Here is a 57,671-nt window from a genome sequence, read left to right as displayed (position 1 = left end):
CGGCGTACCGGTCGTACTGTGCGACCAGGGCGGAGAGCGGACCGTCCTGGCCGCCGAGCGCGGCGAGGACGTGCAGGGCGGCGAGCATGCCGGTGTCCGCGTTCCAGAAGTCGCGGAAGTAGTAGTGCGCCGAGTGCTCGCCGCCGAAGATGGCGCCGGTCTTCGCCATCTCGGCCTTGATGAAGGAGTGCCCCACCCGGGTGCGCACCGGCGTGCCACCGCACTCGCGGACCACTTCGGGCACCGACCAGGACGTGATCAGATTGTGGATGATCATGCCGCTGCCGCCGTTCCTGGCCAGCTCACGGGAGGCGACGAGGGCGGTGACGGCGGAGGGCGAGACCGGGTCGCCGTGCTCGTCGACGACGAAGCAGCGGTCGGCGTCCCCGTCGAAGGCGATGCCGATGTCGGCGCCCTCGGCGCGCACCCGGTCCTGGAGATCCACGATGTTGGCCGGGTCGAGCGGGTTGGCCTCGTGGTTCGGGAAGGTGCCGTCCAGTTCGAAGTACATCGGGACGACCTCGATGGGCAGCCCGGACAGGACGGTCGGGACGGTGTGGCCGCCCATGCCGTTGCCCGCGTCGACGACCGCTTTCAGGGGTCGGATGGCGGTGAGGTCGACCAGCGAGCGCAGGTGGTCGGCGTAGTCCTGAAGGGTTTCGCGTTGCGTGATGGTGCCGCGGGTGGCGGCGGGGGCAGGGCCCGTTCCGGCGGACTGCCACTCCTCGACCAGGGCGCGGATCTCCGCGAGCCCGGTCTCCTGGCCGACCGGGGCGGCGCCGGCCCGGCACATCTTGATGCCGTTGTACCGGGCGGGGTTGTGCGAGGCGGTGAACATGGCGCCCGGCAGGTCCAGCGCGCCGGAGGCGTAGTAGAGCTGGTCCGTGGAGCACAGTCCTATTTCGGTGACGTCGGCGCCCTGGGCGGCCGCGCCGCGCGCGAAGGCCCGCGACAGGCCGGGCGACGAGGGCCGCATGTCGTGACCGGTGACGATCGCCCGAGCCCCGGTCACCTGTTGGAAAGCGGCCCCGAACAGCTCCGCGAGTGGCTCGTCCCACTGGTCGGGGACCACCCCGCGCACGTCGTACGCCTTCACGATCTGTGACAGATCAGTGGACACAGCCAGCCCTCCTGAAGCTCCTCTGCGGTCGACTCAAACTACCCGCAGGGTGTTACAGCCGCCTGCACGGCACCAAAGGTGGCGCGGACTGTACGGCGACGGGTGCGCTGTCGGGGCGCGACCGTGAGGACGGTAATGAGTGCCGAATTCCACTTTCATCCCTATAGGCACTGCATGGGTACTTACAGATAGCGCAACAAGAATGTACCTATATGAGATGTATACCCCGTTCCCGTGCCACAAGCCCGTGGACTGCGGACTGGGGACTGGGGACTGGGGACTGGGACTGGGACTGGGACTGGGGATTGCGTGCGGCGGGCTTGTGGGCTGCGGGCGGCAGGCTTGAGTGCGGCGGGCTGCGGGCTGCGGGCTGCGGGCTGCGGGCTGCGGGCTGCGGCACGGGATGGTCTCCGGCCGGGAGGGTGCGGGCCCACCAGGACCGGAGGCCGGGGATGGTCGAGCGCGAGGAGGGACGTGGGGCGTGTTACGGGAGCATCCAGCTCAGGACGGCGGTGCTCTGCAACACCACGATCAGGCACATGACCAGCAGCAGGGCCAGGCTCCAGGGCAGCACCTTGCGCAGCAGGTCGCCCTCGCGGCCCCGCAGGCCCACGGCGGCACAGGCGATGGTGAGGTTCTGCGGCGAGATCATCTTGCCCAGCACACCGCCTGAGCTGTTGGCGGCGGCGAGCAGGTCCGGCGGCAGGCCGGACTGCTGTGCGGCGCTGACCTGAAGCGCTCCGAAGAGGGCGTTGGCAGAGGTGTCGGAGCCGGAGACCGCGACGCCGAACCAGCCGAGCACCGGCGAGAGGAATGCGAGACCCGCACCCGCAGCGGCCACATAATGGCCGATCGTCGCCGCCTGCCCGGACAGGTTCATCACGTAGGCCAGGGCGAGGACCGAGGTCACGGTGAGGATGGCGTACCGCAGTTCGTACACGGTCGCACCCCACTCGCGCAGCGCCTCCCCGGCCCGCAGGCCCAGGACGACCGTGGTGAGCAGGCCGGCCACCAGGACCAGCGTGCCGCCGGTGGACACCAGGGGCAGCGACAGGACGTTGGCGCTCACCGGCTTGCCGTCGGGCCCGGCGACGTTCAACAGGGGCCAGTCGATCGCCTGGGTCGCCTTGTCGAAGAGGTCCTTCACCGGCGGGATCTGGGCCACCGAGAAGATCACCACGATCAGCGCGTACGGGGCGTAGGCGCGCAGCACCTCGGGCCGCGGGTCCCGCTGGTCCAGGTCCTCGCTGCGGACGCCGGTGAGGACGGCGGCGCGCACCGGCTCGGCGACGGGGCGGCGCGACTGCGGCAGCGCCACCAGGGCGGCCGCACCCGCCAGGGAGGCGCCGATGTCGGCGAGTTGCGGGGAGACGTAGTTGGAGGCGGCGAACTGCACGACGGCGAAGGCGACGCCGCACACCAGCGCGGGCAGCCAGGCCTCGCGCAGCCCGCGCCGGCCGTCGACCAGGAAGACCAGCACGAGCGGCACCACGAGCGCCAGCAGCGGCGTCTGGCGGCCGACGACGGAGGCGACGGAGTCCAGCGGCAGGCCGCCGACCTGGGCCAGGGTGACGACGGGGGTGGCCATCGCACCGAAGGCGACCGGCGCGGTGTTGGCGACGAGGGAGACGACGGCGGCGCGTACCGGGTCGAAGCCGATCGCGACCAGCATCACCGAGCAGATCGCGACGGGCGCCCCGAAGCCGGCGAGCGCCTCCAGCAGTGCGCCGAAGCAGAACGCGATGACGAGGCCCTGGATGCGCGGATCGTCGGAGAGCCGCCCGAAGGACCGGCGCAGGATGTCGAAGTGCCGGGTGCGCTGGGTCATCCGGTACACCCACAGGGCGTTGACGACGATCCACATGATGGGCAGCAGTCCGAAGACGGCGCCCTCCACGGCGCTGGAGACCGTCTGGTCCACCGGCATGTCGAACGCGAGGCAGGCCACCAGGACGGCGGTCAGCAGGCCCAGGAGCCCCGCCCAGTGCGCCTTCATGCGCACGCCGCCCAGCAGCACCAGGACCACGACGAGGGGTAGGCAGGCGACGAGTGCCGACAGGCCTAGGGAGTCGGCTATGGGTTCCAACTGCTGCACGAACACGGCTCGACCTCATCTCCCCGGAATCGTCCGGGATCTCGCGGTTTCCGGGATGCGGAAGGCGATCTCTCACGGGTGGGGGAATGGTCGTGTGCCGGTGGCCGGTCGTCAATGGGTTGTACAGGATTAAACGAATACGCGGCCGTTGCGATTGAACGGGTGGTGCGCTGGGGATGAGAGACGGTTTCCGAAGCGTGGCGAACGGGCCCTTCGGGCCGGGTCCGGCCGGGCCGGCAAGCGAGCGGGGACCTTCAAGCGAGCGGGGACCTTCAAACAAGCGGGCCCTTCAGGCGAGCGCACCCTTCAAGCGAGCGGGTCTTCGGACGGCAACCGGGCCGCGCGCGGGTGACTCGACGCGAGTGCAGCGCGCCCGTGAGGCGTGAAGTGGGTCGCGCCTGCGGTCAGTTGTCCGGAGAGCGGAGGACGCGGAGGTGGCCGCGACGGGCGACCTCCATGGGGTCGGCCGTGCGGGCGCCGCCGCCCGCCTCCGCCGCGCGCTCTTGCGGCCTGGCGGCCTCGCGGACCGCATTGGCAAGCGCTTCGAGGTCGTCGCCGGTGGGCCGGGCCGGCCCTGAGGCGTCGGCCAGCCGTACGACCTCCCAGCCGCGCGGCGCGGTCAGCCGCTCGGAGTGCTCGGCGCACAGGTCGTAGCAGTGCGGCTCCGCGTAGGTGGCGAGGGGGCCGAGGACGGCGGTGGAGTCCGCGTAGACGTACGTCAGCGTCGCAACGGCAGGCCGGCCGCAGGCGGTGCGCGAACAGCGACGTACAGGGCTCACGACGTTGGACGGTACCGCACTCTTGACCGGGCCGCGACGACTCTCTTTGAGGTCACTCCACCGTGTCGTGGCGGGATCAGGTCATCACGCAAATCGGACGACTCGGCACCGACCTGTACGTACGGTCTGCCGTACGGGGGATTCCGGCACGATATTCAGTCACGTTTCATCAACCGCCGGGGTCAGGATGACCACCCGGAGAAATCCGGTGTGTGCCGAAGATTGGCCGGAAGAGTCGGGAAACGACCTGACGCGTACCCCATCGCCACGGCGCTCCGCCGCTGCTTCCCGGGTTTCCCGAGGGGCGCCGCACCCGTGCGTGCCGTGGCGTGTGCTCTTCCTCCTGGGCGGCTGGGCGGGGACTACGCTTCACCGGTGATGGACAACCCAGTACCGCCCCCCAGCGCCGGCTCCGGGCCACGTCGCCGCGATCGCCACGGACGGGGCATGCGCGGGCCCGTCGCACCCCCTCAGGTGCCGCTCTCGGCGAGTCGGGCCGAAGTCTTCGCCGACCTGGTGCAGGACTCAGTGGAGCGGCTCGAGCGACGCTGGCCGCAACTCGCCGAGATCGACTTCCTGGTCCTCGAGGTGCCTCAGCCGGAGGGGGCCCAGGATGACCTCACGGGCTTCAGTGACGACGCCGTCCCGCTGGGCGGCACGATCTCCGCGGGCGACGGCCGACCCGCGCGGGTGGTCATCTACCGGCGGCCCGTGGAGATCCGCACCAAGAGCCGTGACGAGCGCGCCGTCCTCGTCCACGAGGTGGTCGTCGAACAGGTCGCCGAGCTGCTGGGTCTCACACCGGAGACGGTGGACCCGGGGTACGGCGAGGACTGACTCCGCAACGAGGCCGGCGCGGACCGGCTCCCCACCCTGGCAGGCGTGGGCCCGCCCACGGAGCCGTTGGCCGCCCTGATGAGCCCCAGCGCTTCACTGCTCCAGTGCTCCACTGCCCCAGCGCTTCACTGCTCCATGCTTCACTGCCCCAGTACCGACAGGTCCTGATTCGCGCGCGGTACCCGGACGGTACTGCGGTCGTCCGGAACGGTCTGGATCGTGAACATCGGGATGCCGTTCTCCGGTCGCTCCAGCATGCGTGCGGCGTAGACGGAGCCGCCGGAGAGCCGCTCCACCGTCACCGCGTACGTGCCCTTCAGCTTGCCCGGCACGGGGGGTCGGACCGAGAGGGTCGTGCCGCCCTTGACCGTGTACGTCTTCGACACGGGGGAGCCGCCGTCTTCGCCCGCTGAGGAGGTCAACCGGACCCGGACCGACTTGCCCGGTGCGACCAGCGAAAACGTGCTGTCCTTGGAGCGGTTGTCGGCAGCCGTCGCACGCTGGCCGACCGCTGGGGTGGCCGGGATGAACGCCGATTCCTGGGCGCCCTCCTTGCCTCGCACGACGCGCAGCGCGGCCACCACGGGCACCGAACCGCCGGACTCCTGCGAGGGCGTCAGGATCAGCGAACCGGCCTCGCCCCGGGTGACGGCGCCCAGGTCGACGGCGGCCGTCATACCCGACTTGACGTGCAGCGTTTCATGGCCGGCCGGGGTGATGGAGCCGGTCGGGGTGGCCAGTTTCACGTTCAGGTCGGCGTCCTCCTGGCCCGGAGCGAAGGCGACCAGTCGTACGGCTTTGGCGTCCTTGGGTATGCCGGGCAGGACGAGGCTGCCGGCGGGCGCGGCGGCCGCGGACATCCAGTCGCTGCCCTGCTCCTCGTCCGAGCCCTGGAACTGGGCGGCGACCCGGCCGGTGCGGGCGGTCACGTGCACGGTGAGGTTCGTCTCCGGCCGGTCGGTGAGCGTCGACAGCAGCACGGGGAGGCTCTGGTGCGGGCGCACCTGGATGCCCTCCGCCACGTCCGACTTGATCGCGCCGTTCTTTCCGTACAGGTCGAGGTCGACCACGGCAGCCGAGTCGTCCGGGTTGGTGAGGTGGATGTAGTCGCTGCGGCTGTCCGCGGTGCTGGCGCCCGGGAACCAGAAGTCGGTGTCCGGTGCCGAGCAGTTCACGCCGAGCAGGCCGCGCCCCTCGCCCGCGGCGATCTGGGTGGTCTGCTGCACGGTCCAGCCGGGAGCGAGACTGCCGTCCGCTGAGCCGATCAGCGCGGGCGAGTCGGAACCGGATGCATCCGCGCCGGTCGGCTTGCCCGGCTTCTTCACCGACAGGACCAGCTTGCCGTCCGTGCCGTCCTCCTTCTGCTTGCCCTTGTCGGCCTTGTCCTTCCCCTTGCCGGTGTCCTTGTCCTTGTCTTTGTCCTTGTCGGCGGTGTCGTCATCGCCGCCCTTCTGGCCGGCGTCGTCCGACGAGCCGGTGTCCGAGGCGGTCTGGGCCGCATGCAGCTCGGCCGACCCGGGCGCCGCCGCGCCGGTGCCCTGCGTGCTGGGGGTGAAGGAGGTGTACGTGGTGTCCGCGAGGTCCGAGACGGTGCTGGGGACGGGGCAGAGCAGGCTGCTGCGCTCGACGGGGCGCCGCTCGGCGCTCCCCCCGGTGTCGGCCGAGCCGTCCGGCGCGGTCAGGGTCGCGACTCCGGTGACGGCGAGGAGCGCGGTGACGGCGGCGATCAGGGTCATCGTGGTGCGGTTCACTGCGGGCACTGGGCTCACTGCTGGCTCCCGTCGGGGCGCTCACGGTCGATGCGGAACGGCCGGTGGCCCGGCGACTCCTCCGGCTGCTCGGGCACCTGCCCGTAAGAGCCGTCGTATTCCTGGCCCTGCTGGCCGTAGGCGTCGTCCGGACCCGGCTGGCCGGCGCCGGGCTGGGCGGGGCCCGTCTGGTCCGTGCCGTCGTATGCGACGGGATAGCTGCCGTACGGGTCGTAGGTGCCGGGGTCGGCGTAGCCGCCGGGCTGGGCCGACGGGTCGTAGGTGGCGGGGTCGTACCCGCCGGACTGGAAGTCACCTGCCGGATAGGCGCCGCTCGCGTACTCCCCGGGCGGATAACCGCCCTGGCCGTACGCATCGGCCGGGAACTGGCCGGTCTGGTAGACCCCGGTCTGATCCTGGTAGGCATCGCCCTGGTAGGCATCGCCCTGATACGCGCCCTCGTACGGTCCCTCCGGGGGCTGCCCGTACGGCTGTCCTTCTTGATTCTGGCCGTACGCCGCCTGTCCTTCTGGATTCTGCCCGTACGCCGCCTGGCCTTCCGGGATCTGCCCGTACGGCTGCTCGCCGAGCGGCGACTCCTCGCCGTACGGGGCGTATCCGGTCTCGAAGCCCTGGCCCTGCGCGGACCACTCGCCGTACTGCCCCTGCTGGGGCACCTGTCCCGGCGCGGGGGCGGGCGGCATCGGTGGCACCGCTCCGGGCTGCTGTGCCGGCGACTGGTCCACGGCGGCAGGGTCGGCGTCGCCGGGGTCGAGGCCGTCCGGCAGGTCGACGGGGGCCATGCCGCCCGTGTCGCTCAGGCCCATGGCGCCGGCCGTCGCGGGATCCGAAGGGGACGCCGGGGCGGTGGGTGCCGGGGAGCCGGCCTCGGGGACGCCGGATGCGTCCGGCGTCCCGGGTACCGGTGGTGCACCCGCGGGGGTCTGCTGGGCGGTCCGTACCGGGCCCGCCTGCTCCATCGCCTCGGCCTGGGCACGCAACCTGCGCGCCCTGCGGCCCTCGCCCTCGATGGGCGGTGGGAGTACGGCGGCTTCCTCGGGCATGTCGTCGTCGACGTCGCGACGCCGGCCGGGCAGGGCGAGCACCACCAGCACCACGGCGAGCAGGCCTTGCGCCCACAGCCAGCCGACGTGGCCGAACGAGGTGTCGTAGGTGACGTCGAGTCGGCCGCCGGTGGCGGGCAGCCGGAAGCCCTGGGCCCAGCCGTCGACGGTGGTCTTCGCCAGCGGTGCGCCGTCCAGGGTGGCGGTCCAGCTGTCGGTGGCGGTGTCGGCGAGCTGGAGCACCCGGCCGTCGGGGCCGGACGGGATCGTGGTGTGCACCTCGACCGGTCCTGCGGCGACGGACAGCGGCTCGCCGGCCTGGCCGGACGGCGGCACGACGACCGCGCGGGACACCTGGCGGTCGACCCGCCACAGGGCACTGCCGTCCCGCTGGCTGAGTCGGGTGAGGCCCGGGGTGGCGTCCAGAATGCGACTGGTCTGGCGGGGCGCGCCGTCCCGCACCAGCACGTAGCGCACCGCGAAGGAGCCGAGCTGGTCGGCCTGGTCGGCTCCGGAGCCGGCGACGAGGTTGGCGACGACCTTGTCCAGGCGGTTGTTCCCGCCGGCGGCTGCGGCCAGTTCCGCGTCGCCGAGGCGGGCGCCTGAGCCCCTTACCAGGGTGTACGGCACCTCGGCGTCCGAGTGCCCGCCGAGGACGAGGGTGCGGGCCTGGTCGCGGGTGCCGCTCTCCTCGGCGACGAACGCGGGCACCTGCACCGGGTCACGGCGCTCCAGCGGGCCGTCGGCGCCGCCCGCCATCCAGGAGAAGGCGGCGATCAGCGGGGCCACTGCGGCGGCGAGGGCGATGAGCGCCGCGACCGGCTGGCGCCAGCCGAAGCTCTGCTCCGCCACGCGCTCCTTGGCGCCGTCTGCACCGATGGCGCCGGCGGCGAGCAGGGCGATGCCGTAGACGAGGGTGGCGGGGCCGGCCCATGTGGAGCCGTTCGACAGCGCGGCGAACACGAATGCCGTGAGCGCGATGGCCCAGGCGACGCGTACCGCCGTCTGCCGCTCGCCGCGTAGCAGGGCGGCGAGCGCGGCCAGCACGAAGCCGATCAGCAGCAGGCCCGAAAGGGTGCCGGGGCCACCGGGTGAGACGCCCAGCAGGTCGAGCGCGGAAGCCGCGCCCTTGCCGTAGGGCAGACCGGCCTCCTGGAAGAAGCCGAACGGCAGCAGCGACAGCGACCAGGGTGCCAGGACCAGCAGCGGGGTGCCGAGGGCGGCGAGCAGGCGCAGCCCCTGGCCGGTGAGGTCGTCATGGCGTATCACGAGCAGCGCGACGCCGAGTATCAGCGCGAGCGGCCACACGATCGGGGTGAAGGCGGTGGCCAGCGTGAGCAGCAGGGCGTAGGCCCAGGTGGCGCGCCAACTGCCGCGCACTCCGGGTGTGAAGCCGGATCCGAGGCCGCCGGCCGCGATACCGGCGCGGGCGATCAGCGGCAGCAGGACGGCGAGCACCGCGGTGCCCAGCCGGCCGCCCGCGAGCGCGCCGGTGGCCGCGGGCAGGAAGGCGTACGCCACGGACGCCCAGGCGCGCAGCAGCCGGGACTCGACCAGGGGTCGGGAGGCGAAGTAGGCGGTGAAGCCCGCCAGGGGCACCGAGCAGACCAGCAGCACGGTCACGGCGAGCCCCGTGGAGCCGAACAGCACGGTGGCCAGGAGCGCGACCACCGCAAGGTAGGGCGGCGCCGCAGGGGTGCCGCCGGTGCCGACCGGATGCCAGCCGTCCAGGTAGCGCGCCCACAGCTCGGAGACGTCCGCGGGGGCGGGCAGCAGGGCGCCGCCTGCGAGAGCGCCACTGCCGAGCAGGTTGCGGCAGGCGACGAGCGAGACGAGCAGCAGCGCCACGAAGAGCATCGGGCCGGGCTTGCGGGCGATCCTCTTGACCCGGGCGAACTGCTCGATCTCCAGGAAGTCCGCATCGTCGCCGCCGGGGCCCGATTCGACCGCCCCGCCGTGCCGCCCGGCACGCGGGATCTCCGGGTCGGAGCGGCCGACCAGGGATCCGGCGGCCTGCTCGAGCGTGAGGCGCACGGTGGCGCCGGGTGGCGGGAACAGCGGGCGCAGCTCTTCCTTGCCGATCTGTGGACTGCCGCGCCGGCGCCGGGCGCTGAGGATCCGCTCGGGGCGCAGCAGGGTCGCCAGCAGGCCGGTGATCTCGTCCAGGGCCTGTCCCGGCACCTTGCCGACGAGATAGCCGAGGGTACGCAGCGCGGTGCCGATCACCAGGCGCAGGAAGACCCACGGGAGCGCCGCCGACCGGGTGTTGGCGAGCAGGGTGTAGGCGGCGCCGGCCTTGTCGACCTTGTGCGGGGACGACGAGGTGCGGCCCACGCAGTCGACGGTGCGGCGCTCGCGGGAGGCGGCCTCGGCGTGCCGCACGATGGCGTCCGGTGCGATGAGGACGCGGTAGCCGGCGGCCTGGGCGCGCCAGCACAGGTCGACGTCGTCCCGCATCAGCGGCAGGCGGCGGTCGAAGCCGCCGAGGGCGTCGAAGACGTCGCGCCGGACGAGCATGCCGGCGGTGGAGACGGAGAGCACCGGGCGGACCTGGTCGTGCTGGCCCTGATCCTGCTCGCGGCGGTCGAGCCCGGTCCAGCGGCGGCCGCTGTTGGCGATCGACACGCCGACCTCGAGGAGCTGCCTTCGGTCGTACCAGCCGAGCAGCTTGGGCCCGACGATGGCCACGTCGGCGCCCGCCTCGCGCTCCTGCTCGACGACGCGGAGCAGCTCCGCCAGGGCGTCCGGTGCGGGGGCGCAGTCGTCGTGCAGCAACCAGAGCCACTGCTCGGGCTCGCCGTACGGCAGGTCTGGCAGGTCGTAGGCCTCGTCGCGCCAGGTGCGGGTGACCGGGTCCCAGCCGCTGGGGCGCTTGAGGTAGGGGAGCTCCTCCGGGGTGAGGACGCCTGCGGTGCGGACGGCCTCGTCGACGGCGGCGCCGAATCCGGTGCGGCGCGCGAGGTGCAGCACACGGTCGGGACCGAACGCCTCGGTGATCAGGCGGGCGGAGTCGTCGGCGCTGCCGGTGTCGGCCGCGCAGGCGTTCTGCACCGGGCGCTCCTGGCCGAGCAGGCCGCCGAGGGCGTCGGGGAGCCAGCGGGCGCCGTCGTGCGACACCAGCACCGCGGTGACGACGTGCCGGGGAAACTGAGGTGGCTCCGCCGGACTGAACAGCGCTGTGCGGGCCGGATCGGACAGCGGCTGCCCCATCTCGCCGAACCCTGTGGCGGCGTCGTACTGCGCCGCCGTATGACTGTGCACGGACATCGGAGGTACGGGCCCCGGTTCAATGGACTGCGGTGGACGACCCGGCTGAGCGGACATGGCTCGTGCCGCGGTGCGTCTCGGACGATGGCCACACTAACCGCTACGCGCAGCAGGCATCCGAGGCCTGTGGATAACTCGCCCCCTGTGGATAACTCACCCACGATCCGGCTTACGGCACGTCAGTCCACCCCATGTCCGGGCATATCGGACAGCCGAGGCTCCGGGAACGGACCAGCGTCGTGGTCCGGGACGTCGAAACCCGGGAGCCGGGGAGGCAGAGTTCAGGACGCACAGCCCGAAGGACGGCGCAGTCCGGAAGGACGGCGCAGTCCGGACGATCGGCCCAGCTCGGAAAAGTCGACCCAGCTCGGAAGGTCGGCCCAGCTCGGAAGGCGGGCGTTCGGAGTCCAGAACGAGGAAGCCCAGGAAGTCCAGAACGGGGAAGTCCGGGGCGGGGAAGTCCGGGACGCCTGACGGGCATCAAGCTGGACGGGCATCGAGCCGTACAGGCATCGGGGGTTCCGCTGGAGGGCCACCGGCGCCGGTTCGGGCGCGGAGGCCGGGGCGGGAGCGTGCCGCCGGACGACGGGAATCGGCTGCCGCGCCCGGGTGGGGAAGTCGATGTCGCGGACCGGCCGCCGGGCCCGGACCGCGGCGGGCCGCCGTGCGCCCGGGGGCTAGACGGCCGCCTTCTTCAGGCGGCGGCGCTCACGCTCGGACAGGCCGCCCCAGATGCCGAAGCGTTCGTCATTGGCGAGCGCGTATTCGAGGCATTCCGAACGGACTTCACACGCAAGGCAGACTTTTTTCGCCTCACGCGTGGAACCGCCCTTCTCGGGGAAGAACGACTCAGGGTCGGTCTGGGCGCACAGCGCGCGCTCCTGCCAACCGAGCTCCTCGTCGGCGTCGTCGACCAGCAGTTCCTCAAACAGCTCGGTCATATGTGCCCCTCGTCTGTCTTTGCGTCCCCGCAACGCCGTTCGCCACCGATTCGTCACCGATTGTGTCCGAACGACACGAGTGAAATTACAAGTGTGACGCTCCGGGGCAGTCAAGCTGAGATCTGCTATCGAGCCCCGTATTCACCCTGCGGAACCAACACCTCGGAGTAAGTGTTCAAATCCGCCTAAAACTGACACATGCCAGTGGCAATGCGCGACCTGAGTACCCGCACCCACCCCCGACAGTCCAAGGCGCCCCCTCCGGGCTTCCGTACACAGAGAGAGACGCAAGGTGCGCCGGTCACGTTGCGTTGCCCGACGAAGATCCGCTCTTCGCCCGGAAAACACCGACCCCCGCCAAGAGGAGCCGGCTCGACCGAAGACTCGATTCTCCTACGGAAGATCCGCTAGATCCGTTTCTCCGGCGATACGTCTGGGTTGCGGTCGGTATTCTCCTTCCTACCCGATCCGCAAACCTCCCGCCCCACGGAGCAACCGGATGGGGTGAAACCCGCGTCACATTCCCGGCGTCTCATTGACAACACAAGTGTGAACCGGTCTTCTTGTGGGCATGCTCGCGAACTTGGCGCTCACCGTGACCCGCACCGGCGGGTCCCTCGGTGCGGCTGCTCACGCTCGCCACAGCTGTCGCTGTCGCTGCTGTTGAGCCCTTCCACGCTCCAGCAGAACCGCATTCCGCCGCCCATTTCCAGCGGCGTCGAAGGCCACGTCAGCACTCTTCCGCCAAGGACCCCCCACTCCATGAACAGCGACAGCGATCTCCAGATCGCCGGCGACATCCTCGAGGTCCCGCACCTCCTCCAGCCGGTCCGTGAGCACCCCTCGACCGTGGCCGAGTTCGCCGGCCTGGCACGCGCCGTGGCCGCCGACCCCGGGCAGTGGCGCCACCTCGTCCGTTATGACGCCACGACACGCTGGTACCACCGGCTGCGCACCGGCCCCGGATACGAGTTGTGGCTGCTGTCCTGGGTGCCCGGGCAGGGCAGCGGCCTCCATGACCACGGCCGTTCGTCGGGCGTGCTGACGATGCTGGACGGGGCGCTCACCGAGCACACCCGACGCGGCACGCACACCCTCACCGCCGGCGCACAGCGGGCGTTCCCGCCCGGTTACGTGCACGGCGTCGTCAACGACTCCCTCGAACCGGCCGTCAGCCTGCACGTCTACTACCCGGCGCTGACCGAGATGCCGGTCCACTCGACCCGGTGCGCCGGCGGCGGGAAGACGGTGGTCGCGGGGCAGGACGGGTCGGTGCGGGCGTAGGGTCGCCGGGCCGCCGGCGGGGTGCCCGGGTGGGCCGGGTTGCGGCCGGTGGGGGCCCGCTGGCGACGCGCTGTCGTACCCGCCTGCAAGACTGGGCGTTATGCGCATTGTGGTTCTGGCAGGCGGCATCGGCGGTGCTCGATTCCTGCGCGGTCTCAAGAAAGCGGCACCGGACGCCGACATCACCGTCATCGGCAACACCGGCGACGACATCCACCTCTTCGGCCTGCGGGTCTGCCCGGACCTCGACACGGTGATGTACACCCTCGGCGGCGGCAGCAACGAGGAGCAGGGCTGGGGCCGCGCCGACGAGACCTTCCGCGTCAAGGAGGAGCTGGCCGCGTACGGCGCCGGTCCCGAGTGGTTCGGCCTCGGCGACCGTGACTTCGCGACGCACATCGTCCGTACCCAGATGCTCGGCGCGGGCTATCCGCTGAGCGCGGTGACCGAGGCGCTGTGCGACCGCTGGCAGCCGGGCGTACGACTCATCCCGATGACCGACGACCGGGTCGAGACCCATGTCGCCGTCACCCTGCCCGAGCCGGACTCCGACGGCGGGAGCCCGGCGGGCGCCGCGGGCACCTCCTCAGGGGACGGCGCCGCCGGCGGCGGGCAGCGGGCCATCCACTTCCAGGAGTACTGGGTCCGGTGGCGCGCGTCCGTGCCCGCGCACGCGGTCGTGCCGGTCGGTGCCGACCAGGCCAAGCCCGCGCCCGGGGTGCTGGAGGCCATCGCCGAGGCCGACCTCGTCCTCTTCCCGCCGTCGAACCCGGTGGTGAGCATCGGCCCGATCCTCGCCGTGCCCGGCATCAGGGAGGCGATCGCCGACGCGGGCGTCCCGGTCGTGGGCCTCTCCCCCATCGTGGGCGACGCCCCGGTGCGGGGCATGGCCGACAAGGTGCTGGCGGCGATCGGCGTGGAGTCCACGGCCGCCGCCGTCGCCGAGCACTACGGTTCCGGGCTGCTCGACGGCTGGCTCGTCGACACCGTGGACGCGGACGCCGTACCGCGCGTGGCGGCGGCCGGTATCGGCTGCCGCGCCGTGCCGCTGATGATGACCGACGTCGACGCCGCCGCCCGGATGGCCGGGGAAGCGCTCGCGCTCGCCACGGAGGTGCGGGCATGACGGCCACGGAGCCTTCGGCAGCCCCCTCGCACCGCCTACCGTCCGCGCCGTCGTACCAGGTGTGGGCGGTGCCCGGACTGCCGGAAGTGCAACCCGGCGACGATCTCGCCAAGCTGATCGCGGCCGCCGAGCCGGGCCTCGCCGACGGCGACGTGGTCCTCATCACCTCGAAGATCGTCTCCAAGGCGGAGGGCCGCATCGTCGAGGCCACCGACCGTGAGGCGGCCATAGACGCCGAGACGGTACGCGTCGTGGCGCGCCGCGGCCCGCTCCGCATCGTCGAGAACCGGCTGGGTCTGGTGATGGCCGCGGCCGGCGTCGACGCGTCCAACACTCCGGTGGGGACGGTGCTGTTGCTGCCCGAGGACCCGGACGCCTCCGCGCGCGCCGTGCGCGCCGGACTGCGCGCGGTGCTCGGCGTGGACGTGGGCGTGCTGGTCACCGACACCTTCGGGCGCCCCTGGCGCGACGGTCTCACGGACGTCGCGATCGGCGCGGCCGGCGTCCGCGTCCTCGACGACCTGCGCGGCGGTACGGACGCCCACGGCAACCCGCTCCAGGCCACCGTCGTCGCCAGCGCCGACGAACTCGCCGCCGCCGGCGACCTCGTCAAGGGCAAGACGGACGGGCTGCCGGTGGCGGTGGTGCGCGGGCTGGGCCACCTGACGGTCGGGGGCGGCACGCCGAGCCTGCCCGGTGCCGGTCCTGCGGAGGCGTGCCAGGACGTGGGGGCGCGGGCGCTGGTGCGGGCGGCGCGGGACGACATGTTCCGGCTGGGCACCTCCGAAGCGGTGCGGGAGGCGGTCACCCTGCGGCGTACGGTGCGGGCGTTCACCGACGAGCCGGTGGACCCGGCAGCGGTGCGCCGTGCCGTGGCAGCGGCCGTCACGGCGCCGGCGCCGCACCACACCACCCCTTGGCGGTTCGTGCTGCTGGAGTCCGAGCGGTCCCGGACCCGGCTGCTGGACGCCATGCGGGACGCCTGGGTCGACGACCTGCGCCGGGACGGCAAGTCCGCGGAGTCCATCGCCAAGCGGGTGCGCCGCGGTGACGTGCTGCGCAACGCCCCTTATCTGGCCGTCCCCTGCCTGGTGGCGGACGGGGCGCACCACTACGGGGACGCCCGGCGCGACGCCGCCGAGCGGGAGATGTTCGTGGTGGCCGCCGGCGCCGGGGTGCAGAACTTCCTCGTCGCGCTGGCCGGCGAGCGTCTCGGCTCCGCCTGGGTGTCGTCGACGATGTTCTGCCGCCCCGTGGTGCGGGACGTGCTGGAGCTGCCGGACGACTGGGACCCCATGGGTGCCGTGGCGATCGGCCACCCGGCCGAGGACCCCAGGCCCCGGCCGGAGCGGGAGGCGGGGGCGTTCGTCGAGGTGCGGTGAGCGGGCCTAAGCCTTGGCCTAGGCTCGGGGACGCGTCCCCCGCCCCTGGGGCGCCCCACCCCCGTACCCACCCCCGTAATCGCACTGGCAGCGGCTCCCGCACCCCACGCCGGCACCGCCGGCGCCCTCGCCGGCCGCCGCGCCCCATCCATAACCGCCCACATTCCCGAAGGATCCGGCAGCGTGGCAGGACGTTTCGCCCCCCGCCGTCCCACGCGCACCACCGTGCGCGGCGGCCACAGCGCCGTACCGGCTCCCCGGTCCGGCGCGCCGGACGCCGTGGCAACGGCCGCGACCGGGTCCCGTGCCGCCGCGACGAACGGCACCGCCGGCGTCGGCGCCTCGGGGCCGCGTCGCGCGCCCGCGCGTACCCGGATCTGGGCGCCCTCCTGGCCGCTCGACCTCGGGCTGGTGATGGGGCCGCTGCGCCGCGGCGGCGGTGACCCCACCTTCCGGGTGACGCCGGACGGGGCGGTGTGGCGGGCCAGCCTCACCCCCGAAGGCCCCGGCACGCTGCGCGTCGCCCCCCGCGGCGACAGGGTGCAGGGTTCCGCGTGGGGCCCCGGGGCGAACTGGCTGCTCGAAACGCTCCCCACGCTGCTCGGCGCGCTGGACGACCCGTCGGCCTTCGCGCCCCGACACCGGCTCGTCGCGCTGGCCCGGCACCGCAGGCCGGGGCTGCGGCTGACCCGGACCGGTCTGGTCCTGGAGTCCCTGATCCCGTCCGTGCTGGAGCAGAAGGTCACCACCCAGGAGGCGTACCGGGCGTGGCGGCTGCTGGTGCGGCGGTACGGCGAGCCCGCTCCGGGACCCGCGCCCGACCGGCTCCACGTCATGCCCGCGCCCCGCACCTGGGCGCTGGTCCCCTCCTGGGAATGGCATCGCGCCGGCGTCGACCACAAGCGCTCGTCGACGATCCTGCGGGCCGTGCGGGTTGCCCGGCGGCTCGAGGAGGCCGTGGACCTGGCCCCCGCCGCCGCCCGCGCCCGGCTCGAACTGATCCCCGGCATCGGCCCGTGGACGTCGGCCGAGACGGTGCAGCGCACGCACGGCGCCCCCGACGAGGTGACCGTCGGCGACCTCCACCTGCCCGGCATCGTCGGCTACGCACTGACCGGGGAACGCGACGCGGATGACGCGCGGATGCTGGAGCTGCTTGAGCCGTACGCCGGGCAGCGGCATCGGGCCGCCCGGCTCATCCTGCTCAGCGGCCGCACACCCGCACGACGCACGCCTAAGATGCCGCGAACGGACATCGGCCAACTCTGACCGGGCGCGCGCCGCACCGGACCGCCGGCCTGACGAGACCGACCGGCATGGTCCGCCTTGGCGTGGTCCGGTGCGTCACGACGGGCTTTGACGAGACCCGGTACGACATGGCAGGCCCTGACGAGACCCGGTGCCGGGCGATGGGCGCGCGCGTGACGGGTGGCGTGCCCTCGTCGAGCCGCCCGAACACTGCCTGCCGCGGCCCTAGTTCCGGCGCGGCTCCTCCCGATCTTCCCGCTCCCCCCGTTCCTCCCGCTCCTTCCGCCGTCGGCCGACCGGCAGCCGGTGGTGCGCGTGGACCGTGCCCGTCCCGTCCGATTGCGCGTGGCGTCGCGCATAGGACAGGCCGCCCATCATGAAGAGCACGGTGGCGAAGGTGATGGCGATCACGCCCAACGAGTAGGCGATCGTCTCCAGCGCGATCATCCGCTCCTCCTCGGAGGTGGCTGGGAGGTGGCGCCCGGCCTGCCGCACCGCGACCGGTGACCGTCCGTCCTTCGCCGGGCCGTGCCGCCGTGGTGCGGACGCACGGGCGACCCCGGCAGATCCGCGCCCGATGATCTTTCGAGCACTTCCACGGTCTCACGGGTGGCGACGGCACGCAGATCCTGGCCGACCGCCGGCGCGCGGGCACGCGGGCGCGCGGTCCCGATGCCGCGCCCCGCGCCACTGCCCGCCCCGCGCCGCTCCGTCCCTCCGGAAGCCGTCCGTCCGGCCAGAGCCCGCCCCTGCCCCCCAGCAGGCGCTCCGATCGCGACCGGCGCGATGAGAACCGGTCGGTCGACCGATCCCTACTGGTCCGGCGAGAACCGCAGCGACCCCGGCGGCAGGATCGCGTTGCACCAGACGCGGGCGCCGGCGAGGAGTTCGTTGTCGGCGCCGACCGTGGCGCCGTCGCCGACGACCGAGCCGGAGATGACGGCGCGTGCGCCGATGCGGGCGCCCTCGCCGATCAGGGAGTCGGTGACCACGGCGTGGGGTTCCACGACGGCTCCGGACAGTACGGCGCTCCCGGACAGTTGCGCGCCCTCGCCGATCGTCGCGCGCTCTCCGATCACCGTGCCGCCCGTGAGCTTCGCGCCCGGTGCGACCTGGGCCCGCGGCAGCACCAGGCGGTCGCCGCAGCGGCCCGGTACCGCGGGGGACGGGGCGCGGCCCAGGACGAGGTCCGCCGAGCCGCGCACGAAGGCCGCCGGCGTGCCGAGGTCCAGCCAGTAGGTGGAGTCGACCATGCCCTGGAGGTGGGCGCCGGCGGCCAGCAGCCCCGGGAACGTCTCGCGTTCCACGGAGACCGGCCGGTCCGCCGGGATGGTGTCGATGACGGAGCGCCGGAAGACGTAGGCACCGGCGTTGATCTGGTCGGTGACGATCTCTTCCGGTGTGGTCGGCTTCTCCAGGAAGGCCTGCACGCGGCCGGTGGAGTCGGTGGGCACCAGGCCGTACGCGCGCGGGTCGGTGACCCGGGTCAGGTGCAGGGAGACGTCGGCGCCGGACGAGCGGTGCGTGGCGACGAGGGCGCGGATGTCGAGTCCGGTGAGGATGTCCCCGTTGAAGATCAGTACCGGCTCGTCCGGGTCGGAGCGCAGCCGGGAGGCGACGTTGCGGATCGCGCCGCCGGTGCCGAGGGGGTCGCGTTCGGTCACGTACTCCAGGTGCAGGCCGAGCGCCGAACCGTCGCCGAAGTACGGCTCGAAGACCTCGGCCAGGTACGACGTCGCCAGGACGATGTGCTCGACCCCCGCCGCCTTCGCCCGCGCCAGCTGATGGGTGAGGAACGGCACACCGGCCGCCGGGACCATCGGCTTGGGGGTGTTGACCGTGAGCGGGCGCAGCCGGGTGCCTTTGCCGCCGACCAGGAGGATCGCTTCTGTCACCTGTCGTCTCTCTGCTTCCTGCCCGGGCCACGGCCATGACGTCGCTGTCCCGGCCGGGCCAGCCGTCCCGCCCTGTGCCCTGTTTGTGCCCTGCCGTGCCCTGCCGTGACTTGTCGTCGTGCTTCCCGCCGCCCGGTTTCCGCTCTGCGCCGGGCGCACGCGCGAACGTACGGACCAGCGGACGGCGGCCGTTCCGTGACAGGACCCGGCGGGCCAGTGTATGCACCATCCCGTGACCGCCCGGTGCCGTTCGCCGGCGGTCCGTCGACCGCCTTCGCTGCCGCACGCCTGCCGCACGTCTGCCGCACGCCTGCCGCACGCCCGCCGCACGCCCGCTCAGCGGCCCTGGAGCCGGGCCGCGGTGTCGCGCACCGATCCGAGCTTGTCGTACAACCGGGTGCCGGGGCAGTCGGTCGCGTAGCCGTCGCGGTGTCCGGACACCACGTTCAACCGGGCCTCCTGCCCCTTCGGGAAGAGGTTTCCGCCCTCGGACGTGAGATACGTCTGGCCTTGTGGATCCGCCCCGGACAGGCCCAGTTTCCAGGCGGTCAGCCCGGCGAGCGCGTGTACGGCGGCGTTCGGAGGTGCCGCGTCCGTGAAGGTGCCGATCACGGCGATGCCGGTGCTGTCGTTGTTGAACCCCATGGTGTGGGCGCCCTTGACCGGCCGGTCGACGCCTCCCGCGCGGCCCTCGTAGATCGTGCCGCACTTGTCGATGAGGAAGTTGTAGCCGATGTCACGCCAGCCCATGCTCACGACGTGGAAGCGGTAGATGCCGCGCACGATCGAGGCGGCCTCGTCGCAGGAGTAGTCGTTGCCGCTGTCGGTGTGGTGCACGAAGGCGGCCCGCACCTGGCCGGTGTAGACGAACCCGCGCTCCCTCAGGCCCTCGTCGGCGTCCCAGCCCCTGCGGGTCACGATCTCGGGACGCGCACCGATGTACGGCTTGCCGTCCGGGGCGCTGCCCCGGCTGCCGCCCTGCGCGCTCTCCCGGATGCCGTCCCTGACACCGTCCCTGACGCCGTCCCGGTCGCGTGCCGGGATGACGGTGGCGCCGGCGGGCGCGAGGTGCGCGTTGGCCGCAGCGGCCGCGTCGGGCACGGACGCGGCATCCGGGGTGACCGCATCCCCTGTCGCCGGCAGGTCGCCCGGGTCGACCAGTTCGAGGTGCAGGCCGTGCGGCAGGGTGGCGGTGTGGCCGTCTTCGGGGCGGCGCGGTCGGGTGGCCGGGGTACGGTCGGTGGTCCGGCTGGCCCGTTCCCGGGTGTCCGCCACCGCGCCGACCGCTTCCGGACCGGCCCGGTCAGTTCCGGTGGACGTCGCCACGCCGCCCGCTCTCCCGGTCCGGCCCCCGCCCCCGTCGCCGTCGCCACTCCCCCTGACCGCCGGCGATCTGCCGGCCGACGCACCCTGCCCGCCTCCGCTCCCGCCCTCCGCCGGCATCACCCGTACCTCCACGCCGTCGGATCTCCCCACCCACAGCGGCGCGGTGCCGCCGCGCACCCGCCTGGCGGAGTGCTCGGCGGTGGCCGGGTCGGGTGCGTGCTCGCGACCGTGCGCGGCGACGTCCCGCCAGGCCGACCACGTGCTGGCGCCCACCGCACGGGTACGTACCTGAACCCGACCGCCGAGTTCCGCGTCCGGGTCGTCCCAGACGACGCCGAGCAGGGCGAACGGCTGCACATGACGCTGCGTCAGGCCTTGGGCCTTACGGGAGCCGAGGGCACGGTCGGCGGCGAGCGGGGCGAGGGGCAACGACTGGGTGCGACCGGAGGCGGCGGTGCGTGAGTCCTGGTCCGTCACCGCCGCGGAGAACGGCGCCACGGACGCCCCATGCGCATCGGTGGACAGGGCGAACGGAAGCACGACGGCGCCCACGCACAGGGCACATGCGGACACGGCCGACACAGCGGCTGACGAAGCTGACGAAGCGGCTGACGAAGCAGAAGATCCAGATCCACGCATACGTCCGATCGTCGGCACAGGGGCGCAGGGATGTCCACTTCGAGCGGTCTCGTTCCATGGCGTTTCGCGCCGTTCCAGCGCGCCGGGCTGACGACCCGTCGGTCCGTCCGGGTGGTTTCCCGCTCCCCCGCCCGGACGCATCCGCCGTCCGGCGCCGCGTAGGCTTACCGGCGTGACCACCACCGACCGCACCCCCGCCGACCTGCTGGGATCCGCGCTCGCCGCGGACCCCGGCCGCCCGCTGGTGACCTTCTACGACGATGCGACGGGTGAACGCGTCGAATTGTCCGTGGCCACCTTCGCCAATTGGGTGGCCAAGACCGCCAACCTCCTCCAGGGCGAGCTGTCCGCCGAGCCCGGTGACCGGCTCGCGCTGCTGCTGCCCGCGCACTGGCAGACCGCGGTGTGGCTGCTCGCCTGCTCCTCGGTGGGCGTGCTCGTGGACGTCGCGGGGGACCCTGCCGGCGCGGACCTCGTCGTCAGCGGCCCGGACACCCTGGACGCGGCACGGGCCTGCTCCGGCGAGCGGGTGGCCCTCGCCCTGCGTCCGCTCGGCGGGCGCTTCCCCACGCCTCCGGAAGGGTTCGTCGACTACGCGGTGGACGTGCCGGGGCAGGGCGACCGCTTCGCCCCGTTCTCACCCGTCGACCCCGATGCGCCGGCGCTGATCGTGGCCGGTGCCGAGCTGTCCGGCGCCGAGGTCGTCGAGCGCGCGCTGCGTGACGCACCCGGGCTCGACCTGACCGGACCCGGCTCCCGGCTGCTGTCCACGCGCCCGTACGACACCTGGGAGGGCCTGAGCGCCGGGCTCTACGCGCCGCTGGCGACCGGCGGCTCCGTGGTGCTGTGCCGGCACGCCGACCAGCTGGCCGACGACGCCCGCGACAAGCGCATCGACACCGAACGCGTCACCGCCACCGCCCACTGACCGGCACCCGCCCCCTGACCGCTTGGCGCCAGCGGACCGGCACCCGCCGCCCCCTGACCGCCGGACGCCAGCCGACCAGCGCCCCTCCCCATCACCCCGATCACCCCCGTCACCACCCCCGCCATCCCCTCATCACCCCCCGTAACCACCCGTTCGGCCCACCGCACCCCCGGCCCGCGAGCCGCCGCCGGTCCGCGGAGTCATCGTCGTAGGAACGACCCGGCCGGGTGCCCGCCATCGGGTGCCCGGCCACGGACCGGACGCGGCAAGGGGTGGTGGCAGAGGTGACCGACTCCGAGGGCACGCCGGACGGCCCCGACCGACCGGACCACGGCGATCGAGGGCCGGACGGCCGCCCGACCGGTGCAGGGCGGCCGGGCTCCCCGGCCACCGGTGCCGGCGCCGCCCGCCGCCGGCAGCGGCGACGGCGCGGGATGGCGCTGGGAGCCGCCGCCCTCGTACTCGGCACCGGGGTCTCCGGCTGGGCCGCGTACCAGAAGCTCAACGGCAACATCACCGCGGACACCGCCGCCGAGGCGGAGCTGAAGCGCTACGAGCGGGAGCGACCCACGGCTCTGGTGCGCGGCGCGCAGAACATCCTGCTGATCGGCTCCGACAGCCGGGCGGGCCCGAACAACCGCAAGTACGGCCACAGCAACGGCACCGCACGCTCCGACACCACGATCCTGCTGCACCTGGCCGCCCACCGGCGGTGGGCCACCGCGGTCTCCATCCCGCGCGACCTGATGGTGTCGATGCCGGCCTGCCGGCGCCCCGACGGCCGCACGACCGGACCGGCGTTCGCCATGTTCAACCACGCCTACGAGGCCGGCGGGACGGCCTGCACGATCCGCACCGTCGAGAAGCTCACGAACATCCGGATCGACCATCACGTGGTCATCGACTTCCAAGGCTTCAAGAACATGGTGAACGCCGTGCACGGCGTGCGGATCTGCCTGCGCGAGCCGATCCGCGACAGCGACGCCCACCTCATGTTGCGCGCCGGTCCGCAGACCCTCGGCGGCGAGCAGGCACTGGGGTACGTACGGGCCCGCAAGAGCCTGGGCAACGGCAGCGACACCGACCGGATGGACCGTCAGCAGCGGTTCCTGGGCGCCCTGGCCGCGAAGGTGCAGAGCAACGGCGTCCTGCTCAATCCGGGACGGCTCTATCCCCTGCTCGACGCGGCGACGTCGTCGCTGACCACCGACCCGGGGCTGGCGAGCCTGCGCGGCCTCTACAACCTGGTGCGCGGCGTACGCAAGATCCCCACCGGAAACATCCAGTTCCTGACGGTGCCGATCCGGCCCTATCCCGGCAACGCCAACCGCGACCAGCTCGTCGCCGGCGCGGCCGGCAAGCTCTTCCGGCGGCTGCGCACCGACACGCCGGTGGGCGTGGCCCGGGCGCCCCGCACCCCGGGCCACGCCACGCCCGGCAGCCGCAGCCCCGCAGCCTCGCCCCCGACCTTCCGCGGCAACACGGCTTCGGAGGACGGCTGCGGGTGAGCCGCACAGAAGGCCGCAAAAGAGATATAAACGACAGGAACAACAGCCGCCAGTGACGCGCGTAGGAGTCCCATGACGAGCGAAAGCGGCCGCTCGGCAAGCCCGCTCAGGTAAAGCGCACGCCAATGCCGCCCGGGACGCCCGGGAATTGCGTGGGAATGCCCGGTTGTAGGAACGAGGATTTCGTCACCCCCTCGTTCCGGATCGAACCGGGCGGATAGTGTGAGCGCTCCGGTGCACCAGGCCATGAGGTCACGCACTGCTGGACGACTCATCGAGCGCCATGAACCAGTGGTCGGCGCCGTAGGGACCCGGCGAGCCCGGCAGGACCCGAACGGCAGGCTCTGGGGAAGGGTGCCGCGTGGCCCCGACGGAGGTTGGACAACCGTGGACGCGCAAGGCCGTGGGCGGTCGGACGACATCGACCCCGCAGACCAGTGGGTACTCAACCCGGACACCGGTGATTACGAACTGCGACTGAACCCTCCCTCAGGGCAGCCGCCGATGCCGGGCCCCCGCCAGGGTGCACCGGGGCGCCGGCGCGCTCCCGGGCCCGAGGGGTCGCGCGCCGCGCAGCGCTCGACGGGCGGCGAGCGCCCGCCCGGCGGGCGGCGTGCGCCGGGCCGTGGCGCGCCGTTGGAGGAGGACCAGGAAGCACCGCGGGTGCCGGGGCAGCGTCGGCGCCGCCCGCAGGCCGAGCCGGTGCCCGGCCGCCGCCGCCCGAAGCCGAAGAAGTCCAGGGCGAAGAAGGTGCTGCTGTGGACCGGCGGCATCATGGCCTTCGTGCTGGTCGGCACGTCCACGGCCGCGTACCTGTACTACAAGCACCTCGACGACAACATCAACACCACCGACGTCGGCAGCGCGGGTGACAAGGGCTTCTCCAAGGACGAGGCGTTCAACATACTGCTCATCGGCACCGACAAGCGGACCGGCAAGGGCAACGAGGGTTACGGCGACAAGGGCAGCGTCGGGCACGCCGACACCAACATCCTGCTGCACGTGTCCAAGGACCGCACGAACGCCACCGCGCTGAGCATCCCCCGGGACCTGATCACCGACATCCCGGAGTGCAAGACGAAGCAACCGGACGACTCCTGGAAGAACATCCAGGGCAGCCAGCACGTCCGCTTCAACACCAGCCTCGGCCAGGACGGCCGCGACCCGGGCTGCACCATGCGCACCGTGGAAGAGCTCACCGGCGTGCACGTCAACCACTTCATGATGGCCGACTTCAACGCGGTGAAGACGTTGTCGTCGGCGGTGGGCGGGGTCGAGGTCTGCCTCGAGCACCCCGTCAACGACAAGGAGTCGCACCTCAACCTGCCCGCGGGCAAGTCCACCATCGAGGGCGAGCAGGCCCTGGCGTTCGTGCGCACCCGGCACAGCTTCGGCAACGAGAGCGACCTCGACCGCATCAAGGTGCAGCAGCAGTTCCTCGGCTCGCTGATGCGGAAGATGTCCTCCAGCGACACCCTGACCAGCCCGACCAAGCTGACCAGCCTCGCGGAGACGGCGACCAAGGCGCTCACCGTGGACACCGGCATCGGCCACATCAGCACGCTCAAGGACGTTGCCCTGGAGCTGAAGAAGGTGCCGCCGAAGAACATCACCTTCACCACGCTGCCGGTGGTCGACAACCCGGACGAGATAGTGCATGCGACCGTCGTCGTCAACAAGACCCTGGCCGATCCGGTCTTCTCGATGATCCGCGACGATGTCTCGTTCACCGAGGTCAAGCAGAAGAAGTCGAAGGAGAAGGCCGCGCAGGAGGCCCGTCTGAAGGGCCCGAAGGCCGACCCGTCCGAGGTGCGCGTCGACATCTACAACGGTGGCGCCCCCGGCGGATCCGCGCAGTCCACCCTGACCTGGTTGCAGAACACCGAGGGCATGTCCAAGGCCAGCCAGCTCGGCAACGCCCCGAAGTCGCTGGCGAAGACGACCCTGGAGTACTCGCCCGACCAGGCCGACCAGGCCCGTGAGCTGGCCGACGTGATGGGGCTGCCGGCCTCGGCGATGAAGCCCGGCGAGAGTGAGAAGAACGACCAGGGGCTGCCGGCGATCGTGCTGACCCTGGGCAAGGACTTCAAGGGCGCCGGGGTGCCGATCGCCGCTCCGTCGAAGGCACCGAAGGACATCCAGAAGGTCGATGCCGGCAAGGCGGTGTGCGCCAGTTAGTGGCCGCGGCACACGTGGCCACGGCAATCGCGTCACGTAACACCGGCGGGATTTCGTAGTAACCCTTATGCGGTTTCATGCGTCTAACCGGGCGTGAGGCGACCCGTGGGGGCGCCCAGGGGGGCGCCCGAAGGGGCACGGCCCGGGGAGGGGCAGGTCATGAGGCAGAGCGGTGTGCGCGGGGAGGGTGCGCCGGACGGCATAGCCACCCCCCATGCGCCGGGCGCCCGGGACCTGGGCTGGGACGACGGTCTCTACGCGGACGGTGCCGGGGGCACGGACGCGGACGCCCACGCGGAGGGTGGTGCTCGTGCGGACGACGACGGCCGGGAGCACCCCCCGGCGGAGGGTGCACGCGCCACGGGGGACGACGCCCAGGACTCCGGTGCGGTGGGGCCGGACGATGGCCGGCGGGCCGCCACCAAGCTGCGGGAAGCAGCAGGCAAACCGGAGCGCGGTGGACGTGCGCGGGCTCGTAAACCCAGCCTGGCGCGCCGCATCCTGCGCTGGTTCGCCACCCTCCTGGCGCTCGCCGTGCTCGGCGCCGCCGGCGCGGGCTACCTCTACTACCGCCACCTCAACAACAACATCCGCACCGACCCGCTGAACATCGGCGAGCACAAGGCCCCCGAACCGACCCCGAACGCGGCGGGCCAGACCCCGTTGAACATCCTGCTCATCGGCTCCGACGCGCGGGACAGCAAGGAGAACCAGCAGCTCGGCGGCGCCCGCAACACCTTCGGCGGCGCCGCACGCGCGGACGTCCAGATGCTGGTGCACCTGTCGGCCGACCGCACCAACATGTCCGTGGTCAGCATCCCACGCGACACCCTGGTGACCATCCCGCAGTGCACCGACCCGGACTCCGGCAAGGTCTACCCGGCCATCACCACACCCACGATGGTGAACGACTCCCTGGGGCGCGGCGGTCCCGGCTGCACCGTGGCGACGTGGGAACAGCTCACCGGCATCCACATCGACCACTTCATGATGGTCGACTTCGCCGGCGTGGTGTCCATGGCCGACGCCATCGGCGGCGTCCCCGTGTGCGTGGACGCCAACATCTACTCGCACACCTCCGACGGTCACGGCAGCGGCCTGAAGCTGACCCGCGGCACCCACTCCGTCAAGGGCGTCCAGGCGTTGCAGTGGCTGCGTACCCGCTACGGCTTCGAGGACGGCAGCGACATCGGGCGCACCAAGGCCCAGCACATGTACATGAACTCGATGGTGCGCGAGCTGCGCAAAAACGCCACCCTGTCCAGCCCGGGCAAGCTGCGCTCCATCGCCGAGGAGGCCACCAAGGCGCTCCGCGTCGACGAGGGCCTGGACACCGTCAAGAAGCTCTACGACCTCAGCACCGAGCTGAAGAAGCCGGAGTCCGACCGCATCACCGCCACCACGATGCCGTACGAGTACGTGGGCGCCCGGGTGCGGCCCAAGCCGGACGACGCCGACCAGCTGTTCCGGCTGGTGCGCGAGGACATCCCGCTGGACGGCAAGGCCGCCAAGGACAAGACGGGCGCGAGCAAGGAGCCGCGCGAGCCGGACGTCTCACGCGATCCCGCCGCCCCGGACGCGCAGATCGCCGTCCAGGTGCAGAACGGCACCCGCACGGCGACGCTCGCCCCGTCCCAGGGACGGGCCAACGGGGTGGCCCAGGCGCTGGTCGGCAAGGGCTTCAGCCACGCGGTCGCCGACTCGTCGGTCCTGCTCACCCAGCCCCGTACGGTGATCCACTACCCGAGCGCCGACCTGGAGGGCGACGCCCAACGGGTCGCGAAGGCGCTCGGCATCCCGCTGACGTCCGTGACCCGCTCCACCGGCGTGTCCGGCATCACCCTCATCGTCGGCTCCGACTGGCGCACCGGCACGTCGTATCCCGCCGGGGGCGCGGGGGCCTCCGGCGGGGCGGACGATGACAAGACGCCGGATTCCGCGGAAGCGATCAATGGGGCGGATGATTCGCAGTGCATGCACGTGAACCCGGCGTACACCTGGTGATGCAGGGTGCGCCCCTGCAACGGCGTTTTGCCGGGGCGCCGGGGAACGCCCTCAGCCGGCCCCGCCGGCGGTCCGGGCACGACAGAAACAACCCCTCTGGGGCGGTGACGACCTGACGGTCTCGTCGTGGCTGGTCGCGCAGTTCCCCGCGCCCCTGAAAGGCGCCCTGCGGCGCCATCCGGGGCGCCCCCGAGCGTGATGTTGGGGCCCACGGCCACCAACCAAGGGGCGCGGGGAACTGCGCGACCAACCCACCACCCGCCGGTGGCCCGAACACGACAGAAACAACCCCTCCAGGACCGTGACGACCCGACGGGCCCGTCGTGGCTGCTCGCGCCCACGCGGCGGAGCCGCATACAGACACAGCCCCGCGCCCCTTCAGGGCGCCGCGGTGGCCGCACGCCGCATGGTCACGGTGACGTGCGGACCGCTGGGCGGCGGCTGGCGATGACTCGTCTGGCCAGGGAACGGGGGCTGGTCAGGAAGCCCCAGCCCCAGCTCATGTGCATCGTGGCGAGCGCCAGCGGAATCCGTATGCGGGCGCCGAAGGACATGCCCCGCCCGGCCGGCACCGAACCGGCCACGATTCCCGCGACGTACGCCCCGGGCACCAGCAGCGCCCACGGTGTGACCGCGGCGCCCACCACCAGGCCGGCGGCGATCGCGCACACGGCGGTCGGCGGGGCGAGGTAGCGCAGGTTGATGGAGCCCTCGTGGTAGCGGGCGACGACGTGCCGCCAGCGGCCGTAGTCCTTGTACTGCTTGGCGAGCGCCCGCACGCTGGGGCGCGGCCGGTAGGAGACCCGCAGTTCGGGCGAGAACCAGATCAGGCCGCCCGCCTCACGGATCCGGAAGTTCAGCTCCCAGTCCTGGGCGCGGATGAACTCCTCGTTGTACCCGCCCTGCTGTTCCAGGGCCGCACGCCGGAAGACACCGAGGTAGACCGTCTCGGCGGGAGCGGCCTGGCCACCGGTGTGGAAGGCCGCGTTGCCGACGCCGATCCTGGAGGTCATGGCGGCGGCGACGGCGTGCTCCCAGTCGTTCTCACCCTCGGCGTGCATGATGCCGCCGACGTTCTGCGCGCCGGTCTCCGCCAGCAGGCGCACCGCGGTCGTGATGTAGTCGGGCGACAGCATCCCGTGGCCGTCGACGCGGACCACGACCGGGTGGCGGGACGCCTTGATCGCGGCGTTCAGCGCGGCGGGGGTGCGCCCTGTGGGGTTCGGCACGGTGTGCACCCGCGGGTCCTCGCGCACCAGCTCGGCGGCGATCTCGTCGGTCCGGTCCGTGGACGGACCGAGCGCGATGACGACCTCCATCTCGCCGGCGTAGCGCTGGGCCAGGATCGCTCGCACGGCAGTGCGCAGGTGCCGCTCCTCGTTGAGGACGGGCATGATCACGGAGACGGCCGGGGCCGGGTCCGCGGGGCTGGGCGTGCGGGGATCGGGTTCCATGATGTCTTCGCTGTCTTTCGGCCGGGGGTCGCGCTGCTGTCGCCCGCTCGCTGTGGCCTCGCGCCTTGCGGGCACCGGCCGCCCCCGGGGCGCCGGGCCGCGGAAGGCGGGTCCGGACGCGGGTGCCGGGTCCCTTCGGGGCACATGTGCCTCGGCGGGCCGGTCCGCGGCGGGCCGGGTGCCACGCGGCGGCATCAGCCCGCCACGTTACCGCGTACGGGGGACAGTGGCGCGCGCCGTCCGGTCGACGGCCCGGCGCGTGCGCCGCAGGGACGTACTGTTCTGGGCGATCGCCCGGCCCCGCCCCGCGGAGGTGTCCCGTGCCCACGCCGCCACGCTCCCCCGCGCACCCCACCCGCGCCCGCGCCGGGCGACCTCCGCGTCGCACGCCACCACCGGGCCGCACGCCGCCACGAGGCCGCACCCCGGCGCCGGGCTGGGCCCCGCCCCCGCGCCGGCCCGGCCGCCCCGGCCAGCCCCCGGGGCGCCGGGCGACGGGGGCGACGGCGGTGCGGGGCGGGGGCGGCGGCTCCCGCTGGGCGATGCGGACCGCGACGGCGATCTCCGTGCTGGTCCTGGCCACCGCCGGCATCGGGCACGCCGTGGTCACCAGCCTCGACGGCAGCATCGACCGGGTCGACCCGTTCAGGGACATGAAGAACCGCCCGGACGCGGGCCGCGGGATGAACGTCCTGCTGGTCGGCACCGACGGCCGGGACAAGATCAGCAGGCGGGAGCGGCGCGCGTACCGGCTGGGCGGCACGCCCTGCCACTGCACCGACACCATCATGATCGTGCACCTGTCGGGCGACCGTAAGCGGGCGAGCGTGGTGAGCCTGCCGCGTGACTCCTACGCGGTGGTTCCCGCGCACGTCGAACCGAGCACCGGCCGGCACATGCCCTCCCACCCGGTCAAGCTGAACGCGGCCTACGCGGAGGGCGGCCCGCAGCTGACCGTGCGCACCGTGGAGCACATGACCGACGTCAAGGTCGACCACTACGTGGAGGTCGACTTCACCGCGTTCATGAAGACGGTGGACGTGCTCGGCGGCGTGGAGATCTGTGCGCCGCAGCGGCTGGTCGACTCCTACACCGGTCTCGACCTGACCGCGGGACGCCACCGGCTGACCGGCGGGCAGGCCCTTCAGTACGTGCGCTCGCGGCATGTCGACGGCGACGCGGACCTGAGCCGGATGGAGCGCCAGCAGCGCTTCCTGGCCTCGCTGATCGCCGAGGCCACCTCTTCAGGGGTGCTGCTGAACCCCGTGAAGTTCGGCCTGCTCACCCACACCGTGCTGGGCTCGGTGCGCGCCGACCCCGGGTTCGGGCCGCGCGAGATGCTGGACCTGGGGCACGCGATGCGTTACTTCGCGCCGGCGTCGTCCGAGTTCACCACCGTGCCGGTGCGGGACACCGCCCACAAGGTGCCGGGCCTCGGCTCCACCGTGCAGTGGGATCTGGTGCAGACCCGGCGCCTGTTCACCGCGCTGCGCGACGACCGGCCGCTCGCCCCGCCGGCGGCGGCCCAGCGTGCGACGGGGGTCCCGGTGGACCCGCACCGGATTCGGGTGCAGGTCGTCAACGGCACCACCACGCGGGACCTCGGCACCCGGGTGGACGGCGCGCTGCGGGGCACCGGGTTCCGCACCACGGGCGCCCCGGTCGCCGGGCGCGACCGTAACGTTCACCACACGGTCGTGCTGTACGACCCGCGCTGGGACCGCTCCGCCGCGTCCCTGGCGGCGGCCCTGCCCGGCAGCGTGCTGCGCCCGGCCACCGGTCAGGGCGCGGTCCTGAAGGTGGTCGCCGGCTCCGACTTCCACGGCATCACCCGGGTCCGCCTCAAGGATCCCGACCCCCGCCACGTCAACGCGGTGACCGGCGACCAGGTGGCCTGCCCCTGACCTGGCCTGGCCTGGCGTGACCCTGCCCGACCCTGCCTGACCTCGCCTTCAGGTCCTCGTCCGGGGCCTACCTCAAAGGCACACGAACTAACCGGAATACGACCTCTCACTTATGCGGGTCGATAGCAGCGTATGGAATATGCCACACCCCTATGCCACGCGCCGCACGCTATGCCGCAGGTCGCACCGCTATGACTTGGACCGCTGGATGACGTTTGCATCATCTTCGCAACAGCCCCGTTCCGGTCGCCCCTGCACTCTGGGAGGACGTCGGCCCGACCCTGCACACTGGGCCGTATGAGTGACTGGCATGGCGGCACCTCCCGTCCGCGCGGAACCGAGGGAGGAGGGTGGCCCGAGGATCCGCAGGCCCGCTACGGCGGCGGCAGCGGCAGTGCGCAGCCCGACGGCCCGCAGGTGATGCGGCAGGTCCGGCGTGGGCAGGTGCCGCCCCGCCCCAGACCGTCCGCCCCGCCGTACGACGCCCCCGGGCGCCCGGGCATCCCGGCGCAGCCGACGGCCAGACCCGGCGACCCCTACGGCGCGGGGGAGGACGACTACGGCCAGGAACCGTACGACAGCGGTTACAGCGACGGGCAGGTGTACGGCTCCCGGCAGGGCGGTGCCCGAGGCGGCGGGGGCGACGACGGTTACCCGCCCGGCGAGTACCGGCCGAGGCCGCGCTGGGGCCGACGCATCCGGATCGGGGTGCTGACCCTTGTCTTCGTGGTGCTGGTCGCGGCCGTGGGCACCTACTTCTGGGCGGACTCCAAGCTGCGGCGCGAGGTCGACCTGTCCAAGGTCATCGACCGCCCCGAGGCGGGCAAGGGCACCAACTACCTGATCGTCGGCTCCGACAGCCGCGAGGGCATGACCGACGAGCAGAAGAAGGACCTGCACACCGGTTCGGCCGAGGGCAAGCGCACCGACTCGATGATCATCCTGCACGTCGGTGACAACGGCGACACGATGGTCTCGCTGCCGCGCGACTCCGACGTCGAGATACCCACCTTCAAGGGCTCGGAGTCCGGCAAGACCTACCCGGGCACCGGCAAGCACACCAAGCTCAACGCCGCCTATGCGATGGACGGCCCCGAGCTGCTGGTGCGCACCATCGAGGCCAACACCGGGCTGCACATCGACCACTACGCGGAGATCGGCTTCGCCGGCTTCGCGAACATCGTCGACGCGGTCGGCGGCGTGGAGATGAACCTGGACCACGGCTTCAAGGACAGCTACTCGGGCGCCGACTTCAAGGCGGGCAAGCAGACCCTCAACGGCCAGCAGGCCCTCGCCTTCGTGCGCACCCGGCACGCGTTCGCCACCAGCGACCTCCAGCGCACCAAGAACCAGCAGGCGTTCCTGGCCGCCCTGGCCCACCAGGTCGCCACCCCGTCCACGGTCCTCAACCCGTTCAAGCTGTACCCCGTGATGGGCGCCGGCCTCGACTCGCTCATCGTCGACAAGGACATGAGCCTGTGGAACCTGGCCTCCATGTTCTGGGCGATGAAGGGCGTCTCCAGCGGCGACGGCAAGCAGATGAACATCCCGCTCAACGGCTCCTCCGGCGGCAACCTGCTGTGGGACAAGGCCAAGGTCAAGACCCTGGTCGACGAGCTGAAGAACGACGAGAAGGTGACGGTGTCGGGCAACTGACCCCGGTCGACCCCACCAGTCTCCGACCTGGCCGAGCGCCCCCCATCGCTGCGGGCGCGCCGAAGGTCCCCACCCGGCCCCCGGGCCCGGCATCACGCCGGACCCGGGGGTCGGTCGCGTTCCGGGCGCGCCCTGGTGTCTTGTCAGCGCCGCGACGGTCGGCTACTTTCCGGTAACCCCGTGAGAAATGACAAGTGTTCACCTTTCCGGCCCGCCGGGACGGCTCGCCGGCGGGTGGTCACGGCACCTTCCCTCGCACTTCCGCTCCCCGCACGCAGGAGGAACAGATGCCCCACCGCACACGGCGCCCGGGCCCTCGCCGCAGCCGCAGGCCGGCCGCCCTCGCCGCCGCGGCGGCAGCGCTTCTGACCGCTGCCGCGCTCAGCGCGCTCCCGACCCAGCAGGCCGCCGCCGCGGACGCACTGCGCGAGGTCATGTTCGTCGGCAACAACTGGGACGGAACCGCGGACGTCATCAAGTCGAGCGGTGACTTCGCACGGATCGGCCGGATCAACGTCGTCCCCGACAGGGACGAGCGCCTGGCCGAGATCTACCTCAACCCCGTGAAGCTGGCCTACTTCCTGGGCATCCGCGAGGGCGTCGGCGAGGGCCACGACCAGCTCGTCGACGACATGTACGCCACCCCCGACGGCACCTCCCTCGTTGCCTCCCGCCCCAGTTTCGCGGACGTCGTCTCGATCAACCTGACCACCGGAAAGGTCAACTGGCGCTTTCCGGTGGCCGGCTTCCGCGCCGACCACATGGCCGTCTCACCCGACGGCAACCGCGTCGTCGTCTCCGCCTCCACCACCAACGTCGCGCAGGTCCTGGACATCAACACCGGCACCCTGCTCGGCCAGTTCACGACCGGCGACAAGCCGCACGAGAACGTCTTCACCGACGGCGGCAGGTACATCTGGAACATGTCCATCGGCAACGTCGAGACGGACCTCGACGACTCCGCGCTCGACTGGACCAAGGGCGACCGGCACATCACGGTCGCCGACGCCACCACGTACAAGGTGGTCAGGACCATCGACATGCGCGACCGCCTCGACGCCTTCGGCCGCGACGACCTGTCCGACGCCGTCCGCCCGGCCGTCTTCAGCCCCGACGGCTCGAAGCTCTACTTCCAGGTGTCGTTCTTCAACGGCTTCCTGGAGTACGACGTCGCCACCGACAAGATCACCCGCGTCAAGACCCTCCCGGAAAACCCCGCCACCAGCCCTGACCGCACCGACTGGGTCAACGACTCCCGCCACCACGGCATGTCCATGAGTCCCGACGGCGCCGAACTGTGCATCGCCGGAACGATGGACGACTACACGACGGTCGTCGACCGCTCCACCTTGACCAAGGGTCCCCTGATCCCCACGTCCAAGCCCTACTGGGCCACGGTCAGCGGGGACGGCAAGGACTGCATCGTCTCGGAGAGCGGCGCCGACCAGGTCACGGCGATCAGCTTCGCCACCGGCGAGAAGGTCACGTCGGTTGCCGTCGGCGACCACCCGCAACGCGTCCGGCTGGCCCACGTCCCGGCCGACTGGACCGGTCCCACGGGCTGAGCGCGATCGGGGCGGCGATGGGCCCGATGCGGCGGGGACTGCCTGATCGTCCGGGGCGTCTGACACCGTTCACGCCGTTCTGAAGACCCACTTGCGGCCGCAGGCGGTACAGAACCAGCTGTTCTCCCACAGCGAGAGGTCCTTGTCGTAGCGATCTTTCCTCTTCCGGTACGCCGTGTCCTTCTCCACCCGCTCCAGGTACTCCTCGTACTCGTACCGGGCTTCGCGACGAAAACCGAAGAAAAGGTCGGCCCCGCATATGACAACGAGAAGCGTGGCCATCATCGGCATGGACACCGGCAGGAGTTGCAGGACAGCGGTACTGCATATGAAGGAGAAGAACGCACGCATCCCGACCGGAAAATCGTCCCATTCATACCGAAGACACCATGCCGCGATCAAGAAGGGGGCCCCGACCAGCACCGTCCAATACCAGGCCCATGACGTGGTGAAGGCCGCAAGCGCCCATCCGAACCCACCTGCGGCACAAGCGGAGAACACGACGACCGCACGCTGCCTGCTTGTGACGCCCTTCGCCGGCTCCGCCCCCGGCCCGCCGCCGGACGGCGATTCAGGCTCGATCGGCGGGCGAGCCAATATCGCCCAATTGTTGCGGGGGATGAAGCCCTTCCGCGGTAGGACGCTCAAAGCGTTCTCGTTGAAGACGACCGTCGTCTTTTTCAGGGGGGCACCACATCCGACCTTGACCCGGGGCGGCAGTACTGCGGCGTCGGTCACGCAGCGCTTCCCGCCCGGCCCGTAGCTGCCGACGTATACCTGCGTGTAGCTTCTCCGGTCCTCGTTCCGCCAGGACTGATTGAACAGGTCCCGGCCCGCATACTGCCCGTGGTTGTCACCGTGGACTCCGGACCTCACCTCGGCCACGAGATCCCCTACCGCTGGATGAGGGAACGTACGGGCTCAAGGATCGCGGTGATCGCGGGGGCAAGGGCCGCAAAGAACCTGGCCCGGTCGGCGGCGACCACAAGGCGGGACTCCGCCTGCACGAGATCTCCACCAGTGGCCGATGCACGCGCCTCTTCCAGGACCGGAGCCACCTCTTCGGCGGCTTCGGCACCGAACGCGCCACGTCGAACCTCTCCCAGAAGATCCTCCAGCTTGGCGCGGATCTGCCGCATCTCCTCCTCGGCGGCCCCGTTCTCGTTACGGATATCCCTTCCAGCCACCTGGCCCACGTTGTTTCCGCCCACCCAAACTGAATACCTGTTCGGTTCGCCGGTCAGCTCAACCACCTCCTGAAGTAACCGAAGTACCTGCACGGCCAAGGGACCCCGGCCTGCTCACGCAGCACAACGCGCTTCCCCCGCGCATCGCCACGCTAGAAGGCACAGCCCGAGAAGGCTCGCCACAGCGCGAAACGTATTCGCCCTCACGCGCAACTCGTCGCTGAAAACTGCTTCAATGGGGTCCGAAAAGAAGGCAGCGCGCGACCATGCTCCGGTTCTCCGAACTGTGTGCGGCCCGCGCAGGGGGAGGACATGCCATATGAGCAACGGGCACTTAGTCCACGCTGACCGGGCCTCACGAAACAGCATGCGGACCGTGCAGAACATGGTGCGGCCGGACCAGTTGCAGAGTGCGGCCTCGGACTTCCTCGTGCCGTTACGGGTGACCGCGCCCGACCGTCAACCCTTCCGCGCGACCGCGGAATTCGCCGGAACCACAGGCCTGAGCGTCGGGCGGCTGCGCTGTGGACCGCACCGAGTGCTGCGGGAGACAACGGCGATGTCCTCCACCGATCCCGACCTCTTCAAGATCACCCTGCACCTCGGCGGCACCGCGGTGACAAGCCAGGACGACCGGCAGCGGCGTGTGCGGACCGGTGATCTCCTGGCCATCGACACCACCCGCCCCTACTCGCTGCGCCTCCTCGATCCGTGTGACGTCGTGGTGGTCGGCGTCTCACGGACGCTGCTGGGCCCGCACGCACAGACTCTGGCCCGCCGCAGCGGGGAGGCAGTACCCGCCGACAAGGGCCTGGCCGCCCTGTGCGCCGGGCTCCTGGCCACACTTGGTGATCATGTGGACACGGTCACCGGCCCCCGTCCGGAGTTCCTCCTCGGTGCGATGACCAATCTGCTGATCGGCGCCCTGACCGGCATCCCCCCGGAACACATGGAGACTCCGAGCGGCTCCCACATCGACCGGATCGTCGCCTACACCCTCGGCGATCTGGGCAACGAGAAACTGTGCGTCAAATCCGTCGCCGCCCAGCACCGGATCTCCCCGAGGCGGCTACACCAGCTCTTTCGCGGTCGGGAGCGCACCTTCACCGAATGGGTACGGCACGAGCGCCTCGAACGGATCCACCGTGACCTGGCGGATCCCGCCCAGTCCAACCACACCATCACCGCCATCGCCAGGCGCTGGGGCGTTCCCAACACGTCGCACCTGGCTCGGGCCATGAAGAAGAAGTACGGGTACACGGCAGCCGAACTACGTCGCTCCGTCACGTCCTCCGCGACCCGCCCCTGAGTCCTACGGACGCCGGCGCACGGTTCCGGTTGTCTCCCGGGCATCCCCTGTCCCGCCCCGTTCGACCAACTTCCCGGACTCCGCCGCCGCCTCTGTGCGGGGTTCCACGGCGGCTCCGACGCCCGGCAGCCGGGCACCGCGGCTCACGGCGACGCGGTGCACCTCGCCGAGCGACTCCGTGAGCCGGACCGCGAGCAGGTGCAACTCGCCCTGCGTCCAGGTACGCCCGGCGAGCACCCGCGCCGCCTCGCCGAGCAGTTCCTCCGCCAGCTCGAGTTGGGCCTCCTCCAACTCGTCGGCGACGTCGGAGACGTAGCCGCCGGGGTCCCCCGCGTCGCCGTACATGAAGCAGGGATTGCCGTCGGCGTTCGTCCAGGGCAGCAGCCGCACGACACCCCGGTTCCGGCCGGCGCCGGCGCATTCGGTCACGGGAGACCTTCTTTCGGTTCTCGAATTTACGTTCCCTCCCGCCCCGTTCGAGGTAACGCGATGGCTGCGGGGGCTGCCTTTTCGTAGGGTCGCGAACGGGGGCGGGGGAATGGCTTTTACGATCCCCTGCACCAAACGCCACGTGAAGCATTTCCGTGTCCCCAATGGCCGGTTGGGGACAGCACCCCGGGGAGGGCGCCACCACCATGGAATTGAGCAACGAGAACCAGAAACTCACTCCCGCGGTTCGCCTGGGCCGCCGCCTGCGCCGGCTGCGCGAGGCTCGCGGGCTGTCGATCCGGCAGCTCTGCGAGCAGCCGGGCGTCGGCCCGACGTCCCACAGCTACATCGGGCGGGTGGAGCTGGGGCAGCAGCTGCCTTCGGAAGACTTAGTGAGGAGTCTGGACCGGTTCTTCGAGACGGACGGGGTTCTTTTCGATCTCTGGGAGATGGCGACCGACAGGGCAGTTCGCGACTACACGCGCAAAGTCATGAAGAAGGAATCCGAGGCCGTACGCATTCGGGTCTTCAACTCCAGCATGGTCCCTGCGCTTCTCCAGACGGAGGACTACATGCGGGAAGTTTTTCGCAGGTCGCTGCCAAACGCATCGGAAGACAAGCTGAACGAACTCGTATCCCTCCGGATGAGTCGACAGTGGATCCTTAAACGCGAGGAACCACCGTACTATTGGGCAGTCCTGGATGAAGCCGCTCTAAGGCGACCAGTCGGCGGCACAAGAAGTATGGCTGCGCAGCTTCAACACCTGTTGCAGATGGCCAAGCGTCCTTACATCACGGTCCAAGTGGTCCCGTTCGATGCAGGGCCATACCCTCTGCTGAGCAGCTTCCTGACCTTGCACATGCTGGGTAACGGCGGGATGATCGCGGGAGTCGAGAGCTTTGATGACGGCGAGTCAGTAGAGTCACCCAGGCGGCTGGCTGAAATCATCCATCGTTTCGATCTGGTCAGCGCACTGGCCTTAACAGACGAACAATCCCTGGATCTTATCGGTGAATATTTGAAAGGGTACGAAAATGACGTCGATTCCTGATGCCACGACCTTGACCCTCTGGCGAATGTCAAGTTACTGCGAAAACGCTGACGGAGCGTGCCTCGAAGTCTCCGACGGCTCTACCGACGACACCCCCGTCCGCGACAGCAAGAACCCCCACGGCCCCGCCGTGATCTTCCCGAACACCACCTGGTCGGCGTTCGTCGCCGCCGTAAAGGAGAATCGACTCCCGTAGGGCACCGCCGGGCGGGAGTAGCCTGACGGCGCACACGAAAACGCGGTCCGGTAGGTAGCCCGGACGCTGCCGCACCACAGCCGTCGGCGCCACCGCCGACGGCGTCACCGCGGCAGTCTGTATCCGTCCTCTCCAGGGATGTCCGGTGTGCCGGAATCCGGCCTCGTCAGGCCGGCGGCTGGCATGCATGGAGAGAGCATCGTGATGACCACCTCGGTGACCCTGACCATCCGCTTCGACGCCCCGTTCTGGGTGGGAGTCCTGGAGGTCGAGGAGGCGGGCGCGGTCCGCGCCACCCGGCACGTGTTCGGTGGTGAACCCACGGACGCCGAGCTGCACCAGTTCCTGCTGCGCCACGGCACAGCCCTGCTGGCACGCGCGGAGGCCAACCCTCCCGTCCCCGCGGAGACCAGGCGCCCGGCGCGGCAGAACCCGAAGCGGGCCGTACGGCTGGCCGCCCGGGAGGCGGCCCGGGTGGCTCAGGGGCAGCGCGGCACCGCGTCGCAGGAAGCGCTACGGCTGGAGTTGGAGCAGCGCAAGTCGTCGGGCGCTGCCGAGGCCAGGAGGCGCAGGCAGGACGCTGCCGAGCGCAGGTACGCCCTGGCCAAGGCGAAGCGCCGGCGCCGGAAGCGGGGGCATTGAGGGGGCGCCGCATGCGGCCCCGGTTCGCGTCCCATTGACAGATGCGGGTTTCTGGTTCATACCAATAGGGTCCAGCGCAAGGCCCGCTGACGCCGGATCAGGCGTCGGGCGGGCCCGCCGGACGCCACCGCACTCCCGCATGCATCGCCGCACCTGAGGAGAGTTTGACAACGTTGTCGTCGATCTCTCCTCGGGTGCCCCCACCGATGGAGGAGAACCATGCGCTTGCGCTCCGCCGCCCTCACCATGGCCGCCCTGGCCACCGCAGTCGCCACCGGTCTGCCGGCCGCGTCCGCCGACGCCGCGCCGACGCGGTCCGTCTCGTTCGACCAGGCCGCGCAGGCCAGAGCGATCGCCTACTGGACGCCGGCCCGGATGGCCGCCGCGGTCGACCTGGACGTGCCGGACAAGGGTGGCGCATCCACCCGGACGCGGGTCGCCCAGAGTTCACCGCAGCGCTGGACCGGGGGCGGCCTGATCGCCACCACCGGGGGGAAGGTCTTCTTCCACAACCCGAAGGACAACGGGGACTACGCCTGCTCCGGCGACGCGGTCAACAGCGACAACAAGTCGGTCGTCGCCACGGCCGGGCACTGCGTGGTGGACGTCGACGGCACCTCGTACACCAACTGGGTGTTCATCCCTGCCTACGACCACGGCAACCGCCCGTACGGCACCTTCACCGCCACCTCCCTGCACTGGGAGGCGCAGCGCATAGGCGACTCCGACGCGGCCTGGGACGCGGCCTTCGCCACGGTCGGCCAGGTGAACAGGCGGCGGCTGGTGGACACCGTCGGAGGCCAGGGCATCGGCTTCGACCAGACGCCCGGTCAGAGCGTGTACTCCTTCGGCTACGGCGGGTCCGACGCCGAGGGCAACGGCGAGCAGATGAACTGGTGCACCGGCACCGAGATCAACCCGGGCGGCCACGAGGGCGGCGGGGTCTGGGGCATCGACTGCGTGCAGTCCGGCGGGTCCAGCGGCGGGCCGTTCCTCCAGAACTTCGACCCGAGCACCGGCACCGGCATGCAGATCGGCAACATCAGCATCAGCGCGGGCTCGTACGAGTACCACCCGTACTACGGCTGGGAGGCCGCGGCCGCGTACAACGCCGCGCAGGGCTCCTGACCGACGCGGAGCGGGACCGCGCGGTGTCCCGCTCCGGCCGACCGGCGCCGATGCGGTGCCGGTCGGTGCCGGTCGGCGACCGGTCGGTGCGGAGGAACCCCGCTACGGCAGGTTCCGCGCCATCACGATGCGCTGGACCTGGTTCGTGCCCTCGTAGATCTGGGTGATCTTGGCGTCCCGCATCATCCGCTCCAGCGGGTAGTCGCGGGTGTAGCCGTAGCCGCCGAGGAGCTGGACGGCGTCCGTGGTGATCTCCATGGCGGCGTCGGACGCGAAGCACTTGGCCGCGGCGCCGTAGAACGTCAGCTCCTGGCCCTGGCCGTCGGCGCCCTCCGAGACCCGCTCGGAGCGTGCCGCCGCGGCGTAGGTCAGCTGGCGGGCCGCGGCCAGCTTCATCGCCATGTCGGCGAGCATGAACTGCACGCCCTGGAAGTCGCCGATCGGCTTGCCGAACTGCTTGCGCTCCTGGACGTAGCCCTTGGCGTAGTCGAGCGCGCCCTGGGCGATGCCGAGGGCCTGCGCGGCGATGGTGATGCGGGTGTGGTCCAGGGTCTTCATGGCGGTGGCGAAACCGGTGCCCTCGTCGCCGATCATGCGGTCGGCGGGGATGCGCACGTTGTCGAAGTAGACCTCGCGGGTCGGGGAGCCCTTGATGCCGAGCTTCTTCTCCGGGGCGCCGAAGGACACTCCCTCGTCGGACTTCTCGACGACGAAAGCGGAGATGCCGCGCGAGCGCTTCTCGGGGTCGGTGACCGCCATCACCGTGTAGTACTCGGAGACGCCGGCGTTGGTGATCCAGCGCTTCACGCCGTTCAGCACCCAGTGGTCGCCGTCGCGTACCGCCCGGGTCTTCATGCCGGCCGCGTCCGAGCCGGCCTCCGGCTCGCTCAGGCAGTACGAGAACATCGCGTCGCCCGCGGCGAGCGGCGTCAGGTACTTCGCCTTCAGCTCCTCGGAGCCGGAGAGCATCACCGGCAGCGAGCCGAGCTTGTTCACCGCCGGGATCAGGGAGGACGAGGCGCAGACCCGGGCGACCTCCTCGATCACGAGGACGGTGGCGAGCGCGTCGGCGCCCGCGCCGCCGTACGCGTCAGGGACGTGCACGGCGTGCAGGTCGGCGGCGCGCAGCGCGTCCAGCGCCTCCTGCGGGAAGCGTCCCTCCTCGTCCACCTCCGCGGCGAACGGGGCGATCTTCGCCTCGGCGAGGGACCGCACGGTGTCCCGGAGCAGCTCGTGCTCCTCGGACAGCTGGTACAGGTCGAAGGCCGCGTCCTTTGCCGATCCGGATCCCGATCGCGCCACTACTGTCACTCCCCAGGGGTGCTCACTCGATACTCACCGCACGGAAACCGCGGGTCGCGGCGGGTGGTCGTCCGCACCGCGCCGGCGGGCGCACGCTTGCTAACTACTGTTAAGTAACCCGCATCCTACGGGCCCGCCCACGGCCCGCACAGGCGCATGCCCGTGAGCTTGCCGACAGCACGCGCATCTGCTTGCCGACAGCACGCAACATCCCCGTCCGGGCCCGCGGCTATGCTCGGGCAGCGCGCCCGAGTCGGCCGCACGGCGACGTCCGCCCGACCCCGACCCCGACGGAAGGACTGGAGCACGCATGCCCCTGAAGATCACGGTGATCGGGACGGGTTACCTCGGTGCCACCCATGCCGCGGCCATGGCCGAGCTGGGCTTCGAGGTGCTCGGTCTCGACGTCCTGCCTGAGAAGATCGAGATGCTCGCGCGGGGCGAGGTCCCGATGTACGAGCCGGGCCTGGACGAGCTGCTGCGGGCGCACGTCGCCGGGTTCGAGGGATCGAGCGGCCGGCTGCGCTTCACCACGGACTGGGCCGAGGTCGCCGAGTTCGGCGATGTGCACTTCCTGTGCGTCAACACTCCGCAGAAGCACGGCGAGTACGCGTGTGACATGAGTTACGTGGACTCTGCGGTGGAGTCGCTCAGCGAGCATCTGCGCAGACCGGCGCTGGTGGTGGGCAAGTCGACGGTGCCGGTGGGCAGCGCGGACCGGCTCGCCGCCCGGATCGCGGAGCTGGCGCCCGCCGGTGCGGACGTGGAGCTGGCCTGGAACCCGGAGTTCCTGCGCGAGGGGTTCGCGGTCGAGGACACCCTGCACCCGGACCGGATCGTGGTCGGGGTGCGCAGCGAGCACGCCGAGAAGGTGCTGCGCGACGTGTACGCCAAGCCGCTGGCCGAGGGCTCCCCCTTCGTCGTCACCGACTTCCCGACGGCCGAGCTGGTGAAGACGGCCGCCAACTCCTTCCTGGCCACCAAAGTGTCGTTCATCAACGCCATGGCGGAGGTGTGCGAGGCCGCCGGCGGTGACGTGGCCAAGCTCGCGGAGGCCATCGGGCACGACGACCGGATCGGGCGGAAGTTCCTGCGGTCCGGGATCGGGTTCGGCGGCGGCTGCCTGCCGAAGGACATCCGGGCGTTCATGGCGCGCGCCGGTGAGCTGGGCGCGTCCCAGGCCCTGATGTTCCTGCGCGAGATCGACTCCATCAACATGCGGCGCCGTGCCGCGATGGTGGAGCTGGCCCGCGAGGCGGTCGGCGGCGGCTTCCTCGGCAAGCGGGTGGCGGTGCTCGGCGCCGCGTTCAAGCCGGACTCCGACGACGTACGGGACTCGCCGGCGCTGAACGTGGCCGGCCAGATACACCTCCAGGGCGGCCAGGTCACCGTCTACGACCCGAAGGCCATGGCCAACGCCCGCAAGGTCTTCCCGACGCTCGGCTACGCCGACTCGGCGCGGGATGCGGTGCGTGGGGCGGACGTGGTGCTGCACCTCACGGAGTGGCGCGCGTTCCGCGACCTCGACCCGGCGGAGTTGGGCGACGTCGTCGCGCAGCGGGTGATCCTCGACGGCCGTAATGCGCTTGATCCTGCGCGGTGGCGTGCGGCCGGGTGGACGTACCGGGCGATGGGCCGCCCGGCGGCGTGACGGCGACGTCGGCCTGACGGCCGAGGGTGCGCACGAAAAGGGGCGCGGGGAACTGCGCGACCAGCCACGACGCGACCTTGCAGGTCGCCACCGATCCAAAGGGGTTGTATCTGTCGTGTACGGACCACCGGCCGGTGGGGGCTGGTCGCGCAGTTCCCCGCGCCCCTTAAAGGCAAGGTGCGTGCCGTAGGGCCGCAAGGGCGCCCTTATATGCGTGCCGTAGGCCGCACGGGCACCGCCCCGCCAAGGGCACCCGGGCCCGGGCGGGGTGGACGGGCGCCCTAACCGTCCAGTTCCCCGATCGTCGCGTTCGAGGGGGCACGCCGACCGCCGAGGTCGAGCGCGACGGACTCGACGTCGCCGAGTACCCGCACCGCGTTGCGCCACGTCAGCTTCGCGAGGTCTGGGCGGGACCAGCCGCGGGCCTGGAGTTCCGCGATGAGGTTCGGGTAGCCGGCGACGTCGTCGAGCCCGTCGGTGGTGAACACGGTGCCGTCGAAGTCGCCGCCGATGCCGATGTGGTCGATGCCGGCCGTCTCGCGCATGTGGTCGAGGTGGTCGGCGACGACGGCCACGGTCGCGGTCGGGCGCGGGTGGGTCTCGGCGAAGGCCCGGAGCAGCGCCTTCGCCTCGGGCGTGGTGTCCAGGTGGTGGAAGCCGTGCGCGCGCAGGTGCTCGTCGGCGGCCTGGGTCCAGTCGGCCGCGCCGGACAGCACGAACTTCGACACGAAGGTGGCCATCGCCACGCCTCCGTTCGCCGGCAGCCGCTCCAGAACGTCGTCGGGGATGTTCCGCGGATGGTCGCAGACGGCGCGTGCCGAGGAGTGCGAGAAGATCACCGGCGCCTCGGTGGTGTCCAGCGCGTCCCGCATGGTGCTCGCCGCGACGTGCGAGAGGTCGACGAGCATGCCGATGCGGTTCATCTCCCGCACCACCTCGCGGCCGAAGGCCGTCAGGCCCCCGGCGGCCGGCTTGTCGGTGGCGGAGTCGGCCCAGGGGACGTTGTCGTTGTGGGTGAGGGTCAGGTAGCGCACGCCGAGCCGGTGCAGGGCGCGCAGGGTGCCCAGCGAGCAGTTGATGGAGTGGCCGCCCTCGGCGCCCATCAGGGAGGCGATCCGGCCTTCGGCGCGGGCCCGCTTCATGTCGCCGGCGCTCCGGGCGGGCGCGAGCGTGTCGGGGTAGCGGGCCAGCAGCTGCTCGACGAAGTCGATCTGCTCCAGGGTCGCGCTGACCGCCGACTCGCCGGCCAGCTCGGTGCGTACGTACACGGACCAGAACTGTGCGCCGACGCCGCCCGCCCGCAGGCGCGGCAGGTCGGTGTGGAGGCAGGCGCTCTGGTCGGCGGCGATGTCCCGCCGGTCGAGGTCGTAGCGGACCTGCTTGCGCATCGCGTGCGGCAGGTCGTTGTGCCCGTCGACGATCGGGAACTCGCGCAGCAGGTCACGGGCCGCGGCCAGGGCCGCCGCGGTGGCCGTGGCGGTGCTCACTTCGCCGCGGCGAAGCCGAAACCGCCGGCGCCCTGCACCTTGGCCCGCAATCGCTTGCCCTTCTCGGTGGCCTGCTCGTTCAGCTCCTGCTGGAAGTCCTGCATCCGGGCGAGCAGCTCCGGGTCGTGCGCGGCGAGGATACGGGCGGCGAGCAGGCCCGCGTTCCGCGCGCCGCCGACCGAGACGGTGGCGACCGGCACCCCGGCGGGCATCTGCACGATGGACAGCAGCGAGTCGAGCCCGTCCAGGTACTTGAGCGGCACCGGCACCCCGATCACCGGCAGCGGGGTGACCGAGGCCAGCATGCCCGGCAGGTGGGCGGCGCCGCCCGCACCCGCGATGATCACCTTCAGTCCGCGCCCCGCGGCCTGCTCCCCGTAGGCGACCATCTCGCGGGGCATCCGGTGCGCGGAGACCACGTCGACCTCGTAGCCGACCTCGAACTCGTCGAGCGCCTGGGCGGCGGCCTCCATGACGGGCCAGTCGGAGTCGGAGCCCATGACGATGCCGACGACAGGCGCCTGGGTGTCGTCGGACGCTCCGGTCGGGGCGGCGGGGCGTACGGCGGTGCCGTCCGAAGCCTGCTGCGGGTCCTGGTGGCTGGTCGCTGGGGTCATTCGACGATCGTTCCTCTGAGGTAGCCGGCAGCGTGTCGGGCGCGCTCCAGCACGTCGTCCAGGTCGTCGCCGTAGGTGTTGACGTGTCCCACCTTGCGGCCGGGCTTCACGTCCTTGCCGTACATGTGGATCTTCAGCTGCGGGTCGCGCGCCATGCAGTGCAGGTACGCGGCGTACATGTCGGGGTAGTCGCCGCCGAGGACGTTGCACATCACCGTCCAGCGGGCGCGTGGCCGCGGGTCGCCGAGCGGCAGGTCGAGCACGGCCCGGACGTGGTTGGCGAACTGGGAGGTCACGGCGCCGTCCTGGGTCCAGTGACCGGAGTTGTGCGGGCGCATCGCCAGCTCGTTGACCAGCACCTCGCCGTCGGGGGTCTGGAACAGCTCCACGGCCAGGTGACCGACGACGTCGAGCTCCTGGGCGATCCGCAGCGCCAGCTCCTGGGCCCGCAGCGCAAGGTCGTCGGCGAGGTCGGGGGCGGGCGCGATCACGGTGTCGCAGACGCCGTCCACCTGCCGGGACTCGACGACGGGGTAGGCGACGGCCTGGCCGTGCGGGGAACGCACCACGTTGGCCGCCAGCTCCCGTACGAAGTCGACCTTCTCCTCGGCCAGTACGGGCACCCCGGCCTTGAAGGGCTCCGCGGCGGCGGCCTCGTCGGCCGCGTCCACGACCCACACGCCCTTGCCGTCGTACCCGCCGCGCACGGTCTTGAGGACCACGGTCCGACCGCCCCGGCGACCGTCACCGGCCGGCCCCGAGGGCTCCGCGGGGCGGTCCTCCTGGAGCTCCGCGGCGAACGCCGCCACGTCGCGGGGGTCACGCACGATGCGGTGCCGCGGGCAGGGCACGCCGAGGGCGTCGAGACGGGCGCGCATCACGCCCTTGTCCTGGGCGTGCACGAGCGCGTCGGGGCCCGGCCGTACCCGTACGCCGTCCGCCTCGAGGGCGCGCAGGTGCTCGGTCGGCACGTGCTCGTGGTCGAAGGTGACCACGTCACAGCCGCGCGCGAAGGCACGCAACGTGTCCAGATCGCGATAGTCGCCGACGACGACATCGCCGACGGTCTGCGCCGCGGAATCCTGCGCAGTATCGCTGAGCAGCTTGAATCTGATGCCGAGGGGTATGCCCGCCGCGTGCGTCATACGGGCGAGCTGGCCACCGCCGACCATGCCGACTACCGGGAATGTCACATGCCCAGGGTATCGGCCGAGCCGGGAACGGCACGGTCCGGCTGGTTAGCATGGGTCCGCCGGTGCGACAGCGACCACCGCCGGCGGACGGACACACCGACGGGGGCTGGACGGCACATGGACCTGAACGACGTTTCCGGAGGGCCGCCGCGCTTCGCGCCCAGTGGTCCCCGGCCCCTGTTCGGCGCGCGGCCCCTGGGCAACGCGCTGCGGCGGCGCGCGCTGGGCCTGATGCGTGAGGTCGCCAAGTTCGGTGCGGTCGGTGCCGCCGGGCTGCTGGTCAATCTGCTGGTGTTCAACCTGGTGCGCAGCCTCACGGACCTCCAGGTGGTGCGCACCAGCGTGATCGCGACCGTCGTCGCGATCGCCTTCAACTACGTCGGCTTCCGGTACTTCACCTACCGGGACCGCAGCAAGACCGGCCGCACCAAGGAGCTGACGCTGTTCCTGCTGTTCAGCGCGGTGGGCCTGGTGATCGAAAACGGTGTGCTGTACGTGGCCACGTACGGTTTCGGCTGGGACAGCTCGCTGGAGAGCAACGTCTTCAAGTTCCTCGGCATCGGCATCGCCACGTTGTTCCGCTTCTGGTCCTACCGCACGTGGGTCTTCCGCGCGATCCCGGCGGCGGAGGCCACGGACCAGGAGCGGGTGGGGGCCGCCCGCTCCTGAGCGCGCCAGGGCCTACGGCCTACGGGCACCACGTACGCCTCTGTTCAGGGGCGCGGGGAACTGCGCGACCAGCCCCCACCGGCCGGTGGCCCGAACACGACAGAAACTGCCCCTCTGGGACGGTGACGACCCGACGGTCTCGTCGGGGCCGGTCGCGCCCACGCGGCGGAGCCGCAGAGTGTCACAGCCCCGCGCCCCTTATGTGGGGGCACTGCGTGCCCGACACGGGGCCCAGGGGGGCGCAACGCGCCCACCCCCCAAGGGGCGCGGGGAACTGCGCGAGCAACCACCCACCCCCCGGTGGTCCGGACACGGCAGAAACTGCCCCCTCGGGACGGTGACGACCCACCGGTTCGGTGACCCCGCGAGTCACCGAACCGTCCGCTCGGACTCCCCCACCTCGTCCTGCGAAGCAGCAGGCCGGCTTCGCGACAGGAAGAGCGCGAAGACGGGCGGCGTGGCCTGGCGCATCTCCAGGCGGCCGCCGTCCGCCTCCGCGAGGTCGCGGGCGACGGCGAGGCCGATACCGGTGGAGTTGCGTCCGCTGATGGCGCGCTCGAAGATCCGGGCGCCGAGGTCCGGCGGCACGCCCGAGCCCTGGTCGGTGACCTCGATCACGGCCTGGTTGCCGATGACCCGGGTGCGCAGCGCGACCGTGCCGCCGCCGTGCATCAGGGAGTTCTCGATCAGTGCGGCCAGCACCTGGGCGACCGCACCGGGGGTGCCCACCGCCTTCAGGTGCTCCTTGCCGGAGTTGATGATCGCGCGGCCGGCGCTGCGGTAGGCCGGGCGCCACTCCTCGATCTGCTGCTTGATGACCTCGTCCAGGTCGAAGTCGACGGCGTTGCCGGTGCGCGGGTCGCGGGCGTTGGTGAGCAGGCGCTCCACCACGTCCGTGAGGCGCTCGACCTGGGTGAGCGCGACGGTCGCCTCCTCCTTCACCGTGCCGAGGTCGTCGGTGAGGGTGATCTCCTCCAGCCGCATGGAGAGCGCGGTGAGCGGGGTGCGCAGCTGGTGGGAGGCGTCCGCGGCGAGCCTGCGCTCGGCGGTGAGCATCCGGGCGATGCGCTCGGCGGAGCCGTCCAGCACGTCGGCGACGCGGTCCAGCTCCGGCACCCCGTACCGCTTGTGCCGGGGTCTGGGGTCGCCGGAGCCGAGCCGCTCGGCGGTCTCGGCGAGGTCGGTGAGCGGGGAGGTGAGGCGGTTGGCCTGGCGGACCGCGAGCAGCACGGCGGCGACGACGGCGAGCGCCGCCACCGCGCCGATGATCAGCAGGGTGCGCCACACCTCGTCGGTGACGGTCGAGTGCGGCTCCTCGACGGTGACCTTCTCGCCCTTCTCGCCCTCCACCTGGGCCTTGATCACATCGCCGGTGGGACGGGTGCCGACGCGTATGGGCGCCCGCCCCTTGATCTCGATCACCGCATACCGCTCGGCGACCTGGTCCTTGATGATGTCGCTGGTGATCTGCCGGTCGGTGAGCAGCCGGGTGTTGACGATGCTGACCAGGCGCACGGCCTCCGACTCCACGCGTTCGTGGGCGCTGTTGCTGATCGTGCGGGTCTCGACGATGACCAGGGAGAGGCCGAAGACGGCGATCACGACGAGCACCACGGCCAGCGTGGAGTTGATCAGACGGCGGCGCACGGTTCACGCACCATCCGGTCAGCTCTTTTCGAAGCGGAAGCCGACACCCCGGACGGTGGCGATGTACCGGGGGTTCGCCGCGTCGTCGCCGAGCTTCTTGCGCAGCCAGGAGATGTGCATGTCGAGGGTCTTGGTCGACGACCACCAGGTGGTGTCCCAGACCTCCCGCATCAGCTGGTCGCGGGTGACCACCCGCCCGGCGTCGCGCACCAGCACCCGCAGCAGGTCGAACTCCTTGGCGGTGAGCTGGAGTTCCTCCTCACCCATCCAGGCCCGGTGCGACTCGACGTCGATGCGCACACCGTGGGTGGCCGGTGGCTGCTGGGGCTCGGCCGCGCCGCGCCGCAGCAGGGCCCGTACCCGGGCGAGCAGTTCGGCCAGCCGGAACGGCTTGGTCACGTAGTCGTCGGCGCCCGCGTCGAGCCCGACGACGGTGTCCACCTCGTCGGCGCGTGCGGTGAGGATGAGGATCGGCACCGCATGCCCTTCGGCGCGTAGCCTGCGGGCCACCTCCAGGCCGTCCATGCCGGGCAGCCCCAGGTCGAGCACGACCAGGTCGACCTGCCCCTGCATGCCCGCGTCGAGCGCGGTGGGCCCGTCCTCGCGTACCTCGACTTCGTATCCCTCCCTGCGCAGGGCTCGGGCCAGCGGCTCCGAAATGGATGCGTCGTCCTCGGCGAGCAGTACACGGGTCATGCACGTGATGGTAGACCGCGCGGCCGTGCGGTCGTGGCGTGATGGGGGTGGGCCCGGGGAGTGCGACGTGGTGATGCGCCGTGCACGCCCGCCCGGAGAGGTGCGAGGGTGGTGAGGCGCTCCCGCTGGCGCGCGACGGCTCGCCCGAGCGCTCTGACGTGCTGTGATTCGAGTCTCACATCCTTCCATACGGTGGATAGTCATGCCGTATGGTGGCAGCACGCCTGTAACTGCATCCAGTGATCTATAGCAGTACACGGCACACAGAGCGGGGCATAGCTGATATCCGGCGCACCTGCGTACAGCCAGGTGGAGCCGGATGCGGCGCCCAGGTGAGCGGCCTGCCGTTCGGGGCTGCACGGCAGCGCCTCATCGTGCCCGGCTCTCCAGGAAGTCTTGGACGCATCGCGCCGAAGGCCACATCTGTGTGTGCCTCACGTCACTTCTGTCAGCTACAGGCCCCCTCCCCCCATGGGTGTGCCAGGGCACCGGCCCGCGCCCACCTGTGAGCAATGCCCCCTGGCCGGGCCCCGGCGCCACAAGCGTCCGAGGCCACGCCCGGTGGTGCCGCCACCCCTGCTTCCCACCGGAAGCGGGCCTCCGCTGCGCGGTGGACGGCGTGTACTGCCGTGCCGGCCGCTCCCCCACGAGGGCGCGATCAGCCTCGGCGCGCGTCCCGAACCCACGAGGATCGACCCATGGCGTCAAGCCTGACGAAGGACTCGTCCCGCACCCCGGGCTCCGAGCGCACCTTCTTCGGCCACCCCCGCGGCCTGGCCACCTTGTTCATGACGGAGATGTGGGAGCGTTTCAGCTTCTACGGCATGCGGGCCCTGCTCCCGCTGTACCTGGTCTCCGGCGGCACCGCAGCGGCCACCGGCTCGCAGGGCGGTGGCCTTGCGATGACGGCCGCCACGGCGACCGCCATCTACTCGATCTACCTGGCGATGGTGTACCTGCTCGCCATGCCGGGCGGCTGGTTCGGCGACCGGGTCTGGGGTCCGCGCAAGACGGTCACCATCTCGTCGTCGATCATCATGCTCGGCCATCTGACCCTGGCGCTGCCCGGGCAGCTGACGTTCTTCGCCGGCCTGGCCCTGGTCGCGATCGGCTCGGGGCTGCTCAAGGCCAACATCTCCACGATGGTCGGCCACCTCTACGACGGCCCGGACGACCCGCGCCGTGACGGCGGCTTCACCGTCTTCTACATGGGCATCAACCTCGGTGGCTTTGTCGCGCCGCTGGTCATCGGCACCGTCGGCCAGCAGGTGAACTGGCACCTGGGCTTCGCGCTGGCCGCGGTCGGCATGGCCCTGGGCCTCGTCCAGTTCCTGCTCGGCACCCGCCACCTCGACCCGCGCTCGAACGAGGTCCCCAAGCCGCTCTCCGCCGAGGAGCGCCGCACCGTCGTGCAGAAGTCCCTGCTGTGGACGATCGCCGCGGTGGTCTTCTACGGCATCGTGGTCGGCGCCGGCTTCTACACGATGAACTGGGCGCTCGTCCCGATCACCGTGGCCGGTCTGCTGATCCCCGTCGCCGTCCTGGTGCGGATCAAGCGGGACCGTGACCTGTCGCGCGTCGAGCAGTCGAAGATGACCGGCTACATCTGGTTCTTCGTGGCCGCCGCCGTGTTCTGGATGATCTACGACCAGGGCGGCTCGACCCTGGCGATCTTCGCTGACGCGCACACCAACAACTCGGTCCTCGGCTGGTCCTTCCCGGCCTCCTGGTTCCAGTCGGTCAACCCGGTGCTGATCATGGCGCTCGCGCCGGTGCTCGCCTGGCTCTGGATGTTCCTGGCCCGCAAGGCCCAGGACCCCAGCACGGTGGTGAAGTTCTCCGCCGGCCTGGTGCTGATAGGCCTGTCGTTCTTCCTGTTCATGCTGCCGCTGGCCGCGTCGGACAGCGGCAAGGTCAGCCCGATGTGGCTGGTCGGCATCTACCTGTTGCAGACGGTGGGCGAGCTGTGCCTGTCACCGGTCGGCCTGTCGGTGACCACGAAGATGGCGCCGGCGAAGTACGCCTCGCAGATGATGGGCGTGTGGTTCCTCGCGGTCACGGCCGGCGACTCCGTCACCGGGCTGCTCTCGCTGGCCGGCGTCGATCTGAACAAGGGCGGCATCGTCGCCATGGAGGCGGCGCTCGCCGTACTCGCGGGTGTCGCGGTGTACATGTACCGGAGCCGGGTACGCCGGCTCATGGGCGACGTCCACTGACCCCGACTGCCCGCACGGTGCGCCTCCCTTCCTGCGGGGGCGCACCGTTGCCTTTGGCTGGGGAAGCGCTGATACGGGCGCGCGGACGAGCCCGGGCGCGCGTTGAGAGGCTTGGGTCGTTCCGGGGGGGCGTTCCGTGGTGTGCGCTAGGACGGCGCGCCCAGCTCCGCCCACACCGTCTTGCCGGGAACGCCGGGCGTGCGCCGCACCCCCCAGTCCAGACAGAGTCGCTGGACGATGAACATGCCGTGGCCGCCGGGTCGGCCGGCCCGGTGCGGGGTGCGGGGCGCCGGCTGGCCCGTGCCGCGGTCGGTGACCTCCAGGCGGAGCACTTTGCGGTCACTGCCGATCCACAGTTCCTCCGGCCCTTCGGCGTGCAGGCAGGCGTTGGTGACCAGCTCGGAGACGACGAGCAGGACGTCCTCGGCGGCGGCCCGCTGGTCGGCGCCGGCGGCCGGCAGCCAGCCCCAGGCGTAGAGCGCCTGGCGGGTGAAGTCGCGGGCCATCGGAACGACACCGCTGGCGCCGCGCAGGCTGATCCGGCGCGTCCTCCGCCCGGTGCCGTCCACGGACTCGACGGGGACGACCGGCCCCGGTCCGGCGGAACCCGCGTCCGCGGTGCCGATTTCCGCGGTCTCCGCGTCACCGCGGTCCGGACCCGCGCGATCCCGCCCTGGGCCCATGGAACCCGCTGTTGCGACGGACAACGGGGCCGCCGGGCCACCCACACGAGCCTCGGCGGGTGCGGCGTCGAAGTCGCGCGAGGCCACCTCCCCGTGGGCTTCCGATGCGCCTTCGGCGCCCGGCTCCGGGCCGCGGTCGCCCGGCGAGCACGGCCGGGTGGTGCTCATCAGCGCTTCACCTCACCGATTCACCAGTTCAACGTTTCAATGTCTGGAACAGGGCCTGCCCCCACCCGAGCACCGCTCCGGTAGAGGGAACACCTCCCCGGTCGTTCGACTGCCGGTATGTAGATCCACGGTGTCTTCTGCCCTGCCGAACCGGGAGAACACGTACCAGTCTGAGCCGGTGACTGTGACGCTGGTAACGCGCTGGTCACACTGGGACAACCGGACCCGGGCACCGACGGGGAGGGAGAGGGGCGGACGTCAGTCGGTCAGGGCGGCCTGGAGCGTCGCGTGCACGGTGAAGACCGCCTCCGCTCCCGTGATCTCGAACACCCTGGCCACCGCCGGACGCATGCCGGCCAGATGGACCCCGCCCCCCAGGGACTCGGCCCTCAGACGGGCGCCCAGCAGTACGTTCAACCCCGTGGAGTCACAGAACTCCAGACGGGAGCAGTCGACGACCAGCCGGGCGCTGCCGGCGTCAAGGGCGGCGTCCAGGGGCTCCCGCAGCAGATCGGCGGTGGCGTGGTCAAGCTCACCTGCCGGTGTCACCACGGCGCTGGAGCCCTCCTGCCGCACTTCGACACGAAGCCGGCCCTTGTGTGCGCTGCCGACCGTCCCGCGGTCCATGCCGTCTCTCTCCCGACCGTCGATGACAACTGGTTACGCCCTTGACTGCTGGTTACGCCTTCGAACCCTACGCCCTGACCTCGCACTCCGGTACCCGAACAACCCCCCAGAAACGGACATTTGGGGTCAAAAAGCTCTTGCGGCCGGGGAGCGAACCAGGTAGGCCTAGAGGGAAAGCAATCGACACGGCCGGCTTTGGAGGCGCCGCACACCGCAGTGCACGTATTGGCTTCGGCAGCCATATGCCGAGAACGATGGAGGACATCATGTCACCCCGGCTCGACGAATCGCATACTGACCAGGCGACGTCGACACCTCCTCCGGGCCTCACGGAGCCCGAGCTCGCGGACCACGCCGCTGGAGCCTGCTCCCTGGAGGAACTGACCGATCTCCCGGAGATCCCGCCCTACGACACCGTGGGACCGGTCGACGCCAGAGCCCTGTCCAAGACCCTCTTCGCACGCCTCGAGGCACTCGAGGAGGGCACCCACGAGTACGCCTACGTCCGCAACACCCTCGTAGAGCTCAATCTCGCCCTGGTGAAGTTCGCCGCCACCCGGTTCCGCTCCCGCAGCGAACCGATGGAGGACATCATCCAGGTGGGCACCATCGGCCTGATCAAGGCCATCGACCGCTTCGAGCTCAGCCGGGGCGTCGAGTTCCCGACCTTCGCGATGCCCACCATCGTCGGCGAGATCAAGCGCTTCTTCCGTGACACCTCCTGGTCGGTTCGGGTACCGCGCCGCCTTCAGGAACTCCGTCTGGACCTCGCCAAGGCGGGCGACGAACTCGCCCAGCAGCTCGATCGCGCTCCCACGGTGGGCGAGCTCGCCGATCGCCTCGGCCTGACCAACGACGAGGTCGTCGAGGGCATGGCGGCGAGCAACGCCTACACGGCCAGCTCGCTGGACGCCCAGCCCGAGGAGGACGACACCGAGGGTGCGCTCGCGGACCGGATCGGCTACGAGGACCACGGTCTGGAGGGCATCGAGTACGTCGAGTCACTCAAGCCGCTGATCGCCCAGCTGCCGGCGCGTGACCGCCAGATCCTCTCGCTGCGCTTCGTCGCCAACATGACCCAGTCGGAGATCGGCGATGAGCTGGGCATCTCCCAGATGCACGTCTCCCGGCTGCTGTCCCGCACGCTGACGCGGCTGCGCAAGGGCCTGACGCTGGAGGAGTGACTCCTCCGCAGCGCCCGCACGTGGGGCCCGCTTCCCCGACCGGCTCGTCGAGCTCGGGGAAGCGGGCCCCACGTCGTCCACCGCGGGCTCGCCTCACGTCGTCCGTGCAGGCGTGCCCCGCACTTCAGACCACCCGGCGGCCCTGCCGCCACACCGCCGAGACCAGCGGCACGCCGGGCCGGTAGGCGAGGTGGACATGGCTCGGGGCGTCCAGCAGGACCAGGTCGGCGCGTGCACCGGGGACCAGGCGTCCGACGTCGGTGCGGCGCAGCGCTGCGGCACCGCCGGCGGTGGCCGCCCAGACCGCCTCGTCCGGGGTCATCCCCATGTCCCGTACCGCCAGGGCGATGCAGAACGGCAGCGAGGACGTGAACGACGAACCCGGGTTGCAGTCCGTGGACAGCGCCACCGTCGCGCCCGCGTCCAGCAGGCGCCGCGCGTCGGGCCACGCGCCCCGGGTGGAGAACTCCGCGCCGGGCAACAGGGTGGCCACGGTGTCGCCGGAGGCAAGGGCGGCCACGTCGTCGTCCGTCAGATGGGTGCAGTGGTCGGCGCTGGCCGCACCGAGTTCGACGGCGAGTCGCACACCGGGTCCGGCCGAGAGCTGGTTGGCGTGCACCCGGGGGATCAGGCCCTTGGCCTTGCCGGCCGTCAGGATCGCGCGGGCCTGGTCGCCGTCGAAGGCGCCGCGCTCGCAGAAGACGTCGATCCAACGGGCGTGCGGCGCGCACGCGTCGAGCATGGCGCCGGTGACCAGGGACACGTACGCGGCGGGGTCGTCCGCGTGCTCCGGGGGCACGATGTGCGCGCCGAGGTAGGTCACCTCGTCCGTGTGCCGGGCCGCGAGCCGGAGCGCCCGCTCCTCGTCGTGCACCGTCAGCCCGTAACCCGACTTGGTCTCGAAGGTCGTCGTGCCCTGGCGCAGCGCCTCGTCCAGGTGGCGGGTGAGGGTGGCTTCCAGCACCGCGTCGGGAGCCGCACGGGTCGCGGCCACCGTGGTGCGGATGCCGCCGGCGGTGTACGGGCGCCCGGACATGCGCGCGTTGAACTCCTCGGTGCGGTCGCCCGCGAACAGCAGGTGCGAGTGGGAGTCCACGAAGCCGGGCAGGGCGGCCCGGCCGACGGCGTCCACGTGGTGGTCGGCGGCGGGTGCCCTCTCGGTCTCGCCGACCCAGGCGATGCGGTCGTCGTGGATGACCACGGCCGCGTCCTTGATCAGGCCGAGCGGAGAGCCGTCACCGAGGGAGGGGGAGTTGGTGACGAGCGCGGCGATGTGGGTGATGGCGAGGGTGCCGGTGGTGCCGGTGTCGGATGGTGCGGCGGGGGCGGGGCGCGGGTTCGTCATACAGGGGCGTCCTTGTCTCCTCGTCCTCAAGACGGTGCGGGCGGTCAGCTGTTCAGCGCTTCGATGGCGGTGCCCAGCGCGTTTGGCACTTCGGGCACCAGGAGGTGCGCCCCGTCGCGTACCACCTGGCGCCCCGCCACCACGGTGTGCCGGACGTCGGCCGTGGTGCCCGCGAAGACGGCGGCCTCGGCGGCCAGCCGCGGTGCGGGCCCCGCGGTGCGTACGGAGTCCAGGGCCACCGTCGCGAAGTCGGCGCGGCGGCCCGGCTCGATGGCACCGGAGTCGGGCCAGCCGAGCGCCGCGTGCCCGTCGGCGGTCGCGGCCCGCAGCAGCGCCGCGGCCGTCCAGTGGCCGCGCCGCCGCGTGCGCAGGCGCTCGTTCAGCTCCAGTGCGCGTGCCTCTTCGAGCAGGTCGATCACGGCATGGCTGTCGGTGCCGAGGGACAGGGCGCTGCCCGCCTGTTGCAACGCCGCCGCCGGCCCGATGCCGTCCGCGAGGTCGCGTTCCGTCGTCGGGCACATGCAGGTCCCGGTGCGGGAGTCGCCGACCAGCCTGATGTCCTCGCCGGTGAGGTGCGTGAGGTGGACGCCGGTGGTGCCGGGCCCCAGCACCCCGTGGTCGGCGAGCAGCCGGACGGGGGTGCGGCCGTGGGCCGCACGGCAGGCGTCGTTCTCCGCGGTCTGCTCGGAGACGTGCACGTGCAGGGGGGCGCCCCGGGTGCGGGCCCATGCGGCGACGGTGCCGAGGTGCTCCGCCGGCACCGCGCGCACGGAGTGCACGGCGGCACCGATCCGGGCGTGCGCCCGGTCCTTCAGCAGCGACACGCGCTCCGCCCACGCCTCGGCCGAGCCGTCGCTGAAGCGCTGCTGGTGCTGGTCGGGCGGCTCGCCGAAGCCCGACGAGAGGTAGGCGGCGTCCAGCAGCGTGATCCGGATCCCGGCCTGTGCCGCCGCGTCGAGCAGCGCCTCCCCCATCGCGTTCGCGTCCGCGTACGGGGCGCCGCCCGGCGCGTGGTGCAGGTAGTGGAACTCTCCGACGGCCGTGATCCCCGCCAGCGCCATCTCCGCGTACACCGCGCGGGCGAGCCGGTGATAGCTGTCCGGGGTGAGCCGGTCGGCCACCGAATACATGATCTCGCGCCAGGTCCAGAAGGTGCCCGCGCCCACCTGCACGGTGCCGCGCAGCGCCCGGTGGAAGGCGTGGCTGTGCGCGTTGGCCAGGCCCGGCAGCGTCAGCCCGCGCAACACCTCGGCGCCCGGCGGCGGTACGGCCACCCCGCGGTGCACGGCAGCGATCCGCCCGTCCCGCACGTCGACGGCGACGCCCGGCTCCGCATGGGTCTCCAACCATGCGTGCTCCATCCAGTACGTGACGGTGGACGGAGCGGCGACGGGGCGTCGTGCGGTGGGGTGGGGCGGTCCCTGCGGTTCGGTGCGGTGGCGCGGTTCCTGCGGGTGGCGGGGCCGGGCCGGTCGTTCCTGCGGGTGGGGCGTTTCCTGCGGCTGTCCGGGCCCCGGTCGTTCGGGTGCGGTGGGGCGGTCTGCGGCCGGGGGGCTCGGCTGCCGGGCCGCGCGTTGTTCCCGGGTGAGGGGCAGTTCCTCGGCGGTCTCCTCGTCCACGATGGTCCGCCGGCCGGCGACGCTGCGCTGTCCTCGGGTCGTGCCGCGCCGGACGGTCGTACGGCGTCCCGCGGTCGTGCTGGTGCCTTCGGGCTCGCCGCCCTCGAAGCCGCGCTCGCCCTCAGCTCCGGACCGTTCTTCGGGCTCCGGGCCGGAGTGTTCTTCGGGCTCCGGGCCGGACCCTTCCTCTGGCTCCGGGCCGGAGTGCTCCTCAGCTTCCGGCTCGGGCTGTGCCTCCGGCCCCTGGGTCTGCCGCCCCGTAGGCCCGTGTTTGCCCGGCTGTTCGGCGTTCACCCACTGCTCCGCGCGGTCGTCCGGCTGCCTGCCAGCCCCTTCAGTACCTTGGCCAGTGCCCTGACTCCGGCCAGGCAGTCCTCTTCCCTGGCGTGTTCGGCCGGGGAGTGCGAGACGCCGGTGGGGTTGCGGACGAACAGCATGGCGGTCGGCACGGTTCCGGAGAGGATGCCCGCGTCATGCCCGGCGCCGGTGGGCAGCACGGGGACCGGGGCGCCCGGGCGGGCGGTCCCGTCCGTCAGGATCCGGCCGACCTCGTCACGCAGGGCGTGCTCGAACTCCACCACGGGCGTGATCGACTCCCGGACGACGGCCACGTCGACGCCGTGCCGCTCGGCGTGCTCGCGTGCGGCCTGCTCGACGGCGCCGACCAGGACGTCCA

At 71.6% G+C, this 57,671-nt stretch carries 44 protein-coding genes and 1 pseudogene (2 of these 45 cut by a window edge); 21 read left to right on the top strand and 24 right to left on the bottom strand.

Going from position 1 to position 57,671, the window contains the following annotated elements; translation table 11 throughout:
* The 3 genes from NQO67_RS14710 to NQO67_RS14700 form a co-directional block, all read right to left on the bottom strand.
* Positions 1 to 1,120, bottom strand: the 5' portion of a protein-coding gene (locus NQO67_RS14710) for a phosphomannomutase/phosphoglucomutase (RefSeq protein WP_255950364.1). Its footprint begins 248 nt before the window's first position; 1,120 of the gene's 1,368 nt are visible here — the first part of the coding sequence; it begins with the start codon at positions 1,118 to 1,120; its stop codon lies off the left edge, out of view.
* A gap of 484 nt (positions 1,121 to 1,604) precedes the next feature.
* Positions 1,605 to 3,221, bottom strand: a complete 1,617-nt coding sequence (locus NQO67_RS14705) for an L-lactate permease (protein WP_255950363.1) — start codon at positions 3,219 to 3,221, stop codon at positions 1,605 to 1,607.
* A gap of 398 nt (positions 3,222 to 3,619) precedes the next feature.
* The gene (locus NQO67_RS14700) at positions 3,620 to 3,994 is read right to left on the bottom strand and encodes a DUF3499 domain-containing protein (RefSeq protein ID WP_255950362.1); all 375 of its coding nucleotides are present in this window, start codon (positions 3,992 to 3,994) and stop codon (positions 3,620 to 3,622) included.
* Between the two features lie 378 nt (positions 3,995 to 4,372).
* Here NQO67_RS14700 and NQO67_RS14695 point away from each other — a divergent pair, with 378 nt between their 5' ends.
* Positions 4,373 to 4,831 (top strand): metallopeptidase family protein, encoded by a 459-nt coding sequence (locus tag NQO67_RS14695; protein WP_255950414.1) that lies wholly within the window; start codon positions 4,373 to 4,375, stop codon positions 4,829 to 4,831.
* A 140-nt stretch (positions 4,832 to 4,971) separates the two neighbouring features.
* Here the strand turns inward: NQO67_RS14695 and NQO67_RS14690 are convergent, their stop codons facing one another.
* From NQO67_RS14690 to NQO67_RS14680, 3 genes are all read right to left on the bottom strand, one after another.
* Positions 4,972 to 6,582 carry a DUF5719 family protein gene (locus NQO67_RS14690; protein WP_255950413.1) on the bottom strand — a complete coding sequence of 537 codons (1,611 nt, stop codon included), beginning with the start codon at positions 6,580 to 6,582 and terminating at the stop codon, positions 4,972 to 4,974.
* Positions 6,583 to 6,596: 14 nt separating this feature from the next.
* Positions 6,597 to 10,910, bottom strand: coding sequence for a glycosyltransferase (locus NQO67_RS14685; RefSeq protein WP_255950361.1), 4,314 nt, complete (start codon positions 10,908 to 10,910; stop codon positions 6,597 to 6,599).
* 677 nt (positions 10,911 to 11,587) lie between these two features.
* Positions 11,588 to 11,851 (bottom strand): WhiB family transcriptional regulator, encoded by a 264-nt coding sequence (locus tag NQO67_RS14680; RefSeq protein ID WP_255950360.1) that lies wholly within the window; start codon positions 11,849 to 11,851, stop codon positions 11,588 to 11,590.
* A gap of 762 nt (positions 11,852 to 12,613) precedes the next feature.
* On the opposite strand from NQO67_RS14680, the gene NQO67_RS14675 reads away from it, so the two are divergent.
* The 4 genes from NQO67_RS14675 to NQO67_RS14660 all read left to right on the top strand — a co-directional run bounded on the left by NQO67_RS14675 (position 12,614) and on the right by NQO67_RS14660 (position 16,912).
* Positions 12,614 to 13,135, top strand: a complete 522-nt coding sequence (locus NQO67_RS14675) for a cysteine dioxygenase (protein ID WP_255950358.1) — start codon at positions 12,614 to 12,616, stop codon at positions 13,133 to 13,135.
* Between the two features lie 100 nt (positions 13,136 to 13,235).
* Positions 13,236 to 14,261, top strand: coding sequence for a 2-phospho-L-lactate transferase (locus tag NQO67_RS14670; RefSeq protein ID WP_255950356.1), 1,026 nt, complete (start codon positions 13,236 to 13,238; stop codon positions 14,259 to 14,261).
* Positions 14,258 to 15,643: a coenzyme F420-0:L-glutamate ligase gene (locus tag NQO67_RS14665; protein ID WP_255950355.1), complete on the top strand. Its 1,386-nt coding sequence runs from the start codon at positions 14,258 to 14,260 to the stop codon at positions 15,641 to 15,643. The genes NQO67_RS14670 and NQO67_RS14665 overlap by 4 nt, the downstream gene beginning before the upstream one ends.
* A 183-nt stretch (positions 15,644 to 15,826) precedes the next feature.
* Positions 15,827 to 16,912 carry a DNA-3-methyladenine glycosylase family protein gene (locus tag NQO67_RS14660; protein WP_255950354.1) on the top strand — a complete coding sequence of 362 codons (1,086 nt, stop codon included), beginning with the start codon at positions 15,827 to 15,829 and terminating at the stop codon, positions 16,910 to 16,912.
* Positions 16,913 to 17,116: 204 nt separating this feature from the next.
* Here NQO67_RS14660 and NQO67_RS14655 read toward each other — a convergent pair whose 3' ends face one another.
* From NQO67_RS14655 to NQO67_RS14645, 3 genes are all read right to left on the bottom strand, one after another.
* Positions 17,117 to 17,338 (bottom strand): hypothetical protein, encoded by a 222-nt coding sequence (locus tag NQO67_RS14655; RefSeq protein WP_255950353.1) that lies wholly within the window; start codon positions 17,336 to 17,338, stop codon positions 17,117 to 17,119.
* A gap of 365 nt (positions 17,339 to 17,703) precedes the next feature.
* A complete protein-coding gene (gene manB, locus NQO67_RS14650; RefSeq protein WP_255950352.1) occupies positions 17,704 to 18,786 on the bottom strand; it encodes a mannose-1-phosphate guanylyltransferase in 1,083 nt (360 codons plus the stop codon).
* A gap of 336 nt (positions 18,787 to 19,122) precedes the next feature.
* Entirely contained in the window at positions 19,123 to 20,685 is a 1,563-nt protein-coding gene (locus tag NQO67_RS14645; RefSeq protein WP_255950351.1) for a peptidoglycan recognition protein family protein, read from the bottom strand.
* A 238-nt stretch (positions 20,686 to 20,923) separates the two neighbouring features.
* Between NQO67_RS14645 and NQO67_RS14640 the strand changes: the two genes are divergently transcribed.
* From NQO67_RS14640 to NQO67_RS14625, 4 genes are all read left to right on the top strand, one after another.
* A complete protein-coding gene (locus NQO67_RS14640) occupies positions 20,924 to 21,679 on the top strand; it encodes a TIGR03089 family protein (RefSeq protein ID WP_255950350.1) in 756 nt (251 codons plus the stop codon).
* A gap of 284 nt (positions 21,680 to 21,963) precedes the next feature.
* Positions 21,964 to 23,187, top strand: a complete 1,224-nt coding sequence (locus tag NQO67_RS14635; protein ID WP_255950349.1) for an LCP family protein — start codon at positions 21,964 to 21,966, stop codon at positions 23,185 to 23,187.
* Between the two features lie 387 nt (positions 23,188 to 23,574).
* On the top strand, positions 23,575 to 25,365 hold the full coding sequence (locus NQO67_RS14630; RefSeq protein ID WP_255950348.1) for an LCP family protein: 1,791 nt from the start codon (positions 23,575 to 23,577) through the stop codon (positions 25,363 to 25,365).
* 159 nt (positions 25,366 to 25,524) lie between these two features.
* Positions 25,525 to 27,369 carry an LCP family protein gene (locus NQO67_RS14625; protein WP_255950347.1) on the top strand — a complete coding sequence of 615 codons (1,845 nt, stop codon included), beginning with the start codon at positions 25,525 to 25,527 and terminating at the stop codon, positions 27,367 to 27,369.
* A gap of 410 nt (positions 27,370 to 27,779) precedes the next feature.
* On the opposite strand, the gene NQO67_RS14620 is transcribed toward NQO67_RS14625, so the two are convergent.
* On the bottom strand, positions 27,780 to 28,823 hold the full coding sequence (locus tag NQO67_RS14620) for a glycosyltransferase family 2 protein (RefSeq protein ID WP_255950346.1): 1,044 nt from the start codon (positions 28,821 to 28,823) through the stop codon (positions 27,780 to 27,782).
* Positions 28,824 to 29,143: 320 nt separating this feature from the next.
* On the opposite strand from NQO67_RS14620, the gene NQO67_RS14615 reads away from it, so the two are divergent.
* From NQO67_RS14615 to NQO67_RS14605, 3 genes are all read left to right on the top strand, one after another.
* Entirely contained in the window at positions 29,144 to 30,727 is a 1,584-nt protein-coding gene (locus NQO67_RS14615; RefSeq protein WP_255950344.1) for an LCP family protein, read from the top strand.
* A 297-nt stretch (positions 30,728 to 31,024) separates the two neighbouring features.
* Positions 31,025 to 32,383, top strand: coding sequence for an LCP family protein (locus NQO67_RS14610; RefSeq protein WP_255950343.1), 1,359 nt, complete (start codon positions 31,025 to 31,027; stop codon positions 32,381 to 32,383).
* A gap of 287 nt (positions 32,384 to 32,670) precedes the next feature.
* On the top strand, positions 32,671 to 33,948 hold the full coding sequence (locus NQO67_RS14605; RefSeq protein WP_255950342.1) for a YncE family protein: 1,278 nt from the start codon (positions 32,671 to 32,673) through the stop codon (positions 33,946 to 33,948).
* A 69-nt stretch (positions 33,949 to 34,017) separates the two neighbouring features.
* Here the strand turns inward: NQO67_RS14605 and NQO67_RS14600 are convergent, their stop codons facing one another.
* Positions 34,018 to 34,833, bottom strand: a complete 816-nt coding sequence (locus NQO67_RS14600) for a hypothetical protein (protein WP_255950341.1) — start codon at positions 34,831 to 34,833, stop codon at positions 34,018 to 34,020.
* Between the two features lie 8 nt (positions 34,834 to 34,841).
* The gene (locus NQO67_RS14595; RefSeq protein ID WP_255950340.1) at positions 34,842 to 35,201 is read right to left on the bottom strand and encodes a hypothetical protein; all 360 of its coding nucleotides are present in this window, start codon (positions 35,199 to 35,201) and stop codon (positions 34,842 to 34,844) included.
* A 319-nt stretch (positions 35,202 to 35,520) separates the two neighbouring features.
* Between NQO67_RS14595 and NQO67_RS14590 the strand changes: the two genes are divergently transcribed.
* Entirely contained in the window at positions 35,521 to 36,444 is a 924-nt protein-coding gene (locus NQO67_RS14590; protein ID WP_255950412.1) for an AraC family transcriptional regulator, read from the top strand.
* 3 nt (positions 36,445 to 36,447) lie between these two features.
* Here NQO67_RS14590 and NQO67_RS14585 read toward each other — a convergent pair whose 3' ends face one another.
* A complete protein-coding gene (locus NQO67_RS14585) occupies positions 36,448 to 36,873 on the bottom strand; it encodes a hypothetical protein (protein WP_255950339.1) in 426 nt (141 codons plus the stop codon).
* A gap of 206 nt (positions 36,874 to 37,079) precedes the next feature.
* On the opposite strand from NQO67_RS14585, the gene NQO67_RS14580 reads away from it, so the two are divergent.
* The 4 genes from NQO67_RS14580 (at position 37,080) to NQO67_RS14565 (ending at position 39,891) form a co-directional block, all read left to right on the top strand.
* Complete coding sequence (locus NQO67_RS14580; RefSeq protein ID WP_255950338.1) at positions 37,080 to 37,925, top strand: DUF5753 domain-containing protein; 846 nt, start codon at positions 37,080 to 37,082, stop codon at positions 37,923 to 37,925.
* On the top strand, positions 37,909 to 38,121 hold the full coding sequence (locus tag NQO67_RS14575; protein WP_255950336.1) for a DUF397 domain-containing protein: 213 nt from the start codon (positions 37,909 to 37,911) through the stop codon (positions 38,119 to 38,121). The genes NQO67_RS14580 and NQO67_RS14575 overlap by 17 nt, the downstream gene beginning before the upstream one ends.
* A gap of 204 nt (positions 38,122 to 38,325) precedes the next feature.
* On the top strand, positions 38,326 to 38,763 hold the full coding sequence (locus NQO67_RS14570; protein WP_255950335.1) for a YjdF family protein: 438 nt from the start codon (positions 38,326 to 38,328) through the stop codon (positions 38,761 to 38,763).
* Between the two features lie 219 nt (positions 38,764 to 38,982).
* Complete coding sequence (locus tag NQO67_RS14565) at positions 38,983 to 39,891, top strand: trypsin-like serine peptidase (RefSeq protein WP_255950334.1); 909 nt, start codon at positions 38,983 to 38,985, stop codon at positions 39,889 to 39,891.
* Between the two features lie 102 nt (positions 39,892 to 39,993).
* Here the strand turns inward: NQO67_RS14565 and NQO67_RS14560 are convergent, their stop codons facing one another.
* On the bottom strand, positions 39,994 to 41,193 hold the full coding sequence (locus NQO67_RS14560) for an acyl-CoA dehydrogenase family protein (protein ID WP_255950333.1): 1,200 nt from the start codon (positions 41,191 to 41,193) through the stop codon (positions 39,994 to 39,996).
* Between the two features lie 310 nt (positions 41,194 to 41,503).
* Here NQO67_RS14560 and NQO67_RS14555 point away from each other — a divergent pair, with 310 nt between their 5' ends.
* Positions 41,504 to 42,844 carry a UDP-glucose dehydrogenase family protein gene (locus tag NQO67_RS14555; RefSeq protein WP_255950332.1) on the top strand — a complete coding sequence of 447 codons (1,341 nt, stop codon included), beginning with the start codon at positions 41,504 to 41,506 and terminating at the stop codon, positions 42,842 to 42,844.
* Positions 42,845 to 43,125: 281 nt separating this feature from the next.
* Here NQO67_RS14555 and NQO67_RS14550 read toward each other — a convergent pair whose 3' ends face one another.
* The 3 genes from NQO67_RS14550 to NQO67_RS14540 form a co-directional block, all read right to left on the bottom strand.
* Entirely contained in the window at positions 43,126 to 44,331 is a 1,206-nt protein-coding gene (locus NQO67_RS14550) for a dipeptidase (RefSeq protein ID WP_255950331.1), read from the bottom strand.
* The gene (gene purE / locus NQO67_RS14545; RefSeq protein WP_255950411.1) at positions 44,328 to 44,831 is read right to left on the bottom strand and encodes a 5-(carboxyamino)imidazole ribonucleotide mutase; all 504 of its coding nucleotides are present in this window, start codon (positions 44,829 to 44,831) and stop codon (positions 44,328 to 44,330) included. Before purE ends, NQO67_RS14550 begins: the two co-directional genes overlap by 4 nt.
* 113 nt (positions 44,832 to 44,944) lie before the next feature.
* Positions 44,945 to 46,141 carry a 5-(carboxyamino)imidazole ribonucleotide synthase gene (locus NQO67_RS14540; RefSeq protein ID WP_255950330.1) on the bottom strand — a complete coding sequence of 399 codons (1,197 nt, stop codon included), beginning with the start codon at positions 46,139 to 46,141 and terminating at the stop codon, positions 44,945 to 44,947.
* Between the two features lie 231 nt (positions 46,142 to 46,372).
* On the opposite strand from NQO67_RS14540, the gene NQO67_RS14535 reads away from it, so the two are divergent.
* The gene (locus tag NQO67_RS14535) at positions 46,373 to 46,810 is read left to right on the top strand and encodes a GtrA family protein (protein WP_255950410.1); all 438 of its coding nucleotides are present in this window, start codon (positions 46,373 to 46,375) and stop codon (positions 46,808 to 46,810) included.
* Positions 46,811 to 47,179: 369 nt separating this feature from the next.
* On the opposite strand, the gene NQO67_RS14530 is transcribed toward NQO67_RS14535, so the two are convergent.
* Both NQO67_RS14530 and NQO67_RS14525 read right to left on the bottom strand, forming a co-directional pair.
* A complete protein-coding gene (locus NQO67_RS14530) occupies positions 47,180 to 48,457 on the bottom strand; it encodes a sensor histidine kinase (RefSeq protein WP_255950329.1) in 1,278 nt (425 codons plus the stop codon).
* 18 nt (positions 48,458 to 48,475) lie between these two features.
* Positions 48,476 to 49,153 carry a response regulator transcription factor gene (locus tag NQO67_RS14525; RefSeq protein ID WP_212912349.1) on the bottom strand — a complete coding sequence of 226 codons (678 nt, stop codon included), beginning with the start codon at positions 49,151 to 49,153 and terminating at the stop codon, positions 48,476 to 48,478.
* Between the two features lie 698 nt (positions 49,154 to 49,851).
* Between NQO67_RS14525 and NQO67_RS14520 the strand changes: the two genes are divergently transcribed.
* Complete coding sequence (locus NQO67_RS14520; RefSeq protein ID WP_255950328.1) at positions 49,852 to 51,369, top strand: peptide MFS transporter; 1,518 nt, start codon at positions 49,852 to 49,854, stop codon at positions 51,367 to 51,369.
* Positions 51,370 to 51,515: 146 nt separating this feature from the next.
* Here the strand turns inward: NQO67_RS14520 and NQO67_RS14515 are convergent, their stop codons facing one another.
* Positions 51,516 to 52,220: an ATP-binding protein gene (locus NQO67_RS14515; protein ID WP_255950326.1), complete on the bottom strand. Its 705-nt coding sequence runs from the start codon at positions 52,218 to 52,220 to the stop codon at positions 51,516 to 51,518.
* Positions 52,221 to 52,478: 258 nt separating this feature from the next.
* Positions 52,479 to 52,847 carry an STAS domain-containing protein gene (locus tag NQO67_RS14510; protein WP_255950325.1) on the bottom strand — a complete coding sequence of 123 codons (369 nt, stop codon included), beginning with the start codon at positions 52,845 to 52,847 and terminating at the stop codon, positions 52,479 to 52,481.
* A gap of 254 nt (positions 52,848 to 53,101) precedes the next feature.
* On the opposite strand from NQO67_RS14510, the gene NQO67_RS14505 reads away from it, so the two are divergent.
* Positions 53,102 to 54,031, top strand: coding sequence for an RNA polymerase sigma factor SigF (locus tag NQO67_RS14505; protein WP_255950324.1), 930 nt, complete (start codon positions 53,102 to 53,104; stop codon positions 54,029 to 54,031).
* A gap of 124 nt (positions 54,032 to 54,155) precedes the next feature.
* Here NQO67_RS14505 and hutI read toward each other — a convergent pair whose 3' ends face one another.
* The 3 genes and pseudogenes from hutI to NQO67_RS14490 form a co-directional block, all read right to left on the bottom strand.
* The gene (gene hutI / locus NQO67_RS14500) at positions 54,156 to 55,376 is read right to left on the bottom strand and encodes an imidazolonepropionase (RefSeq protein WP_255950323.1); all 1,221 of its coding nucleotides are present in this window, start codon (positions 55,374 to 55,376) and stop codon (positions 54,156 to 54,158) included.
* A 44-nt stretch (positions 55,377 to 55,420) separates the two neighbouring features.
* Positions 55,421 to 56,746 (bottom strand): annotated as a pseudogene (locus NQO67_RS14495) (formimidoylglutamate deiminase); the annotation flags it as partial.
* 539 nt (positions 56,747 to 57,285) lie between these two features.
* A protein-coding gene (locus NQO67_RS14490) for an allantoate amidohydrolase (protein WP_255950409.1) crosses the window boundary here: on the bottom strand, positions 57,286 to 57,671 show its final stretch. Its footprint extends 907 nt past the window's final position; 386 of the gene's 1,293 nt are visible here — the last part of the coding sequence; the start codon falls outside the window, past its right edge; the stop codon is at positions 57,286 to 57,288.

Source organism: Streptomyces odontomachi (assembly GCF_024435355.1).
Taxonomy (GTDB): domain Bacteria; phylum Actinomycetota; class Actinomycetes; order Streptomycetales; family Streptomycetaceae; genus Streptomyces; species Streptomyces odontomachi.
Note: the sequence above shows the minus strand (reverse complement) of the source record. Positions and strands in the feature narration are given on the sequence as shown.

What these genes read in the sequence shown, in the direction of transcription:
- NQO67_RS14695 (WP_255950414.1), top strand. Translation starts at nt 4,373, where the DNA reads ATGGACAACCCAGTACCGCCCCCCAGCGCCGGCTCCGGGCCACGTCGC.
- NQO67_RS14685 (WP_255950361.1), bottom strand. Translation starts at nt 10,910, where the DNA reads ATGTCCGTGCACAGTCATACGGCGGCGCAGTACGACGCCGCCACAGGG.
- NQO67_RS14680 (WP_255950360.1), bottom strand. Translation starts at nt 11,851, where the DNA reads ATGACCGAGCTGTTTGAGGAACTGCTGGTCGACGACGCCGACGAGGAG.
- NQO67_RS14675 (WP_255950358.1), top strand. Translation starts at nt 12,614, where the DNA reads ATGAACAGCGACAGCGATCTCCAGATCGCCGGCGACATCCTCGAGGTC.
- NQO67_RS14670 (WP_255950356.1), top strand. Translation starts at nt 13,236, where the DNA reads ATGCGCATTGTGGTTCTGGCAGGCGGCATCGGCGGTGCTCGATTCCTG.
- NQO67_RS14665 (WP_255950355.1), top strand. Translation starts at nt 14,258, where the DNA reads ATGACGGCCACGGAGCCTTCGGCAGCCCCCTCGCACCGCCTACCGTCC.
- NQO67_RS14655 (WP_255950353.1), bottom strand. Translation starts at nt 17,338, where the DNA reads ATGATCGCGCTGGAGACGATCGCCTACTCGTTGGGCGTGATCGCCATC.
- NQO67_RS14625 (WP_255950347.1), top strand. Translation starts at nt 25,525, where the DNA reads ATGAGGCAGAGCGGTGTGCGCGGGGAGGGTGCGCCGGACGGCATAGCC.
- NQO67_RS14620 (WP_255950346.1), bottom strand. Translation starts at nt 28,823, where the DNA reads ATGGAACCCGATCCCCGCACGCCCAGCCCCGCGGACCCGGCCCCGGCC.
- NQO67_RS14610 (WP_255950343.1), top strand. Translation starts at nt 31,025, where the DNA reads ATGAGTGACTGGCATGGCGGCACCTCCCGTCCGCGCGGAACCGAGGGA.
- NQO67_RS14605 (WP_255950342.1), top strand. Translation starts at nt 32,671, where the DNA reads ATGCCCCACCGCACACGGCGCCCGGGCCCTCGCCGCAGCCGCAGGCCG.
- NQO67_RS14590 (WP_255950412.1), top strand. Translation starts at nt 35,521, where the DNA reads ATGGTGCGGCCGGACCAGTTGCAGAGTGCGGCCTCGGACTTCCTCGTG.
- NQO67_RS14580 (WP_255950338.1), top strand. Translation starts at nt 37,080, where the DNA reads ATGGAATTGAGCAACGAGAACCAGAAACTCACTCCCGCGGTTCGCCTG.
- NQO67_RS14575 (WP_255950336.1), top strand. Translation starts at nt 37,909, where the DNA reads ATGACGTCGATTCCTGATGCCACGACCTTGACCCTCTGGCGAATGTCA.
- NQO67_RS14570 (WP_255950335.1), top strand. Translation starts at nt 38,326, where the DNA reads ATGACCACCTCGGTGACCCTGACCATCCGCTTCGACGCCCCGTTCTGG.
- NQO67_RS14565 (WP_255950334.1), top strand. Translation starts at nt 38,983, where the DNA reads ATGCGCTTGCGCTCCGCCGCCCTCACCATGGCCGCCCTGGCCACCGCA.
- NQO67_RS14555 (WP_255950332.1), top strand. Translation starts at nt 41,504, where the DNA reads ATGCCCCTGAAGATCACGGTGATCGGGACGGGTTACCTCGGTGCCACC.
- purE (WP_255950411.1), bottom strand. Translation starts at nt 44,831, where the DNA reads ATGGGCTCCGACTCCGACTGGCCCGTCATGGAGGCCGCCGCCCAGGCG.
- NQO67_RS14535 (WP_255950410.1), top strand. Translation starts at nt 46,373, where the DNA reads ATGCGTGAGGTCGCCAAGTTCGGTGCGGTCGGTGCCGCCGGGCTGCTG.
- NQO67_RS14525 (WP_212912349.1), bottom strand. Translation starts at nt 49,153, where the DNA reads ATGACCCGTGTACTGCTCGCCGAGGACGACGCATCCATTTCGGAGCCG.
- NQO67_RS14520 (WP_255950328.1), top strand. Translation starts at nt 49,852, where the DNA reads ATGGCGTCAAGCCTGACGAAGGACTCGTCCCGCACCCCGGGCTCCGAG.
- NQO67_RS14515 (WP_255950326.1), bottom strand. Translation starts at nt 52,220, where the DNA reads ATGAGCACCACCCGGCCGTGCTCGCCGGGCGACCGCGGCCCGGAGCCG.
- NQO67_RS14510 (WP_255950325.1), bottom strand. Translation starts at nt 52,847, where the DNA reads ATGGACCGCGGGACGGTCGGCAGCGCACACAAGGGCCGGCTTCGTGTC.
- NQO67_RS14505 (WP_255950324.1), top strand. Translation starts at nt 53,102, where the DNA reads ATGGAGGACATCATGTCACCCCGGCTCGACGAATCGCATACTGACCAG.
- hutI (WP_255950323.1), bottom strand. Translation starts at nt 55,376, where the DNA reads ATGACGAACCCGCGCCCCGCCCCCGCCGCACCATCCGACACCGGCACC.